Annotated in this window: 45 protein-coding genes (1 of these 45 running past the window's edge); 17 read left to right on the top strand and 28 right to left on the bottom strand. The window is 37.2% G+C overall.

The features are described from left to right. A protein-coding gene (locus ACLMCG_RS12600) for a DUF3078 domain-containing protein (protein ID WP_413959798.1) crosses the window boundary here: on the bottom strand, positions 1-421 show its 5' portion. Its footprint begins 506 nt before the window's first position; 421 of the gene's 927 nt are visible here — the first part of the coding sequence; the start codon lies at positions 419-421; its stop codon lies off the left edge, out of view. Positions 422-658: 237 nt separating this feature from the next. Here ACLMCG_RS12600 and ACLMCG_RS12595 point away from each other — a divergent pair, with 237 nt between their 5' ends. The 4 genes from ACLMCG_RS12595 (at position 659) to ACLMCG_RS12580 (ending at position 4,530) form a co-directional block, all read left to right on the top strand. Then, entirely contained in the window at positions 659-1,426 is a 768-nt protein-coding gene (locus ACLMCG_RS12595) for a rhomboid family intramembrane serine protease (RefSeq protein WP_213277661.1), read from the top strand. A 33-nt stretch (positions 1,427-1,459) separates the two neighbouring features. After that, a complete protein-coding gene (gene dprA / locus ACLMCG_RS12590; RefSeq protein WP_413959797.1) occupies positions 1,460-2,569 on the top strand; it encodes a DNA-processing protein DprA in 1,110 nt (369 codons plus the stop codon). A 190-nt stretch (positions 2,570-2,759) separates the two neighbouring features. Then, on the top strand, positions 2,760-4,118 hold the full coding sequence (gene gdhA, locus ACLMCG_RS12585) for an NADP-specific glutamate dehydrogenase (RefSeq protein WP_047380182.1): 1,359 nt from the start codon (positions 2,760-2,762) through the stop codon (positions 4,116-4,118). Between the two features lie 130 nt (positions 4,119-4,248). After that, positions 4,249-4,530: an iron chaperone gene (locus ACLMCG_RS12580; RefSeq protein WP_413959796.1), complete on the top strand. Its 282-nt coding sequence runs from the start codon at positions 4,249-4,251 to the stop codon at positions 4,528-4,530. Positions 4,531-4,660: 130 nt separating this feature from the next. On the opposite strand, the gene ACLMCG_RS12575 is transcribed toward ACLMCG_RS12580, so the two are convergent. The 3 genes from ACLMCG_RS12575 to ACLMCG_RS12565 form a co-directional block, all read right to left on the bottom strand. Beyond that, positions 4,661-4,963, bottom strand: coding sequence for a hypothetical protein (locus ACLMCG_RS12575; RefSeq protein WP_077413351.1), 303 nt, complete (start codon positions 4,961-4,963; stop codon positions 4,661-4,663). A gap of 229 nt (positions 4,964-5,192) precedes the next feature. Next, positions 5,193-5,681, bottom strand: a complete 489-nt coding sequence (locus ACLMCG_RS12570; RefSeq protein ID WP_213277657.1) for a YkgJ family cysteine cluster protein — start codon at positions 5,679-5,681, stop codon at positions 5,193-5,195. After that, the gene (locus tag ACLMCG_RS12565; RefSeq protein ID WP_223598315.1) at positions 5,682-6,653 is read right to left on the bottom strand and encodes an ion channel; all 972 of its coding nucleotides are present in this window, start codon (positions 6,651-6,653) and stop codon (positions 5,682-5,684) included. A gap of 138 nt (positions 6,654-6,791) precedes the next feature. Here ACLMCG_RS12565 and ACLMCG_RS12560 point away from each other — a divergent pair, with 138 nt between their 5' ends. Further along, entirely contained in the window at positions 6,792-7,172 is a 381-nt protein-coding gene (locus ACLMCG_RS12560; RefSeq protein ID WP_223598314.1) for a group III truncated hemoglobin, read from the top strand. A gap of 55 nt (positions 7,173-7,227) precedes the next feature. Here the strand turns inward: ACLMCG_RS12560 and ACLMCG_RS12555 are convergent, their stop codons facing one another. The 9 genes from ACLMCG_RS12555 to hflX all read right to left on the bottom strand — a co-directional run bounded on the left by ACLMCG_RS12555 (position 7,228) and on the right by hflX (position 16,719). Next, positions 7,228-8,298 carry a calcium:proton antiporter gene (locus ACLMCG_RS12555; RefSeq protein ID WP_223598313.1) on the bottom strand — a complete coding sequence of 357 codons (1,071 nt, stop codon included), beginning with the start codon at positions 8,296-8,298 and terminating at the stop codon, positions 7,228-7,230. Between the two features lie 66 nt (positions 8,299-8,364). Continuing rightward, positions 8,365-8,703 (bottom strand): DUF6122 family protein, encoded by a 339-nt coding sequence (locus ACLMCG_RS12550; protein ID WP_223598312.1) that lies wholly within the window; start codon positions 8,701-8,703, stop codon positions 8,365-8,367. Positions 8,704-8,732: 29 nt separating this feature from the next. Then, positions 8,733-9,968 carry a hypothetical protein gene (locus ACLMCG_RS12545; protein WP_413959795.1) on the bottom strand — a complete coding sequence of 412 codons (1,236 nt, stop codon included), beginning with the start codon at positions 9,966-9,968 and terminating at the stop codon, positions 8,733-8,735. After that, on the bottom strand, positions 9,969-11,990 hold the full coding sequence (locus ACLMCG_RS12540) for a hypothetical protein (RefSeq protein ID WP_413959794.1): 2,022 nt from the start codon (positions 11,988-11,990) through the stop codon (positions 9,969-9,971). Positions 11,991-12,007: 17 nt separating this feature from the next. After that, complete coding sequence (locus ACLMCG_RS12535; protein ID WP_223598309.1) at positions 12,008-12,676, bottom strand: hypothetical protein; 669 nt, start codon at positions 12,674-12,676, stop codon at positions 12,008-12,010. 131 nt (positions 12,677-12,807) lie between these two features. Beyond that, on the bottom strand, positions 12,808-13,524 hold the full coding sequence (locus tag ACLMCG_RS12530; RefSeq protein WP_413959959.1) for a DNA alkylation repair protein: 717 nt from the start codon (positions 13,522-13,524) through the stop codon (positions 12,808-12,810). 25 nt (positions 13,525-13,549) lie between these two features. Beyond that, a complete protein-coding gene (locus ACLMCG_RS12525) occupies positions 13,550-14,836 on the bottom strand; it encodes a cation:proton antiporter (RefSeq protein WP_413959793.1) in 1,287 nt (428 codons plus the stop codon). A gap of 21 nt (positions 14,837-14,857) precedes the next feature. After that, on the bottom strand, positions 14,858-15,493 hold the full coding sequence (locus ACLMCG_RS12520) for a DUF4919 domain-containing protein (protein ID WP_413959792.1): 636 nt from the start codon (positions 15,491-15,493) through the stop codon (positions 14,858-14,860). Further along, complete coding sequence (hflX, locus tag ACLMCG_RS12515; RefSeq protein WP_213277646.1) at positions 15,493-16,719, bottom strand: GTPase HflX; 1,227 nt, start codon at positions 16,717-16,719, stop codon at positions 15,493-15,495. Before hflX ends, ACLMCG_RS12520 begins: the two co-directional genes overlap by 1 nt. A gap of 193 nt (positions 16,720-16,912) precedes the next feature. On the opposite strand from hflX, the gene ACLMCG_RS12510 reads away from it, so the two are divergent. The 4 genes from ACLMCG_RS12510 (at position 16,913) to ACLMCG_RS12495 (ending at position 21,206) form a co-directional block, all read left to right on the top strand. After that, the gene (locus tag ACLMCG_RS12510; protein ID WP_413959791.1) at positions 16,913-17,620 is read left to right on the top strand and encodes a LytR/AlgR family response regulator transcription factor; all 708 of its coding nucleotides are present in this window, start codon (positions 16,913-16,915) and stop codon (positions 17,618-17,620) included. Between the two features lie 160 nt (positions 17,621-17,780). Beyond that, positions 17,781-18,254, top strand: a complete 474-nt coding sequence (locus ACLMCG_RS12505; RefSeq protein WP_223598303.1) for a T9SS type A sorting domain-containing protein — start codon at positions 17,781-17,783, stop codon at positions 18,252-18,254. A 6-nt stretch (positions 18,255-18,260) separates the two neighbouring features. Then, entirely contained in the window at positions 18,261-20,783 is a 2,523-nt protein-coding gene (locus tag ACLMCG_RS12500) for a beta strand repeat-containing protein (protein ID WP_413959790.1), read from the top strand. Positions 20,784-20,789: 6 nt separating this feature from the next. Beyond that, positions 20,790-21,206 (top strand): hypothetical protein, encoded by a 417-nt coding sequence (locus ACLMCG_RS12495; protein ID WP_413959789.1) that lies wholly within the window; start codon positions 20,790-20,792, stop codon positions 21,204-21,206. Between the two features lie 88 nt (positions 21,207-21,294). Here ACLMCG_RS12495 and ACLMCG_RS12490 read toward each other — a convergent pair whose 3' ends face one another. Continuing rightward, complete coding sequence (locus ACLMCG_RS12490) at positions 21,295-21,729, bottom strand: META domain-containing protein (RefSeq protein WP_413959788.1); 435 nt, start codon at positions 21,727-21,729, stop codon at positions 21,295-21,297. 86 nt (positions 21,730-21,815) lie between these two features. Between ACLMCG_RS12490 and ACLMCG_RS12485 the strand changes: the two genes are divergently transcribed. Further along, positions 21,816-24,020, top strand: coding sequence for a S46 family peptidase (locus ACLMCG_RS12485; RefSeq protein WP_223598299.1), 2,205 nt, complete (start codon positions 21,816-21,818; stop codon positions 24,018-24,020). Positions 24,021-24,100: 80 nt separating this feature from the next. After that, a complete protein-coding gene (locus ACLMCG_RS12480) occupies positions 24,101-24,577 on the top strand; it encodes a DUF1905 domain-containing protein (protein WP_413959787.1) in 477 nt (158 codons plus the stop codon). A 91-nt stretch (positions 24,578-24,668) separates the two neighbouring features. Here ACLMCG_RS12480 and ACLMCG_RS12475 read toward each other — a convergent pair whose 3' ends face one another. From ACLMCG_RS12475 to ACLMCG_RS12415, 13 genes are all read right to left on the bottom strand, one after another. Then, positions 24,669-27,776: an amino acid adenylation domain-containing protein gene (locus tag ACLMCG_RS12475; RefSeq protein ID WP_413959786.1), complete on the bottom strand. Its 3,108-nt coding sequence runs from the start codon at positions 27,774-27,776 to the stop codon at positions 24,669-24,671. Between the two features lie 635 nt (positions 27,777-28,411). Beyond that, positions 28,412-29,263, bottom strand: a complete 852-nt coding sequence (locus ACLMCG_RS12470) for a hypothetical protein (protein ID WP_413959785.1) — start codon at positions 29,261-29,263, stop codon at positions 28,412-28,414. A gap of 80 nt (positions 29,264-29,343) precedes the next feature. Continuing rightward, a complete protein-coding gene (locus ACLMCG_RS12465) occupies positions 29,344-30,216 on the bottom strand; it encodes a helix-turn-helix domain-containing protein (protein WP_413959784.1) in 873 nt (290 codons plus the stop codon). Between the two features lie 150 nt (positions 30,217-30,366). Further along, positions 30,367-31,902 (bottom strand): YifB family Mg chelatase-like AAA ATPase, encoded by a 1,536-nt coding sequence (locus ACLMCG_RS12460; protein ID WP_223598294.1) that lies wholly within the window; start codon positions 31,900-31,902, stop codon positions 30,367-30,369. Positions 31,903-32,353: 451 nt separating this feature from the next. After that, complete coding sequence (locus ACLMCG_RS12455; protein ID WP_413959783.1) at positions 32,354-33,316, bottom strand: T9SS type A sorting domain-containing protein; 963 nt, start codon at positions 33,314-33,316, stop codon at positions 32,354-32,356. 43 nt (positions 33,317-33,359) lie between these two features. Next, the gene (locus ACLMCG_RS12450) at positions 33,360-34,721 is read right to left on the bottom strand and encodes a porin family protein (RefSeq protein ID WP_413959782.1); all 1,362 of its coding nucleotides are present in this window, start codon (positions 34,719-34,721) and stop codon (positions 33,360-33,362) included. 28 nt (positions 34,722-34,749) lie between these two features. Continuing rightward, the gene (locus tag ACLMCG_RS12445; RefSeq protein ID WP_413959781.1) at positions 34,750-35,316 is read right to left on the bottom strand and encodes an RNA polymerase sigma factor; all 567 of its coding nucleotides are present in this window, start codon (positions 35,314-35,316) and stop codon (positions 34,750-34,752) included. Positions 35,317-35,416: 100 nt separating this feature from the next. Continuing rightward, positions 35,417-35,995: a DUF4840 domain-containing protein gene (locus tag ACLMCG_RS12440; RefSeq protein WP_413959780.1), complete on the bottom strand. Its 579-nt coding sequence runs from the start codon at positions 35,993-35,995 to the stop codon at positions 35,417-35,419. A 254-nt stretch (positions 35,996-36,249) separates the two neighbouring features. Then, positions 36,250-37,665, bottom strand: coding sequence for an efflux transporter outer membrane subunit (locus tag ACLMCG_RS12435; protein ID WP_413959779.1), 1,416 nt, complete (start codon positions 37,663-37,665; stop codon positions 36,250-36,252). Then, a complete protein-coding gene (locus ACLMCG_RS12430) occupies positions 37,652-40,810 on the bottom strand; it encodes an efflux RND transporter permease subunit (protein WP_413959778.1) in 3,159 nt (1,052 codons plus the stop codon). The genes ACLMCG_RS12435 and ACLMCG_RS12430 overlap by 14 nt, the downstream gene beginning before the upstream one ends. Positions 40,811-40,839: 29 nt before the next feature. Further along, positions 40,840-41,961, bottom strand: a complete 1,122-nt coding sequence (locus tag ACLMCG_RS12425; protein ID WP_413959777.1) for an efflux RND transporter periplasmic adaptor subunit — start codon at positions 41,959-41,961, stop codon at positions 40,840-40,842. A gap of 270 nt (positions 41,962-42,231) precedes the next feature. Then, on the bottom strand, positions 42,232-42,996 hold the full coding sequence (locus ACLMCG_RS12420) for a LytR/AlgR family response regulator transcription factor (protein ID WP_223598286.1): 765 nt from the start codon (positions 42,994-42,996) through the stop codon (positions 42,232-42,234). Beyond that, complete coding sequence (locus ACLMCG_RS12415) at positions 42,993-44,111, bottom strand: sensor histidine kinase (protein WP_413959776.1); 1,119 nt, start codon at positions 44,109-44,111, stop codon at positions 42,993-42,995. The genes ACLMCG_RS12420 and ACLMCG_RS12415 overlap by 4 nt, the downstream gene beginning before the upstream one ends. 228 nt (positions 44,112-44,339) lie before the next feature. Here ACLMCG_RS12415 and ACLMCG_RS12410 point away from each other — a divergent pair, with 228 nt between their 5' ends. The 5 genes from ACLMCG_RS12410 to ACLMCG_RS12390 all read left to right on the top strand — a co-directional run bounded on the left by ACLMCG_RS12410 (position 44,340) and on the right by ACLMCG_RS12390 (position 55,872). After that, positions 44,340-45,164: a universal stress protein gene (locus ACLMCG_RS12410; RefSeq protein WP_223598284.1), complete on the top strand. Its 825-nt coding sequence runs from the start codon at positions 44,340-44,342 to the stop codon at positions 45,162-45,164. Between the two features lie 378 nt (positions 45,165-45,542). Beyond that, positions 45,543-47,003 (top strand): tetratricopeptide repeat protein, encoded by a 1,461-nt coding sequence (locus ACLMCG_RS12405; protein ID WP_413959775.1) that lies wholly within the window; start codon positions 45,543-45,545, stop codon positions 47,001-47,003. 16 nt (positions 47,004-47,019) lie between these two features. Then, on the top strand, positions 47,020-48,201 hold the full coding sequence (locus tag ACLMCG_RS12400; protein ID WP_413959774.1) for a lamin tail domain-containing protein: 1,182 nt from the start codon (positions 47,020-47,022) through the stop codon (positions 48,199-48,201). A gap of 78 nt (positions 48,202-48,279) precedes the next feature. Beyond that, on the top strand, positions 48,280-55,158 hold the full coding sequence (locus ACLMCG_RS12395) for an RHS repeat-associated core domain-containing protein (RefSeq protein WP_413959773.1): 6,879 nt from the start codon (positions 48,280-48,282) through the stop codon (positions 55,156-55,158). 3 nt (positions 55,159-55,161) lie between these two features. Further along, a complete protein-coding gene (locus tag ACLMCG_RS12390) occupies positions 55,162-55,872 on the top strand; it encodes a hypothetical protein (protein WP_413959772.1) in 711 nt (236 codons plus the stop codon). 110 nt (positions 55,873-55,982) lie between these two features. On the opposite strand, the gene ACLMCG_RS12385 is transcribed toward ACLMCG_RS12390, so the two are convergent. Continuing rightward, positions 55,983-56,930: an NADP-dependent oxidoreductase gene (locus tag ACLMCG_RS12385; RefSeq protein ID WP_413959771.1), complete on the bottom strand. Its 948-nt coding sequence runs from the start codon at positions 56,928-56,930 to the stop codon at positions 55,983-55,985. A gap of 120 nt (positions 56,931-57,050) precedes the next feature. Here ACLMCG_RS12385 and ACLMCG_RS12380 point away from each other — a divergent pair, with 120 nt between their 5' ends. After that, complete coding sequence (locus tag ACLMCG_RS12380) at positions 57,051-57,398, top strand: winged helix-turn-helix transcriptional regulator (RefSeq protein ID WP_142717382.1); 348 nt, start codon at positions 57,051-57,053, stop codon at positions 57,396-57,398. Positions 57,399-57,671: the final 273 nt, after the last annotated feature.

Here is a 57,671-nt window from a genome sequence, read left to right as displayed (position 1 = left end):
GGTTGTTTCCATCTTCATATCCTGCAGCAAACTGTGATTGCAATCCCGCACCCAAAGAGAAATACCAGCTTTTTGAGAATTTTCGCCCATAATTGGTAGAAACGTTGATCACATCCTGCGTTTTTCTTATTCCCAATCCTTTGGTATCATTCTGTCCATACCCCAGAATAATGATATTCTCCCAGAGGTCGTTGTCTTTTTCATACGTCAGATTGTAATTGATCCCGGCAAGCCATCCTACGTTGTTGGCTCCACCTCCTACCCAGTTTGAAAAGGCAGCCTGATTGATCATTAATGTGTTTTTTCCTATCACCGACCAGTATTTTACTGTATCAGCCACAACAGAATCTTTCTTCAACTCTTCTTGTGCACTTGCATAAATCCCCATAAAAAAGGAAAGAATCAATAAAAACTTCTTCATTACTCAAATAATTTTCATTGCAAAAGTATTAATATAATTTTTTTTAAAGGTAAATTCAGCTTTAAAGAATGCTATTAATTACCTAACAATAAGATATCTCTATAAAATCAATGCCAAAATAATAAGTTTAAAAAATAAATTTGAAACCTTTTGTCTTAAAATCAGGTAGGTAGAAATTGATTCATCGACAAATTTTCCGAAATTTATCATTGGCTTTTGATTTGACGTAAAATCCTCATGTTTAAAAATGCAATTTCCAAAAGAGCGATTATATACCCTTTGCTGATGCTTTCTGCGATGTGGTTCGGGTATTTCTTACAAATGCAGGGCTTTTTTCAAAGCTGCTTTGGAGCGATCATTCCACTTTTGCCTGAAGGACTGCTCGGTATCGTTACCTCTCCTCTTTTGCATGGAAATATAGATCATATTATAGGAAACTCTATTCCGATAGCTGCTCTTATGTTTTTGCTCTATCAATTTTATCCTGTGGTTGCCAACAAAGTTTTTATTATCGGCTGGCTGGCAACAGGGCTTTTGGTGTGGCTTCTTCCTCCAATCGACATTCTCTCCGGTGAATATATGTACACATGTACAATCGGAGCCAGTGGTGTAGTGTATGTACTTGCCTTCTTCCTTTTTTTCAGCGGTGTATTTAAATGGAATACAAAACTTCTGACCATTTCCATGCTTGTTGTCCTGTATTATGGAAGTTTAGTCTGGGGAATGTTGCCGGAAGAGTTGTTTTATAACATGCAGGAGCCGAGTAAAATTTCGTGGCAGGCCCATCTTTCCGGAGCTGTAGTAGGAAGTATTATTGCATTTGCCTTCAAAAATGTTGGAGAAAAGAAGAAAAAATTTATTTGGGAATTTCCTAATTATTATAGTGAAAAGGATGATAAACTGTGGCAGGAATATAAAGAAAACCATCCGGAAGATTTTATGGAACTTCCGTATAAAAAAAGAGATGATATCTGGGATCATTTGGATGAATTGAGGAAGAGATAACACTTAATTCACTACATTTGAAAAAAAACACACATGATTTCCGAAGAATACTTATATGCAATCGCCCTCCGCGAATGCAGCCAGATAGGCGACATTCATTTTCATAAACTTGTCCGTACTTTTGGAAGTGCCCAGGAAGCCTGGAGAAGAGCAAAGAAAGAATACAAAAAGCTGGAAGGCATAGGACAAAAAACAGTTTCAGACATTGGGAATAATAAGCATTTGGAATCCGCAGAAGAAGAATTAAATTTTTGCGAAAAGAATAATATTCAGGTCAGGCTGAAACATCTTGGTGAAACACCTTTTCTGCTTAACGAATGTAATGATGCACCTGCTATTCTTTATCAAAAAGGAAACATTGATGATTCAATTTCAAAAGTCAGTATCGTCGGAACCAGAAATATGACGTCATATGGCCGGCAGTTTATTGAAGACTTGTTTGAAGCCTCTCAATCTTCTACTTATCTATCGGTAAGCGGCCTTGCTCTGGGAGTTGACAAAGAGGTTCATGAGCAGTCTATTCTTCATCAGAAACCTACAATAGCAGTCCTTGCACACGGCTTTCAATATTTATATCCGGCAAAAAACAGGAAGCTTTCTGAGAAAATCCTTCAGGAAGGAGGAGCATTAATCACAGAGTTCAGCTCTTCCCAAAAACCAGACCGCGAAAACTTCATTCAGAGAAATAGAATTGTGGCAGGAATGTCCCCCGCAACCATTGTAGTGGAAACCGGTTTTGGAGGAGGATCTGTAAGTACGGCCGCTTTTGCCAATGATTATAATAGGGACGTTTTTGCCCTTCCAGGGAAAATTACAGATCTCTGCAGCCAGGGATGTAATCAGCTGATTTTCCATAACAAAGCAACAGCCATTTCTACCATAAAAGATCTTATCGGTATGTTGGGGTTTAATGCTCCTAAAGAAAAAATTGGAGAGTTATTTCCTTATAGTGAGACCACAATACAACTTTCTGATAATCAACATTTAATATATAAATCAATTAAAGACCAGCCTCAGATTTCTTTGGATGATCTGTCCCAGAAAATTGAGCTTCCTACTCACAAAATCTTACCAATAATTTTGGAATTGGAACTTTTAGGGAAAGTAAAATCATTTTCCGGGAGGCAATTCATCGCAATTTAAGATTTAATGATTTCTTAATATTGCATTATTTCACACATAACATTTCATTTTTAATAAAATTTGAACACAAATTATTAATTTAATAATATTACGAAACATTATTATTTAATTTTTAACAATGTTGAAATACAGTGTTGTGAATCTTGAAAAAAAAATTAAATTTGTTGACAATAATATTCAACCTTAATATATGGAACAATATAATATTGACCAGAAAATCCAAGAGTTTATTGCAAAAATTGAAGCAAAAAATCCTAACGAACCGGAGTTCTTACAGGCTGTAAAAGAAGTTGCCGTAACTGTAATTCCATTCATTGCTACTAAAAAAGAATACACAGGAATGAAGCTGCTTGAAAGAATGGCTGAAGCTGAAAGAATTATTATTTTCAGAGTTCCATGGGTTGATGATAAAGGAGAAATTCAGGTTAACAGAGGTTTCAGAATCCAAATGAACTCTGCTATTGGACCATATAAAGGAGGAATCCGTTTCCATCCTACTGTAAACTTATCAGTTCTTAAGTTCTTAGCTTTTGAACAAGTATTCAAAAACTCTTTAACAACTCTTCCAATGGGAGGAGGTAAAGGAGGTTCAGATTTCGATCCACAAGGAAAATCTGATATGGAAGTAATGCGTTTCTGCCAGGCTTTCATGACAGAATTGTGCAAGCACATCGGTCCTGAAACAGACGTACCTGCAGGAGATATCGGTGTTGGAGCAAGAGAAATCGGATATTTATTCGGACAGTACAAAAAAATCAGAAATGAGTTTACCGGAGTTCTTACTGGAAAAGGTCTAGCTTACGGAGGTTCATTAATCCGTCCTGAAGCTACAGGATACGGTGTAGTATATTTTGCTGAGCAGATGCTTAAGACTATCGGACAAAACTTCGAAGGTAAAACAGTAACTGTATCAGGTTTCGGAAACGTAGCATGGGGAGTTATCAAAAAAGCAACTGAACTAGGTGCTAAAGTAGTAACAATCTCTGGACCAGATGGATATATCTATGATAAAGATGGTATCAGCGGAGAAAAGATCGATTATTTATTAGAACTTAGATCTTCAGGAAACAACAGAGCTGAAGATTATGCTAAAAAATATCCTTCTGCTGAATTCCACGCTGGAAAACGTCCTTGGGATGTGAAGTGTGATGTTGCTTTCCCTTCTGCAACTCAAAACGAACTAGATTTAGATGATGCAAGAAAACTAGTTGAAAACGGATGTGTTTGTGTAACTGAAGCTGCTAACATGCCTTCTACACTAGATGCAATCAACTATTTCTTAGATAATAAAGTATTATTCTCTCCTGGTAAAGCTTCCAATGCTGGAGGTGTTGCTACATCAGGATTAGAAATGACTCAGAACTCTATCCGTCTTAACTGGACTTCTGAAGAAGTTGATGCAAGATTAAAGGAAATCATGATTGGTATTCACAAAGCTTGTAGAGACTACGGAAAAGACGAAGATGGTTATGTAAACTACGTAAAAGGTGCAAATATTGCCGGCTTCGTAAAAGTAGCAGAAGCAATGTTGGCTCAAGGAGTTGTGTAACAGAAAAAATAAAGGTTGGGAAAAATTCCCGACCTTTTTTGATATAGCCTGTTCCCGGGATAATGGGAAAAAAGTAAAAAGTGAAAGGAGAAAGCGCTGCTCAATGCAGCGCTTTTTTTATTTTTATAATATGAAAAACACGTTTAAAAATATTGATGAATATATTCTTCTGTTCCCGATAGAAGTACAGGAAAAGCTGCTTGAACTAAGACAAGCCATCCATTCACTAGTTCCTGATGTGGAAGAATATATTGGATATCAGATGCCGGCTTTCAGGTATAAAGGAAAACCTTTGGTTTATTTTGCCGCGTATAAAAAACACATTGGCTTTTATCCCGGAGCTGAAGGGATCCGCAATTTTGAAGCAGATTTTGAAGAAAGAAAATATGCATATTCCAAAGGAGCGGTATAGTTTCCGATTTCTAATGATCTGCCGCTGGGCTTAGTCAATAATATTGTCCGCTTCAAAGTAGAGGAAATTGAACAAAAAAATCCTGAAATACAAGATTTCAGGATTCCGACTAGTGTTTGCTAAAGTACTTTTACTTTTTCTTCTTTTTGTCTTTCTTTTCTTCTTTTGGTGCATCTGCAGGTTTAGTTGCATCTGTAGGTGTTGTACTTACAGTTGGATCAGTTGCAGGAGCTGTTTCCATTGTAGTAGCAGGTGTTTTTTCCTGTTGAGTCTTTGGATCCGAAGGACTTGTAGTCTGTGTATTCGGTTGTTGTGTTTGAGTTGTCGTTGGGTTATTAGTAGAAGTATCGGCTGGCTTTTGTGGTGTTGATTGTGCTGATACTGCGATTACTCCGACTAATGTAAACGCTGCCGTTAAAAATAACTTTTTCATAATGTAATATTTAAATGATTGTTTAACTTAAACGAAGCACCATTTATAAAATTATGTGTAACAAGCTAATTTAACGTACTTTATAATTATTTAAGAGGAATTTGCAAAAAATAATTCTAACGAATTTGGCTGGAGGACCGAAGCTGAAAGTTTATCACAGTTGAACCATCATTTCTTTAATGTAATAACTTCCCTCTCCCATCTATCTTCTTTCTTCTATCTTTTAAAACTACTTCGCTATATTTTTCATCATTTTTTCTACGAATTCAAAGGCGGCCGGGCAGATCACTGTATTTTTCAGCATCAAATTATTAATCTGGTAGATCTTTTTACGGTCTGTATGAGGATATTCCCGGCAGGCTTTTGGCCTTACTTCATAGATAGAACAGGTATTGTCACTGTTCAGGAAATAACAAGGAAGATTCTGCAGTACTTTATCATTGTCTTCGTCTACTCTTAAAAACTTTGCTTCAAAATCTGCAGATTTCATCCGTAGATGCTTGGCAATACGTTCAATATCCTTTTCGGTATACAAAGGACCAGTTGTTTTACAGCAATTGGCACATTGTAAACAATCTATTTCATCAAAAACTTCATCATGGGTTTCCTGTACAATATAATCGAGGTTTTTGGGCGGTTTTTTCTTTAATCCGTCCAGAAATTTCTTGTGTTCTTTCTGCTTTTGTATTGCTTGCTTTTTATAAAAATCTAAATCCATTTATTCATTATTTCCAGTTGAATCCGGAAGTTCTTCTTTCTTATATTCATTTATTTTATCCAGATCCAAAACCGTTGAGAGATTTTCTTTGTTAGGATAGTACATAGGGACAAATTTAGCTCCATACACAATTTCCCTTGTGGTGTAAGAAGACCGTTGGACTACTGTATTGGAAAATACTTCATCAAATGCACGTACCTGCACAATAAGTTCGAGATCGGTATTTTTAAAATCCTCTTCTGAAAAACCATAAAATGGGGAGTTTTCATCTATTTTATGCACTACAGTCCAGTTAAGAGCCAATGTATTAATCTTACTCATCTGAGTAGTAAGCCTGTAAAAATTACTTTTTGCAACTCCGTTTTCTATCACTTCAATGGCCACAGATACAATTACGTCTGCATCCGTCAATGCATTATTCTTATAAGGAGCCAGCCTGAACATTAATGCCGAGGATTCCTGAAAAGGGGCAATAACTGCTATATCAGAAAATCGTAAATATGCTCTCGGCCTTGAAAATCTTCCATAAAAAAGTCCCGTTGCAATGGCAAAGGTAAGCAATCCCAAAAACGCTTCAAAAGTAGCCACAAGACTAGCCAAAAATCCCACCGGAGCAATTCTTCCATATCCAACTGTTGTGAAGGTCTGGGAACTGAAGAAAAAAACGTCGATAAACTCATTCAACGGATCACTTTTATCTATTCCGGTAAGATGCTCTACCCCAATCAGGTAATAGATCATTGCAAAAAGAAGATTGATCAGAATATAAGCTATAACCAGATAGGAGATAAAGCGAAATGAAGAAAGATTCAGCATGGTATGATACCAACTTAGCCTGTTGAAAACATTTACTCCTCTTCTCTGAACATTCGGAAGACCGTCTTTATTGATAAATCTTCCGGAGGCATTAGTTCCGAAGCCACTATTCTCCGCATTTTTCTGACGGATCTTTTTTCTGAATCCTCCTGTCATTCTATTTCATTTGTTTTTGAGTTGGTTATACGATTTCGTCTTTCTGCTAATTCTGATGCAAAGATAAAATATTGTTTTGATGAATTTTATCAATTGATTCATTTGAGTTTTAATTTGATTTTGGAGTACATTTGAGATATGAAAAAACTGGAGTCAAGAGAGGACATTGAGCACCTTGTCAACGCATTTTATACAAAGGTAATTAAAGATGAAACCATAGGATTTTTCTTTAATGATGTTGCTAAAGTAGATTGGGATAAACATCTTCCTAAAATGTATTCTTTCTGGGAATCTATTCTTTTCGGGCAGATGTCTTATAAAGGAAATCCAATGGGCGTTCATTTCCCGATTAATGAGATACAGGCTATGGAACAGAAACATTTTGACCGATGGCTAGAGCTTTGGCGTACTACTATTGAGGAGAATTTCGCAGGTGAAAACGCAGATATGGCTATCTACAAATCGGAAAACATAGCAAAACTAATGGCTTTCAAGATGGAATTGGCGAGAAGGCTGTAGTGAGCTACGGGATGTGGGATTCTCAGAATCTATTTTATCAGGTTTCCTTTTTTATCTAAGGAACTATTACGGTAAAGATATATGCGGCCAGGTTTACCAGTAAAACGGTTCCGTACAGAACATTGGTCTTACCGCGGCTTAATGAAAGCATTACGATAAATACAGATAAAGAAAGCAGGATAATGTCTTTTTTGTCCAATCCAAGTACCAGAGGAATATCATACATAATGCAGACCACTGACACCGCAGGAATCGTTAATCCAATACTTGCCAATGCAGAACCTAATGCCAGATTTAAGCTTGACTGAATCTGATTAGCTCTGGCTGCACGGATTGCGGCTACACCTTCAGGAAGAAGAACAACGGCTGCAATAATAACCCCTACCAAAGATTTTGGAGCTCCAAGACTTTGTACCATTCCTTCTATTGTATCAGATAATCCTTTTGCCATAAGCACTACAATAACAAGGCAAACCACCAGAAAACCAAAACTGATAAGCGTTTTTGTCAATGACGGGATATAATGTTCTTCCGGATGTTCATCAGGAACAATAAAATAGCTTCTGTGACGAACGGTCTGTACCATCAGGAAAATACCGTAAATGACAAGACAGGCAATAGATATAAAAATAAGTTGAGCTTCGTTATAGAAAGGTCCGTTGACACTTGATGTAAAATTGGGAAGAACAAGGGTGAGTACCAGAATTGAAACAATACTTACCAGATAAGTAGTTGCTGAAGTTCTTGCAAAGAACTGTTCATGATATTTAACGCCACCTACAAGAATACATATTCCCAGAATTCCGTTAAGAATAAGCATTACAGCGGCAAAAACCGTATCTCTGGCCAGCGTGATCGCCTGATCTCCGCCGGCCACCATCAGCGAGATAATAAGCGCAACTTCAATGATGGTGATACAAAGGGCAAGAATAATGGTTCCGAAAGGCTCTCCTACTTTATGAGCGACTACTTCTGCATGGTGTACTGCTGATAATACACTTCCAATCAATAAAATTCCTGCAAGAATATCATAAAGCACTCCCGTTCCCATCATTCCGGAAAAGTAGTACCCTACCGCAAGGAGAGGAAAAATATAGGTGTAGTGTAAGAATTCTTTAGGTCTCATAAAGTGACTACAAAATACAAAAAATCTATAGAAATTTCAATATTAAAAGAAAATATTAATAATATTTTAATGAGGCCAGAAGTTAAAGTCCTGATAATCTGTCAGCATATGAAACAGAAGCCCGATTCCTATTATTCTGATATTTCCTTTAAAGAACACCAGCAAAAAATACACCGCAATGGCATAATAAGAATGTAAGAAGTGAAAACCTATACTTTCTCTTGACGGATCAAAAATAGGAGTAGCAAAAAGGTGGTCCAGATCTACCAGCATTGTAGCAAGGAGAATAAAATAAGCTTTCTTCCAGTTTTTACGATAAAAAATCAATGCAATAAAGACCGGAAAAACGAAATGCAGGAAATAGTGTGTAAAGGTTTTGAGTAATGCAATGTCTGATGGAGCCATTAATAGATAATTTTATTCGGTTTCTATGGTTACCAGCGTAAAATTAAGGGTAATTCTCCGTTTTTCGCTTTTATTTTCACCCAATACTCCTGCGATTTATTTTCATACAACACATATTCTATATCTGAAATGATTCTTTTTTCAGTATTGCCCAGCGTTTTCAAAGAAGAATACAACAGAGCACTGTTTCTGATGAAAATATAGTTTTCTTTTAAAAGTGGTGATAATACTATTGGTTTTCTGGTTGATTTTATCACAACACCATTGTTATTTCTGCTGATTTGATTGGGTTGGAAGGGAATTTCGGTAAATTGATTTTCACTGTTGATCCACTTTTTAGACTGGAAATACGCCCAGGTTTTATTGGCATCAGCACTTTTAATATCAATGGTATAATTAGGCTGAATGATTTTTTGAAAGGACTTTTTTTCAACCTCATTGAAATTATCATCATATTCATAACTGACAATCGTGTCATTGACCTGTTCAAGATCTGCCGTTGCTTTAAGGTAAACAGCTTGTGAAGAATCAGCAATACTTTTATTGAAAAAACGGCTGAAATTCCTGATGTTTTCTTTGTCTAATTCCAGATCAAGAAAGTGATTTCCCTTCTGGAGTTTTGAAGCGACAGCATTAAGGATTTCAGGATTTGAATTGTTTTTAATTTCAATTTCATCATCATGTAATTCAATAGAAAAGTTTTGAATTTTCTTTCCGGAAATGAAAGAAATGCTTCCGGCCGTGTTATGAATAAACTGGTTTGCATCCCGGACAGAGTTTGAAGAAGTCTGAATCTCTTTTTGGATGGTTTCTAGTGCCAAATCTGAAGTTCCCGCAATACAATGATTCCCATTGATCATAAGAAAAATCTGATCTTTCTGAAAACGGTTGTTTCCTTTATCTAAAAAGTTCTGTTTCTTTAAAAAAGCAATGAATTTTTGGGAATCTTTAAGTTCTAAAACACTGTACCATTCGGAAAACTTTGTGTCTTTAATATGGAAAATCTGCAGGAAATCCGGAATTCTGATTCCTGAATCTTTCAGTGAGCCTGCGCTTTTACCTTTAGCTTTGTTTCCTGACCAATGTGAAGGATGTGCTGCAAGACTGAAGAGATATTGTCCCGTTACTTTTTTAATATCAATTAAAACTACCACATCTGCAATTTCAGGAATATATCTGAGGTTCTTATTTTTATGAAAAACCACAAAATATGCTGCAACTGCGAGTAATAAAACTAACGGGACAATAATCTTCTTTTTGTTCATCTATAGGATTTGTGGTTTTTCTTCGGTTTCTTTTGTTTTAAAAACCTGATCGAATACATCAAAGAAATACATTAAACTATTTTCTGAAGAATCTTTAATATTATAATTCATTTCAGTCTGAATACTCTCTCCTTTCACTTCTGTCTTATAATACAGTTCCCCTACATTTTTTCTGATGGCATCCAATGCCTTTCTCTCTTTAGGGGTTTTGAATTCTTTATCTAAACCAGTTAAAAGTTTCTGAATATCCAATCTTCCTGACAAAGGATATTTTGCTGAATCTTTCGCCCATTTTCTGGAAACATCAGATTGGTTTACTGATAAGATATTGTCAGCAGAACTCATCAGATATACTACTCCATCCTTTACTGTAAAGAACAGCTGATCTACATATCCACCATTCTTTTCATCTTTAAAGGTGTATAGGTTTCCTTTTTTAGAGAATCTTTTAGACAGTTTTTTATTGGTTGTAAGCAAATCAAAAATACGGTTCCAGTACCCTTCATTTTCTGTTGCAAAAGCAAAGGTGAAGTTAGGGACAGCAATATCTTTAGTTTTCTTTACTTCTTTTTCGTTGAAATCAGCATCGTATTCATAGTCAGTGTACTCTACTTTTTTAGATTTCAATTCATTTAAAACAAAGATTCCGTTTCCTGGTGCTATTTTGGCAATGGCTTCTTCATCCAGAACAATTTTCATGGTTTCCATAATGAGTTCCATTTCTTTTTTATACTCATTTTCTCCGGAATCCTGGAGAAGGCTGTACATCATGTCGAAACATTTCGCCCCATTTACATTCATTGCATAGTAACCAACGCTTTTTTCATTGATAAGTTCCAGCAGTTTTTTATTTTTCTTCCCTTTATAAATAGCTGATACATTCTTTTGAATGTCAGAATTTTTATGCTGATAATTATTAACCAGCCTTACTTTATCTTTATCAAAATATAGATTATAATAATAGTTGGAATTGTACATATTCTTAAAGAGCTGCCCATAACTATAGAATTTCGTCATCTTTCCATAGATTCCTTCCTCTACAATTCTTCCGTAGTCTGTGTAGACAAAAACATCGGAACTGGCATCTCTGAATGACAGCATTTCTTTAGGAACTTCAATTTCCAGATTTGAACTGAAGTATTGGTCAAAATGATCTTCAGCATTCTTTTTAACGATCTTGAAGTTTTCTCTACGGATAGAATCCTGTTCTTTTTTGTAAGCTAAATCCTCTTCTTCATCGTAAGCATAAGCATCATTAGGCATTTCCTCTTCATTTTCAGCACTTTCCTTCTCTTCAGGATATTTATGATGTTTCTGAAGGTATTTGATATCTTTTTGAATTCTTGCAATCTCGTTGTTGTTATCTTTGATGCTTTCTTTCAGATACTTAATATCGTCTTTAAGGCTTTTGATTTCCTCTTTATAATCAAAAGGTTTTTCCGGCTCATCAGTATAAGCAGTATCTCCTTCTTCTGCGTAAACGGAGTCAACGGCAACAGCGGTACTGTCTGCAACGGCTTCTGTTGACCAAAGATCCTTATAAGGTTTAGTGTAGCTTATCATCCTAAGAACCGCACGATTTCCGTTCCAGGCAACAAAAATATCGTCATTGATATCTACATAGGAATAGTTCTTTTTATTAGAAACTTCCTGTCCTTTTTTCTTGACAGAATTGATGAATTCCTGAAACTTCTCCTTATTATCAATGATAAAATGGGTATTGTATGCTTTTATAGAATCATTAAAACTTGCATAATGGTATTGAACAGCATCGTATTTGATTCCGGTTTTGGAATAATCTGTCCATGAAAGGTTTTCTTTGGTTTCTTTGTTCTTTTTGCTTAATTCATGCAGCAAAGGATTCAGTTTATTCCAGTTGATTTTGTTATTAAGCTCTTTCCCGTTGACTTCCATATAAAATACGGCATCAGCAGGGATTTTCATACTATTTTGGGCAAAAACCAGTGTAAAACCAAAGAGTACAAAAATAATTTTTTGTGTTTTTAATAAGATAGATTTCATGACTATAGTTTAGAAATTTATTGAAAAAGAATAGTGTTTTGTATTTGTTTTTTCTGAAGAATCAGATCCAGGATATCAGCCTCCAGTTTAAGCGCTTTTTTATTGGGTGAAAGCACATAAGTATTGTTGGTTTGTGATTTCACCGTACTTTCGAACTGCATGATGGAAGTATATCTGGCATCGTTAAAGACTTCTTTATCCGCCTTGCTCATCTTTTCGTAATCTGCTTTGAAAGTATTGACCTTATTTCTTGTCAATGTCTTTTTCTCAAGATTCTGGCTGTAAATTTGAGTAGGAATCATTTTACCCAATATATTCTGAGCTTTAAGTTTTTCCAGTCCGGCATTGATGTTTTCAATCTTTTTGAAGTTACAGCTCAGTTTGATGATATAATTATCAAAATCCATGGAGGTTTTTACGTTGCTGATCCCGGGAGTTCCTTTGAAAATTTTTGCAGCTTCATTGATCTTATTTTCAATATCAGCTTTTTTTGGAACTTTTTTCCCGTTGATGGTTTCCATTTTGGAGATTGAAGCCAGCCTTGTTTTGCTTTTGCTGCCATTCAAAATAATGGTATACTCTCCTGTACCGTCTGCCTTTACATTCACTTTATCAAGAATGTCGAAACAGCTGGTTAGGAGCAGCAAAGGGATACATAGAAGAAATAATCTGAGAAAATTTTTCATGATTGGGTTTAAAACCACAAAATTACTCAATTCTGACCTTAAAACCTTACAATCTTTGATTTTTTGAGCATAAATAGCTGTTTTCAGGTACTTTTTCAAGAGAGAAACTCTTCACTATTTTTTTATACTTTTTAAATACGTCCTTTCAGATAATCCTGACGAAGATCTTCGTCCAGCTTTTCAATAGCATACCGAAGACAGGTTCTGGGCATTTCTTTGTAATATTGGTTCAGATAGCTTATCAATTCTCCTTCATTTTTATTTCCCATTTCGCGTAACAGCCATCCGTTTGCTTTATGCATCAGATCATGAGGATGTTTCAGGTTTCTGGTTACGAATTCTTTAGTAAGGTCAAATGAGCCTTTTTTTACATAATGCATCGTCCCTACAACGGCTACTCTTTTATGCCACATTTCCTCAGATTCCGAAAGATCTCTAAGCAGATTTTCTTTCTGATTTTCAAAAGAATATCTACCCAAAATTTTATAGCAGCTTGAGTCTACCAGATCCCAATTGTTGACATGAGAAAGATGATTAAGATAAAACGCAACCACTTCTTCTTTTACAGCTTTATCTTTTGTTTTTTCAAACTTTGAAATCAGTATAAAAAGTGCAGTCAACCTATGTTCATGGTATTTGGAAGAGAGTAATATGCTGAGTTCTTCCCAATTTATTTTCGGATAATATTCTTTGGCAACAGACCGCTGATCCGGAACTTTCACTCCCAGAAATAAATCGCCTTCACCATATTCTCCTTTTCCCGTTTTGAAAAACCTTGGAAAGAATTCTGCCTTCTCAGGAATGGACAAAACAGCTAGTGCCTCCTGTATTTCTTTAACGATACTCATATCCGGAACGACTGTTATTTGCAATTTAAGCTTTCTCTTCTAAGACAATATTCTCCTGTTCTTCCTCTTCTTTTGCGATCTTATTAGGATTGGCCACCTTGGCAATGGTAAGCCCCTGAACAATAATCGAGAATACAACGACACAGTAGGTAATACTTAGAATAATCTCACTGTACTCACTTTTAGGAATAGACATTGCCAGTGCAATGGAAACACCTCCACGGATTCCTCCCCAAACCAGAACTTTTACCGTCTGTGGGCTGAAACTTCTTCTCAAAGAGGTAAACTTCGTAGGTCCCCAGATTGAAATAAATCTTGCAAACAGCACGACCACAATAGCAGCTAAGCCAGGAATCATGAAATGTCTAAGATCTTTAATCATCAAAAGTTCAAATCCAATGAACAGGAATAATACGGCATTCAGAATTTCGTCAATAAGCTCCCAGAATTTGATAAGATAATCCTGAGTGACAGACTTCATTTTGAAACTTCTGTTGAAGTTCCCCATAAACAATCCTGCTGCCACCATCGTCAGTGGTCCTGAAATATGCATTTGCCTTGCAATAAGATAACCTCCCATCACTACAGAAAGTGTTACTAATACCGAGATAATATAGTCATCTACTTCACGCATTAATCTTGAAGTAACCCATCCTAGCAGAACCCCCAGTAAAAGACCACCTCCTGCTTCTTTAAGCAAAAGCAATCCAATTGTTTCAACACTCAGATCCACTTCTTTTCCAACGGCAAGCTGCAGGATCACTGTAAAGACTACAACCGCCATACCGTCATTGAAAAGAGATTCTCCGGCAACTTTTGTTTCCAGTGATTTGGATACGTTAGCTTGTTTCAGAACACTCAGAACCGCCACAGGATCAGTAGGCGAAATCAATGCTCCAAAGACAAGACAGTAGATAAATGGAAGTTTAACGCCAACATAAGGCAGTAGATAAAACATTCCAAAACCTACCACAAAAGTAGAAATCACAACTCCTACTGTGGAAAATATCACTACAGGTCTGAACTGTTCCTTCAGGTCATTAATATTAATATGAATTCCCCCTGCAAACAGAAGAAAATTAAGCATAGCTCCCATCAGGACCTCCGTAAAGTCGATACTGTTCATCAGGTTGTGAAGATGTCCGAAAGTTCTCGGAAGTACTGTTTCTCCGAACATTACCAGGAAAATAGACACCACAATGGCAATCACCATAATTCCGATGGTACTTGGAAGTTTTAAAAACCTGTAATTGAGATATGCGAATATTGATGCTAATACGATTAACGCTGAAAATGAATAATATAATTCCACTAAGTGTTTTTTATTTTATGATTAATTGGTAAGTTCCAAATAGAGTATTTTAATATAGAGCTGCCGCCCCTCTTTTTCCCAAACATCAAACATGCCATCCTTAGCAGGTTTTGAGCTTCTCGTATAATCCTTTCCTATATTCAGAATGTTCAGCAGAATATATTCATCTCCTACAGAATTGACGATATAGGCTGTTTTTTCAGATTTCCCGTCTCCAGAGACTTTTATTCCTTCCGTAAGCGAACGAAACTGATTCAGGTGATGCATAAAATTGTTGCCATCCTTCGCAGAATCATAGGCTCTGAGAAGGATCAGCAAAACATCCAGATTCGTAGGATCTTTATCATACAAGGCTTTTCCCTGCTTGATACAGTCTGCAAAATTGTTCTGTTTAAAGGCTTCAGCAAGGCTTTTAAAGCTATCATCTGAAGTACTTACCTTATCTTTTCTGAAATTTCTTCCATAGTAAAGATATTGTGACTCTATACTGTCCAGAGACTTTGGATATCCTTTATATTTAAAAATAAGCTTCTCGTAATTATAAGGAGAATCAGAATTTTTGATACTTTTCTCAACAGCTTTCAAATCAAGTTTTGATTTCTGGCTGAAACCAAAAACCGAAAACATGATGAATAAAAGGAAAAAGTGATATTTCATTAATTGTTGCTTTCTTCTTCCTCGTCGTTATCGAAATATTCGAAAAGGAAATCGTTGTATGGAAATCTGGAAATATGAATCTTCATTACCTCATCGTAAATCATTTTCTTCATTTCCGGGAAGTTTTCCTTCGTTAAAGCAGAAATAAATACCGTTGGATATTTTGATTTCCCCATCCATGTTTTTTTCCACTCTTCCAGAGAGATATTTTTACGGGTTGATGGCGTAAGATCATCATCATCCTTTTTCTCATAGCTAAAATCATCGATCTTATTGAAAATCATGATCATTGGTTTCTGATGAGCATTGATTTCCATCAAAATATGATTTACAGATTCTATGTGATCTTCAAAACTTTCGTGCGAAATATCCACTACATGAATCAAAAGATCAGCTTCACGAACCTCATCCAAAGTAGATTTGAATGATTCTACCAGCTGAGTTGGCAATTTTCTGATAAACCCTACCGTATCCGTAAGCAGGAACGGTAAGTTTCCTATCACCACTTTTCTTACTGTGGTATCCAGAGTGGCAAATAGTTTATTTTCTGCGAAAACTTCAGATTTTGAAATGGAATTCATCAAAGTAGATTTTCCAACATTGGTATATCCTACCAAAGCTGCACGAACTACTTTTCCACGGTTATTACGTTGGGTCGCCATCTGCTTGTCAATGGTCTTCAGTTTTTCTTTCAGCAATGTAATTCTGTCACGGATAATACGGCGGTCAGTTTCAATTTCTGTTTCCCCGGGACCTCTCATTCCAATTCCCCCTTTCTGACGCTCAAGGTGAGTCCACATTCTCGTCAATCGAGGCAAAAGATATTGATACTGTGCCAGTTCCACCTGAGTTCTCGCATAAGAAGTCTGGGCTCTCTGGGCAAAAATATCAAGAATAAGATTGGTACGGTCCAAAATCTTAACCTCCATATCTCTTTCCAGGTTTTTAAGCTGTGAAGGAGAAAGCTCGTCATCGAAAATTACAGTTCCGATCTCGTTTTCTTTTACATATTCTTTTATCTCAATTGCCTTTCCACTTCCTATGAAAGTTTTGGAATCAGGCTGAGTCAGTTTTTGGGTAAAACGCTTTTGTACGGTTGCTCCGGCTGTGAAAGCTAAAAACTCAAGTTCATCTAAATACTCCGTCAGTTTTTCTTCGTCCTGATTCTGGGTAATAACACCCACCAAGACTGCTTTCTCATAGTTATGTTCTTTCTTTTCTAACATTAAGTTCTGTCTATGTTTATGATTTTTACAAGTTAATATTTTTCAGAAAAAAAACAAAATCAATTTTTATTTAATAACATATTTTAATATAAATTTAAGTTTACTGGTGAAGGTTTTGTAAAAAAACAATAACTTTATGTAATAAATTTCTGATTGTTAAACATTTAACCTAAAAACTAATCTCCGGAATATCATGATTACCCATATTAGATGTATGATTATTGATGATGATGAACTGGACAGACTGGTTCTTCAGCATTATATCAAACAATACCAAAACATTGAGATTGTTGCCTCTTTTGATTCTGCAGAAAAGGCTATTCCTTATCTTGATCTCCCTACAGACCTTCTGATCACTGAAACCAATTTAAGTGGAATGTGCGGACTCGAATTCCGGAAACTGGCTCATAAGATTCCCGCCTGTATTTTTGTAAGCTCCCATCCGGAACTGGCTGCCGGAGTTTTTGAGACAGATACTTTAGATTTTATTACCAAACCACTTACCGCAGAACGTTTTCATTATTCTATGGAAAGACTTTTCGATTTTTTTGAAGTAAAAGAGAAGTGCAAATGCTATGATGCCATGGTAGGAGAAAACTGCATTAAAATAAAAGAAGGCGGAAATATCTTTCAAATCAAAATGAAAGACATCCTGTATCTGGAAGCTTTGAAAGATTATACTAGGATCATTACCCTTGAAAAAAATCACTGTATTTTAAATTCTCTGGGAAACCTCCTGCAAAAAAACTTTTTTGATTCTTTTGTCAGAATACACAGAAGCTATGCGGTTCCCCGCCACCTCATCCGCGGAAAAAGCTGTCACGAAATAGAACTGGCACATCACATCAAACTTCCTATCGGACGTACCTACAAGGATAATCTTTCTTTTTTCAATCCTTAAAAAAGACTAAACAAACTTCTACAGTAATTCACAAATGCCATTGGTCGATTATTTCTGCCGTTGGTCTATTTTCCTACCATTCGATTGAGATAGGTGGTAATTTAGTCTTCCCAAATTCCCTTTGAAAAAACACATCTATTAATCACCAAAACTGTTATCCATGGAAAGAATATCTATTTATTGTATTATTCTGTCTGTCTTTTCCGTCCCCATACTGCACGCACAATCTGCAGTTTTGGCAACCGGACTGGATGCTTCAGCAGCTAATGGTTTTGTTTCTTACAGTGTAGGCCAGATGACCTATCTCGAAAAAGGAACAGGACAGGTCCTCGAAGGTGTTCAACAGCCTTACGAAATTATTACTCTTACTTCCCTTGAAACTTCTTCTGAACTCACAGGTATTTTGCTCTACCCTAATCCTTTCAGAGATTATTTGTATTTAGATTTTACCTCAAATAATTTTAAAGGATCAGAGTATCAGTTATTCGATGCCCAAGGTAAGCTGGTAAAAAAAGATAAGATCTCACAATCAAAATCTGAGCTTAATTTCTCCTCACTTCCTTCTGCGATGTATATTATCAGGATTACTCAAAATGGAGAAAATATTAAAACATTTAAAATCATCAAAAAATAAAATGCCATGAAAAAAATATTATTACTGTTTTGGATCCTGACCGGTTTCTTTATGGGACTTTCTCAGGCTCCGGAAAAAATGAGCTACCAAGCTGTCATGAGAAACGGTTCCGGACAACTCTTAGTCAATCAAGGTATAGCCGTGAGGGTAAGCATATTACAGGGATCTCCTGCCGGCGCCGCAGTCTATTCAGAAAGACTCACCGGGAATACCAATGCGAACGGGCTTATCAGCCTTGAAATAGGAACAGGAACTGTACTTACAGGAACATTTGCCACCATCGACTGGCCCACAGGAAGCTATTATTTAAAAACAGAAACTGACCCTGCCGGAGGAACAAGCTATACTATAGTAGGAACAAGCCAGCTGCTAAGCGTTCCTTATGCCATGTATGCCAAATCTGCAGGTGGAGGCGGTGGAAGTTTTGCGATTCCTTATACCACGACTGTTAATAATGCTTCTACTCTATTTTCATTGATCAACGATGGAGATGGTACTTCTGTGGAAGGAGTAAATAACACAGCTACATCAAATATTTCTGCAGTAAGAGGAATTGTAAGCAGTGCTTCTCCTGGCGGATTTTCGAGTGCTGTACGTGGTATTAATAACGGAACCGGCGGACTTGGTGTTGGAGTATACGGAAGCCAGGCCGGAAGCGGATGGGGAGTTTATGGTACAACACCAAATGGTTTAGGAGTCTACGGAAATTCCAGTGGAAACGGTTATGGAGTATATGCAAACAGTAATACAGGAACCGGTCTCAATGCTACCAGTAATAATGGAATCCCTGCGAATATTGCAATCTTCAATAACGCGAATAATAATGTTGCTCTTAGTGCATCTACCGTAGGAAATGGTACAGTAGTAAATGTTACGACCTCAGGAAACGGAGCCGGAGTAAGAAGTTCTACCGGAGCGGGATTTGGGGTACATGGTTCCACCTCTTCCCAGTCTTCTGCAGGTGTTGTTGGTGATAACACCGGAGCAGGTGAAGCTGTCGTTGGTAGAACAACCAGTGACATTGCCGGAGCGGTAGTAGGCCGTAATGACGGAGGAGGATATGGAGTAAGAGGATTTGTTGCTACCAATACATCCGGAACAGGTATCGGTGTTTATGGACAAGTAGGTTTGAATAACAGTACAGGCCGTGCCGGACGATTTGAAAATTTTAACCAAACGAATACCACAGGAAATACCGTTGAGGTAGCAACCAATGGAAACGGGAATATTCCTGATAATACGCAAGGAAATGCAGCCTCTTTTATTGTTGACAACACCAATAGTGTTGGTGCTGCAGTAAGAGGTGAAGTAAATACTATTTTCGGGAACTTTGGTGCAGCAGGTATTTTTGGAATTTCTTCAGGGACCGGAGGACGCGCCGGATTATTCTATGCCTCAAACCCTGCAGGAAACGGAGCTTCATTGATTGCTCTTACAGACGGAAATGGGAATGCTATTACTGCCAATGCAGGAAAAGATGGTAACGGAGTTGAAACCAACATTGATGGAGCCGGAAATGCCCTTTATGCTTGGGTACCTACTTTTTCTACCGGACGTGCCGGAAGATTCAATATTTTTAACGAATCCAACACCAGTGATGTTATCACTGTAACTACGGTGGGAAATGGTATTGCAGGAAATTTTAAAGTAGATAAAGTTACCGGAACTTCAGCAGCGGTGAGAGGTGAAGTTAACTCTCAGTTTGCCAATTTCGGAACAGCTGGAATCTATGGAATATCTTCCGGTACAGGAGGATACGCAGGTTTATTCCATGCCAGTAATCCTTCCGGAAACGGTCCTGCACTGATTGCTATTGCAGATGGTAATGGTAATGGTATAACAGCTAATGCTTCAAACACAGGAGACGGTGTAGAAACGACTGCAGACGGAACAGGAAGCGCAATCTATGCCTGGGTTCCGAATTTCGGACAAGGACGCGCCGCAAGGTTTGTAAATTACAATACCGGCAATACCAACCCAGCCCTGACAGTAGAAACCCACAGCAACGGATCTATTGCTTTATTTAAATCCGGAAATCCGGGTACAGTGAATGTAGCAAGAATCAATTCTGCCGGACGTGGATTTTTTAACGGAGGTACACAAAACAGCGGTGCAGACGTTGCAGAAGCATTTGACGTCAACGGAAGTATCTCTGAATATGAACCTGGTGATATCCTTGTCATCTCAACAAAAGCAGACAGAACTGTTGAGAAATCTTCAACTCCTTATTCTACTCTTGTTGCAGGAGTGTATGCCACAAAACCTGGTGTACTTCTTACGGAAGAACATATTGACACTGATATTTCCAATAAAGCACCAATGGGCGTCATTGGAGTAATTCCAACCAAAGTATGTCTTGAGAACGGAAAAATAAAAAGAGGAGACCTTTTGGTAACTTCATCTAAAGCAGGTGTTGCCATGAAAGCGGATATCAAAAAGGTAAGAATAGGACAGGTAATCGGAAAAGCACTTCAGGATTATGACCAAAAAGAGATCGGAAAAATTCAAGTATTAGTCAACATAAAATAAACCGTCATGAAAATAGCATATATTATCCCGTTATTATTTTTAAGCACTATTATTTATGCTCAGGAAAATAAGCAGGCTGTTCCGATGGAAGATCAGGCACTCGTTGTAAAACAGGCAAAAGAGCAACAGGCAATCCAAATGCAGGAAGCCAAGGAAAGAGACGAAAAGACAACTGTAAATACCAGATTACCTTCTGATCATGGTCTTGCCGTTAAAAAACAGGAAACTAAGCCCAAGGCAGCTGCTGACAATTCGGGAAAATTACTTCCCAACACAGCAAGTCTTGAAGAAATCAAAAAAACTATTCCCAACAGACAGGCATATCATAATACTATAAATTCTAGGAACACAAAGACAACAACTATCGGGCTTCCCAATACGGCAACCCTGGAAGAAATTAAAAAAACTATTCCTAAAAACTGATAACTCTCAAAAAAAGCTGATAACCAAACTAGATTTTTCAAACAAAGAAGTCCGCTGCAAAGCGGACTTTTATATTATACGGATATTATTAATCCCAATCGGCGGCTACAAATTTCATTGAATTTCCATTATCATCTGTTAAAGTAAGAAAATGCCCTTCTACCGAATATTTTGTCATGGTTTCAAATTTCTTCTGAAATGAGGTTTCAAGATTCATATCCTGACAGGCTTTCATGGTACTTACTCCGTTTGAGATTTTCACCTTCCCTCCTTTTTTAAATTCGGATACGAAAGACATTTGGTTGCATCCCATATAGGCATTCCCTTGAATTTTACCATCAATGATACTGGCTGTCAGATTAATTTCTGCTTTATTCGCAATAAGCTGTTCTTTTGAAAACCCATCAAAGGAAACCAGCATCCATTGCCTTTGAAGAGAAGGATTTTTATCCGGCACTGCGGAACAATTCAGAACAAGTCCTAAAAGTAAAACTGCAAAAATTGATAAGAGGATCTTTTTCATGTGGATTATCATCCCATTTTCATACCAATCCGGGACAGAATCTCGTAAAAATTAGTAAATTAGCGACACAAAAATTATTTTATAAAATGAAAAGACTATTTCTACTATTCACTTTCTTACTGGGCTTTGCTCAGATGAGGGCGGATGAGGGGATGTGGCTGCTAATGCTCATCAAAAGACTTAACGGTGTTGATATGCAAAAAGAGGGTCTGCACCTTACGCCTGAGGAAATTTATTCTGTGAACAATTCAAGCTTAAAGGATGCTATCGTAAGTTTCGGTGGTTTCTGTACAGGTGAAATTGTTTCTGATAAAGGACTTATATTTACTAACCACCACTGTGGTTACGGTGCTGTTGCTGCGGCTTCTACACCAGAAAAAGATTATTTGAAGAACGGTTTCTGGGCAATGAAACAGAAAGACGAATTCAATGCAAAGGATCTTTATGTAAGATTTTTAGTGAGAATGGATGATGCTACGCAGAGAATCACTTCTAAACTAAACAACAATATGACCGGAGCAGAGAGAAAAGCTGTTATTGATGCTGAAACTAAAGCAATCCAGACAGAAAACTCTGAGAACGGGAAATATACTGTAGTAGTAAGAGATTTCTTCAACGGAAATGAATTCTACTATTTCGTATATCAGGATTATAAAGACATCAGATTGGTAGGTGCTCCACCTTCATCATTAGGAAAATTCGGAGGTGATACAGATAACTGGGAATGGCCAAGACATACAGCGGACTTCACAGTTTTCAGAGTATATGCTGATGCTGCAGGAAACCCTGCTGAATATTCTCCAAGCAACACTCCTTTGAAGCCTAAGCATTTCCTTCCGGTTTCTCTTAAGGGAATTAAACCTGGTGATTTCTCAATGATCTTAGGTTACCCTGGAAGAACAAACCGTTACCTGACTTCTTACGGAATTCAGCAAATGGTAACTAAAGATTACCCGGCTTGGGTTGAGGCTTCTAAACTTGCCATGGATGTTATGAAAAAATACATGGATAAGGATAAAGCAACTCAGCTTAACTATGCTTCTCAATATGCTTCTGTAGCTAACTACTGGAAAAACAGACAAGGGACTATTGATGCAGTAGAGAAAAATGGAACTATTTCTGACAAACAAAAAATTGAGGAAACTTATAATAAGTGGGCTGCAATGCCAGGAAATGATCAATACAATGGTGTTTTAGAAGACATTGGTATATACTACAAGCAAGTTTCTGATAGAAACGTTGAAAGAAACTATGCTTCACAGTTTTCAAGAAATGCAAAATACATTACTCTTGCTATGCAGGTAGGTTCTGTACTGAAAGCTTATGCTGCTCAGGATATGCAGGGAAGACTGGCAATGAAGCCTAAAACTGAAGCGGCGATCAAAGCGGCTTATGAAAACTTCAATCCATCTTTGGAAGGTGAAATGCTTGCCGCTATGACAAGTCTTTACCAGGCAAGAGTTAAAAATCCTGAGGTTGCTTCTGCTACTATTTTAGGGTTGGATGCTAAAACAGTTTCTAATTTGGCTTATTCTTCAATCTTTGCTAACAAGACTTCTGCAACGAACTTCTTATTAAACCCGGATGCATTAAAACTTGATGCTGATCCGCTTTGGAAAGCTGCAAACGGAATTGTTGCTGATCAAAAAATAAGCACTGAGAGATTCGTAAAAATAGATGATAATTTTGCAAAAAATAACCGTCTGTTTTTAGCAGGTCTTATGAAGGCTATGCCTGAGAAAAAATTCTACCCGGATGCTAACTCTACCATGAGATTAACTTACGGTACTGTAGATAAATTACCTATCAGAAATGACAGAAACTATTTCGGTATTACTGATAACTATTATACTGATATGACTGGTCTTGTTGGAAAATACAAGAAAGGTGATGAAGAGTTTGATCTTCCTCAAAGAGTGATTGACCTTTACAACCTTAAAGATTTCGGTCAGTATGCTGATGCAGCAGGTTATATGCCTGTAAACTTCCTTTCTAATAATGATATTACAGGAGGTAACTCTGGTTCTCCGGTAATTGATGGAGACGGAAACCTTATCGGTATTGCTTTCGATGGTAACAGTGAAGCGTTAAGCGGTGATATCGTATTTGAACAGGAATGGCAAAAAACAATCAACGTAGACGTTCGTTTCGTTCTTTGGACAATTGATAAGTTTGCTGGTGCAAGAAGATTAGTAGATGAATTGAAGCTTGTAAGAGGTGAAAATACTCCAGCTGATACAAAAACTAAAAACTCAGGTACTACAACAACGCCTAAGAAAGCTAAAAAATAATAATCTTATTTGATTTATTTTTGAAACCGTGAAAGTAAATTTCACGGTTTTTTTATTTTTGATTATTAAAATCTTTCATTATGAATCCTCAAACAATCAAATTCTCAGCTATTATTCAGCAAAACGGAGAAATGAACGCTGCGTTTGTAGAATTTCCTTTTTCTACAGAAGAACTGTTTCATAAAAAAGGACAGGTAAAGATTAAAGCTCTATTTGATGATCACGTTGAATATCGTGGAAGCCTTGCCAAAATGAAATCAGACTGTCATATTTTAGGCCTTACACAAGAGATCAGGAAACAGCTTGGGAAAACTTTCGGAGATGAGGTTTCTGTTTCTCTTACAGAAGACAAAGAAGAGAGAGTGGTTGAGATTGCAGGAGATATCGTCTCTGTTTTTAATGAAAATCCGGATGCAAAGATTTTATTTGACAAAATGAGTTATACCCATAAAAAGGAATATATCCGTTGGATAGAAGAGGCTAAAAAACCGGAAACAAGAGAAAACAGGAAGATAAAGATGATTCAGATGATTCTGGATGGAAAAAAGGGAATATAAAATAGTTTTCTTTCACACCTAAATCATTGGTTACCATAATATGAAAAAGCCCAAACAGATTCTGTTTGGGCTTTGTTTCAACAATCAAATACTATTCAACCGGAATTCCAAGGTATGTCAAATAGGAATCCAGTACTTTTTTATCAAATACAGGTTCCTGAATACCTGAACCTTCCAGAAACTGAATCACATTGGAGCAATCCCATATGTAAGTATTCTGATAAAGCTCAACGGTAGATAAACCTTCATGCATATTGTCCCTGAAAAGGCTTGTCAATGGATATAAACGGTTTTTACTGTCATCTTCCCACTGTTTTCTCCATTCTTTATAAGGAAGATCTTTCAGGGTAAAAGGATAATACTTTTTCATGAGTCCAAAGAATCCTTCCAGCGTAAGATTGGTTTCCGGACGGGCAATCAGGTTGAATTTTTTACCTATTGCCTCTTTATTTTTCGTGATATGAGCCATAGATTTCGTCATATAATCTACTGTGATAAGGCCTTCTCTAAGCTCAGTCAATGCTGGATAAGATTTAAATTCTATACAATTTTTCACCAAGCCTGACCACCATTGATAGGAAGCGCTTGCTCCTGTTTCACTGTGACACATTGCATATCCAAGACGATAAGTAATTAATGGCAAGCCTTCTTTTGCGGCCAGGTCTGCGACAGCTTCCATTACCCATTTGCTTCTTACATATCCAATATCTTTGCTTACAGACATTAAGTTCTGTTCAATATCATCGGACTCCAGCATTACCGTTTTTCCTGTAAACACATGCCCCCAGCTGTATACCGAAATGGTAGACAACAAAGCAAGGCATTTCGTTCTTTCTGCTCCGGCCAATTTGATGATTTCTCTTAATCCTTCTACATTCGGGGCTTTCATGTAAGAATAAGGCTCAATGAAGTTTACCGAACTTCCTGAATGGTAAATCAGATCCGTTTGTTTTGCCAGTTTTGTGAATATTTCTTCTGACAGCCCCAATGCCGGCAATGCCAGATCTCCGATCACTGGAATAATTCTCGATTTCTGTTCTTCTTTTTGAGGAATGTGATATTGTTTAAAGCATTTGTCTATCTTTTCCATCGCGTGAAATTGATCCTGAGCTCTTACAAGGCAGTAGATTTCAGCATTTGTAGTATCTAAAAGATCCTGCAAAAGATGAATTCCCACAAATCCGGTTACTCCTGTTAAAAATATTGTGTTGGGGTTTTCTACTTGTTTAGGATCAAACCCTCCTGCAAAAACAGTTCCGGGAGCAAGATAGACATCTTTCTGCAAGGCAACGTAAGGCTCAACATCTTCTTTTGGGTCGGCTTCTCTTGTTTCTCTTGACCTCGCGATAAGAACTTCTGAAAGCTCCTGCAATACCGGAAACTGATAAATATCCCTCAGATATACTTTTACATCCAGTTTTCTTTGCAATGCCACGGCAACTGCTGCTACCAGAAGGGAGTTTCCACCGATATCAAAGAAATTATCTGTAATATTAATAATAGAACGCTCCAGAGCTGAAGACCATACATCTGCAACAATTCTTTCTGTCTCATTGGTAGGCGGCTCAAATGAAATGAGCTCTTTTGCTTCTTTATCTGCCAGATCTTTTAAAACATGGGTATCTGTTTTACCATTTGCCGTTAATGGAATTCTATCTATAAAAATAATCTGGGCAGGAATCATATAACCCGGAAGCTCTTCTTTCAATGCATTTCTAACTGATGAAATATCTTTCTCTGCATCAGGTTTTGAAACGATAAAAGCAATCAGATATTTACTGTTTCCTTCTGTATCCCTGCTCATGACCACAGCCTCATTGATCTCTTTCTGCTGAATCAATGTACGTTCTATTTCTCCTAACTCAACACGGAATCCACGAATTTTCACCTGATTATCTATTCTTCCCAGAAATTCAATATCACCATCAGGTTTCCATTTGGCAAGATCTCCTGTACGGTACAGTTTTTCTGTTTCCCGGAATGGATTATCAATAAATTTAGAATCTGTAAGCTCTTTATTATTAAGATATCCATTGGCTAAGATATTTCCCCCGATGCACAATTCTCCTACTGCCCCTACCGGCATCAATTCCATATTCTCATTTAAGATATAGGCTTTTGCGTTGGCAATGGGTTTCCCTATTGAAGAGACGTATTTCCCATTGATATCTTTCACTTTTTTAAATGTTGCAAATACAGTACATTCCGTTGGACCATAATAGTCTATCAGTTCATAGCTTAATTCCGTAGTAAGCACAGGTTTCAGTTTTTCACCTCCGGTAAAGAGATACTTCAATTTCAGATCATTATAATTTCTGGTATCGTTAACAACCGGCGGAACTAAAACAGAGGGAACAAAACCATGTGTAATCTGATTTCTCCTGTAGAAATCCACCAATGCATGAGCATCTGTTCTGTCTTCATTATCTGCTATAAATAAAGCAGCTCCGGCAGTAAGTGCCGACCAGATTTCCCAAACGGATATGTCAAATGCCAGTCCTGCTACGAGAGTCAGTTTTGAACTGTGATCTACGTGAAAATGATGGTTGTGCCAGGTTACCAAATGCTGGATAGCCAGATGACTTACCATTACCCCTTTTGGTTTTCCGGTAGAGCCTGAAGTATAAATCGTATAGGCTAAACTGTTCTGATGAATTTCAATTTCCGGATAAGCTGAAGACCAATGATTAAGATTCTCCCTACTGCTCAGGTCAAAGACTTTTGATCTTTCAGTTTCAGGTAGAAGGTTTTTAAGATTTTGATTTGTAATGATCGTATCAGCAGCGGTATCTGAAAGAATAAATTCTACTCTTTTAGCAGGATAAGCGGGGTCTATAGGAACGTATGCGGCGCCTGATTTGATCACGCCAAGAACAGCAACAATCCATTCTAGAGAACGGTCCAGCCAGATAGGAACATATTTACCTTCTTTAATTCCTTTACTCAATAACAGATTGGCGATCTGATTACTTCTCTGATCTAAATCACTGTACGTAATTTCCTGATCCTGATAAACAACGGCTGTTTTATCGGGGTGAAGGAGTGCCTGTTTTCGAAAAAGAGACTCTAGTGTTTCTTCATGATGATAGTCCCAGCCGGTCTTATTGAATCCATTTAAAAGTTTTTCTCTGTCTTCAGATGACAGTAATACCGCTGTACCTATTGACAAGGTTTCTAATGAGGGAATTATGTTTGACATAGTAATAATGTAATTTGGTTAAAAATTTTGCAATCAACTGCTTCTGTCTTCCATAGGTAATTTGAAACTATTAAAAAGCTGAAACAAAAGAGTATACGAGATAGCCACAGTTTATTGCTAAATATGTTTTTATAACAGTTTAAAAAAACTTAATAATACAGAAGCTTGAAACGATTAGCTCAATGAGCCGAGCGTAAGTAACGTTTAAACGTTATGTATTTCAATCGAAAAGATGGAAGAATAAGGTTTAGCCTATTCTTTTGAAGTTAAGAATGGCTCTACCCTGTATTTAAATATTTTATTTTCATAATTAAATATTTTTAATGATTTGGTAATCAAACTTAACATAATAAATTAACCTATGTGTTACATAATTACTATTATCTGTCACATCCTGAAATTGATATTGTAAAAGAAATCAAACAATAAAAAGACTGATTTTTAATTTGTTATGATTTTAAAGATGGCACTATCTTATTTACTTCCTTTGTTGATAGTCGATGTACCCGAATTTTCCAAGATTCCAGGCCCGGGAATGTCCGAATATAAAAAAGACTGTCTCACTTTTGAAACAGCCTCTCTTTTTTTTAACAGGTAAGCAACACAAGTGCTACCTACACAGTGTAATATTAATGCTAAAATTTACCATTATTATTCTTCCACTGTTCTTTCGGCAGAATCTTTTCTATTACGTCCCAATGTTCAGCAATTTTGCCGTTTTCAACCCTAAACAGATCATAGAAAGCATCATAATCATTACCAAAATATCCTTCACTTACTACCAATACAAAATTTCCCTGTCCCAAAACCTGATGGATTTTATTATATTTTATGGAAATTCCTTGTTCTGCCAATGCTTGTAATGTCGCTCCCAAACCAGAAACTTTATCAGGAATATTGGGATTATGCTGAATGTAATTGTCACCATCAAAATAACCTGCCAGCTTATCCATTTTACTGTTTACAAGGATATCGTCAACAAAGTTTCTTACAAGAGCTTTATTGGCTTCTGTTTTCTCAAGGTCTTTCACATCAATAGTTCCATCTATCATTGTATGTCCGCTAGGGTTGGGCTTTGATGGTGTTTCCTGGAGATTATCCCAATGTTCTACGATTTTACCGTCTTCAAAACGGAAAATATCAAAACCTATTTTAGGACCAAAAAAATTATAGTCTGTCTGAGTAAAAACATAGTTTCCATCTTGAAAGCTACGTACGGTATTAACTTTGGCAGAATTAGGAGGTAACTGCTGCAAAAGCTCTCCAAAACCAGCTAATCCGTCAGCAACAGCCAGATTATGTTGAATATATTTATTGGGGTTAATGTAACTTACAGGTTCTGTTGCTCCTGTTTCAATGCTTTTTAAAAGTGCAACGACTTTGTCTTTGTTTGAAGGTTCCATATTTTTTTCTTGTTTTAAAGTGTTTTCATTGTCACATGATATCAATCCTAATCCGGCAATTAACAGTAAGGCTGTTATTTTCATAATTCTTTGATTTTATTAGCACAAAGTTCTGATTTTCACAGCGCTTCCAAAAGGTAGATATGGTCTTTTAAATGATACTTTTACTCTGTTGTAAAAGATTTCCGAAACTCAACAGGAGTTCGGGTATCATGTTTTCTGAAGTATTTTATAAAGTTTGTTAACTCTTCAAACCCAAGTCTGTAACTGATTTCTTTAACACTTTCATTGGTGTAGGCTAGCAGCCTTTTAGCCTCAAGCATTACTCTTTCATCAATGAGCTGTTTGGGTGATTTGCCCAGTATTTTAGAAGTTGCCCTGTTCAGGCGCTTATCAGTAATATACATTTCTATTGCAAAACTGCTGACTTGTTTACGTTTCATATAATTCTCTTCAAGGATATCCTTAAATCTGATGACATAATCCAGATCCGCATTCTTTTTGGGTTCACTAAAACCCATGCTGCTCCTTTCACGGTCAGACAATAAAAGGAAGTTATGTAAAAGATTTCTCAAAAGGTCTGGCTGAAAAGTGTCAGCAGGCTGCAAAAGCTCTCTTTCCATCAATTCAACAATGTCTGTGAATGTTTTTATATTGTCTTGGATCCTGATCTTTGATATAGACTTCAAGTCATTGAACAGCATCGTACTCTGTAAATATCTGGCCTGCTCCTTTGTTTTAGAAAAAAAATCATCTGTGAAAAGAATAACCAGCCCATCTAGATTTGTGCTTTCATCAAAGCTATGGATTTTGTGCTTACTCAGAAATAAGACTGTATTGGCACTGGTTTCTACAGGTTCAAAATCAATCAAATGAGTATTTCCGCCACTCTTAAACCAAAAAATATGATAAAAGTTTGTTCTGTGTGGCACGATTAACATTTTTTTACTGGTAGTGTATAGATTCTTCAATTGAACAATCTCAAATTCAACAGGCAGACCTGCTTTAAAGGGATATCTTTTAATTTCATCTTTCATATAAATGCTTTTGCTAAGCCTTTATAGCCTATAATCTTTGAATCAACATTCATTCCATAAACTTTAATCCTTACGGTGTTTTTTTGAAGTAAAAATAGCGAATATACTATTTTGAAAATCTGACATATTATAGAAAAAAGCATAGGATCATCATCCATTCCAGAATTCCCGGTCCAGACTTCTGTACTGTATGGCTTCAGAAATATGATGGGACAGAATATTCTCAGATTCTTCCAGGTCAGCGATTGTTCGGGCAACTTTCAGGATTCTGTCATAAGCTCTTGCTGAAAGATTAAGTTTTTCCATTGCTAGCTTAATGAGCCCGAAAGAGGTTTCATCCAATTCACAAAAGGCCTCAATTTCTTTAGGTCCTATTTGGGCGTTGCTACTGATATTGAGGTTTTGGTATCTTTTATTCTGAATATCTCTGGCTTTCAGTACACGATTTCTGATGTCCTTGCTTTTTTCTCCTTTTCTTTTTTCAGAAAGCTGTTCAAACTCTACTTTCTGCACTTCAATATGAATATCAATTCTGTCCAAAAGCGGTCCTGAGAGCTTATTCATGTACCGCTGCATTTCATAAACAGATGAGGTATTGTTAGGATCATCGGGAAAGAATCCGCTTGGGCTTGGATTCATAGAGGCGACCAACATAAAACTTGCAGGATAATTTACGGTAAACCGGGCTCTTGAAATGGTCACTTCCCGGTCTTCCAGAGGCTGTCTCATCACTTCGAGTACCGTTCTTTTAAATTCCGGCATCTCGTCAAGAAATAAAACGCCGTTATGTGCAAGGGAAATCTCACCGGGCTGCGGGTAACTTCCGCCTCCTACTAAGGCAACATCTGAAATTGTATGATGGGGAGATCTGAAGGGACGAACAGTCATCAGTGAAGCTTCGGTTCCAATTTTTCCGGCTACGGAGTGAATTTTTGTTGTTTCTAAAGCTTCTTTCAAAGTTAATGGAGGTAAAATACTGGGAACTCTTTTAGCCAGCATGGTTTTCCCGCTTCCCGGAGGACCGATAAGAATGATATTGTGCCCGCCTGCTGCAGCTACTTCCATGGCTCTTTTGGCTGTTTCCTGACCTTTAACTTCAGAGAAATCGAAAGGAAAATCATTGATCTTCTCATGAAATTCTTTCCGGGTATCCAAAACGCTTCTGTTAAGAGGTTTTCCTTCATTAAAAAAATCAATTACTTCTCTTATATTTTCTACTCCGTATACTTCAAGATCATTTACAATAGCTGCTTCTCTGGCATTCTGTATGGGAAGGATAATTCCTTTAAAACCTTCTTCTCTTCCTTGAATAGCAATGGGTAAAACTCCTTTGATGGGCTGCAGACTTCCATCGAGAGAAAGCTCACCCATAATAATATAATTCTCAATTTCCTCTGCCAGAATCTGATCTGAAGCCGCTAAAATACCAATCGCAATACTCAGATCATAGGCAGAACCTTCTTTTCTGAGATCTGCCGGAGCCATATTGATGGTAATTTTCTTCCCGGGAATTTTATATCCTACGTTTTTCAGTGCTGCTGAGATTCTATAGCTGCTTTCTTTAATTGCATTATCGGGAAGACCTACCAGATGGTATCCTACTCCGCCGGTATCTACATTCACTTCAATTGTTATTGTCTGTGCAGCCACTCCATGAATGGCACTTCCATAAATTTTAATCAGCATGGTGTGTTTTTGAAGTAAAAATAATCAATATACTATTTTGAAAATCTAATGTTTACATGAATGATATTCTAGCTGATTGGATATATTAAAAAAGATATTACGAAAACAGGTGCTTAAGTTCTATGTCAGCTGGGTAAAATGATAATAAAAAATCGGTACAAATAAATTTGTACCGACCCAACCATTATTAAAAACTAACGAAAGAGATTATTTCATCTGAATTCCGGATAAAATACGTAGTGCGAGTCAGGAAGCCGGATGCCTGAAAGAGAGAACTCCTTTTGGGGGTAATTATGACGTCATTAGATTAACAAGGATGAAATGTATCTATTGAGCGTAAAGTATTAAAATAAATTACTCTAGTTCTTCTTCAATACAAGGCAAATCCCTCCTCTGACATCCAATCTTCCTTCCCACAATCAATATTTTAGCACATTCAGACTATGTAATCCTATTTCTTTATAAATCTATTTTTATATTCTTTTCCATCTGCACTTTTAGAAACAATAATATAGTTTCCTGGTACCAGCTGGCTTACATCAATTGGCTGATTATACTGATGGTCATTTTTCTTCAGAACCAATTTTCCGGACATATCTATAATGATGACCTCTTTATAGATTTTATCTGATTCTTTTCCGATATAAAGGTGCTGCGCTGTAGGATTGGGATAGATTTTCAGATTATTGTCTTTAGTCTTCACCTCTCCTGTTCCCAGATTGCTGCAGAAGTCCCAGTCCCCGAAATTCACTTCCACAAAAGCAAACGGATCCAGCATCTGACATTGATCCGGACAATATTCTGTACAGGCATAAAATCCGTATTTTCCGGAACTTGTCGCCACATAAGTATCTCCTACCACTCCAGGAATAATACAAGGATCTCCTACTACCGGCGGGTTACTGCCTGGTACACATCTGAACCAGGTATGCTTACCGTATACAACCGGAAATATATTATCAAATTGTACAGAAGCACCGTTGCACACATTCACTATTCCTCCATTATCCTGATACGTTCCGGGAGTGTAGGTTGTCATCATAGCCGGAAGACCATATACAAATCCATCAGCAAATACCGCAGTACTTTCCGCGATACAGTCACCATCTGTAACTTTAACTTTAAAATAATTCAGCTGGTCATTACCACTAACGGTTAACTGCTGTGATGTGGCTCCCTGAATGGCTACCCACGGGTTATTATTGGGTGTCTGCCAGGTCCATTCCTGTTTGTACCATTGATAAGTTCCATACGTCTGTGTGGTAGAAATTATTTCATCTTCCACGTCACAGAACAAGATGGTTCCCGGATATTTCTGTCCAAGTCTCGGGCTGGTAATTGTAGGGGTACACTGTGCTTTTATATCCAGAATACTGGATAATAAAACCACTAAAAAAATTAGTTTTGTTTTCATATATTAGATTATTAAGTGTGATTTGGTCTAAAAATCTTCTACATTAATCCAGCAGCACTCTGATCCCGAATTTCATATTAAAATGAAAAGGTTTCTCTTTATAAATGGTATTAGGAGCATTTTCTTCCTTGAAATGATATCCTATTCCCGGCTCTGCATAAATTCCAACTTTGTCTATGACCTTCAGCTGAAATCCTACTGCGGTGTTAACAGAAAACTGTAACGGCTTATGATCAAGTCGTTCCTTTGAACTATCCTTTATTTCATCATTCACTACATAGGTTGTTGTAACACTTCCCGACACAGGTTTTTCCACGAGTGCTCCTCCTGTGATATATCCTGTAAAACGTCCTTTCTGAATGACATTATAGTTGACCTGAACAGGAATTCCTATGTAATGAACCGTCTGATCTCCTTTAATATAATTGTTTTCCGTTCCTGAATGCAGTTCGGAAGCCAGTTTGGTATAGTTCAACCCGGTTCCTATTCCCCACCTTTTTCCTAAATTGTAGTAAAGGGATAATCCGAACGTAACCGGTACTTTATGTCTGATCCTTGCTTCTACCGGTTGACTTTGATTTGCCAGTAATACGGCAGTCAGAGGATCATCATGGTACTCGGAAGTACTCCATACCTGCTCCACATTCATTGCTTTTCCAGTGATGGAGGCATACCCCGGAAACTGCTGCTCTGCAGAGTTGGAAGCAACATTCCCTGTAAGCATACTCAACATCCAGGATTTTTTGTCACGGGATTTTGCAGTATGTTTTGTATTCTCAGCGTACACTTCTTTTACTTCTTCCTGTTTGAAAAGAACCTCATCAGGAATCTTTTCTATGATTGGTTCTTTTACTGTATCATCAGCAGGAGATGATTTCTGAGCAATCTTGCTCTCCTGATGAAAAGATTCCGCAGCAGCCGGAAGTTTGATGATTTCCTGAATATTCTGATTATTTCCGACTCTGTTTTTTTCTTCAGTATTAAAATATTTCTGTGTTGGTATTTTCTTGGAAACAACTGTATTCAATAAGTTTTCAGCTAAAGAAGACTCCACTCCGGATTCTGCTTTACTGCCTGAGATGTTCTCCGTTTCCAGAGGATTCAAAGAATTCTTTTCCTTTTCTTTTTTAGCATTTGCCGGTTTCTGAGACAGGGCTTTGTCTGTATCATTCTGTGGCAGTATTTTCGTCAGTAAAAAGAGTAATGCAATGGCTGCAGCAATACCTCCGAGACGATAGAATAAAGATTTTTGTCCTGCACCCGCTCCTTTTTCTTTCTTACCCGCTCCGCCTTCATGAATTTCAGGAATAAACCCTGGAATGCTGTTGTTTTCGTCCTCGGAGAATAATTCACCTTTGATGTCATCCCACAATCCTTCCGGAACGTCCTCTTCATGGTCATCCATTCGGCTACGCAAGTTATTTAGCCATTCATTATTCATATTGTGCTTTTTTTGACATTTTAAATTCTTTTATTTTCTGAACAAGCAGTCCTTTTGCACGGTGAAACTGAGATGCAGAAGAATTTTCTGCAATTCCCAGCAGCCCGGCAATCTCCTTATGGCTTTTTTTCTCAAATACAAACAGGTTGAAAACAGTTCTGTACCCATAAGGAAGAGATTTTATCATCATCATAATGTCATCACGCGGAATCTCTTCAAAGTCCGGCTCTTCTTCATTAGGAATATCCGGAAGATCATCTACTTCTACCGCAGATTTGAAATCTCCTTTCTGTTTGATATGTTTCAAAGATTCATTGACAGTGATACGCGTCATCCAGGCTTTCAAAGAACCACTTCCCCTGTACTCAAAAGATTCTATCGAACGGAACATTTTGATAAAACTGTTTTGGAGTACATCATGAACATCTTCTCTCTCAGCCACATAACGGGAGCATACATAGGTCAGATTTCCGGAATAAGCTCCAAAAAGCTCTTTCCAGGCGGCTTCCTCCTTCTTCAAAAGGTGCTTTACCAAAATCTGTTCTTTACTTTCTTCCATATAATGCTGCTGCCGTATCCTGTTGGATATTATAAAACTGTCAGGCAAAAATAGATTGCATCTTATCAAAGTGCAATCCATTTGTGATAATATCTATTAATTAATTTTTTATACAGAATGGAAAATTATAATCAATAACAGTATAAGGAGTAACCAGCGTACCATCTACTGTAATTTTTTCTGCTGTTAGCGCATACCTAAGCGTCTGATCCAACCCTACATAATATCCTTTTTGCTTTGCTACAAATTCCACAACAGTCTTTTTATTAACACCGTCTACAGGAATCTGAAGTTCCATAGTCTTGGGAGCAAAAGTCAGTTCTATCACATTATTGCTTGTGTTAATCACTGCAGCATATTTAAGATCATACTTTACTTTTCCCATTGTTTTCAAAGCTGCTTCTGCTTTTGCCGGGTCTTTCACTACTGTTTTTACAATTTCTGTAATTGGAAATTCAGCAAATGAGATGGTATCTTTCTTCACTTTGAACTCTTTTATCCCTTCTCTTTTACTGCTTCCCTGTATAATAATCAGTTTTCCTTTATAGTTCCCTGGTAAGTTTTCCATTTTTACAGGAGGAATATCCGGTCCTTCATTATCATTACATGAGGATAGGGCAAATCCTACCAAAACCATTAAAACTGTTATAAAAAATCGGGGTACTGTCAATCTTTTCATTGCATTATTTTTTTCGTTAAACATTAATTATTTTCGAGTACTCATCTATATAAATCTCACTTTTCAAAAATCTTGCATATATTTTTAAAAAAAAGATAAAATTTTTCATAAACCACTGATTTAATGAATATAAAAATTCATCACTCCTCTGCAAATTCCGGACCTTATGTTAAAATTGACTTGTATTTACCTTTAGAAATAACAAAAAAGGAAGCTATATGATGTAGCTTCCTTTACTATTTATCGTTTACATTTTATTGTACTCCTCCGCCAAGCGATCTGTACAGGTCTACTTCTGCATTTAACCTTTCAAGGGTTACATTAATGGCTTCCAGATCATTCTGAAGCTTATTATTCTGAGCTGTAATCACTTCAAGATAGGTTGCCATTCCGCTTTTATACAGCTTCAGTGCATCATTGATTCCTTTATCCAGAATGGCTGTTCTCTGTTCTAAAAGCTGCAGTCTGTCTGAAGAGCCTTTAGACTTGGCCATGGCATCGGAAACTTCACCCACAGCAGCCATTACAGATTGCTTAAAGTTGATCGCTGCTTTTTCCTGTTCAATCAAAGCGGTTTCATAAGCTGTTTTCAATTGTTTTTTCTGAAAAATGGGAGCTGCAAGATTAGCGGCAACTGCTTTGGTAATAGATCCGGGAATATCAAACCATGAGCTGAACTTATTGGAGTTAACTCCTATCTGCGGGCTTAAGCTGATACTCGGATACATGGCTGCTTTTGCTAATCCGGTTTTTGAATTCAGGCTGATAACATTAAATTCTGCCATTTTCAGATCCGGTCTGCGGCTCAATAATTGTGCAGGCAATCCTTCTGATAGTTTATTTTCAGGAATCATTGTTTTAAGGTTTCCTTCTCTTTCTATCTTCGACGGATATTCTCCGCAAAGAATGCTCAATGCATTTTCCTGAATGGAAATATTCTGTTTTGCCAAAGGAATCAACAGTTCTGCGGTTTTCTTTTGGGCTTCTGACTGCTGAACGGCCAATGAATTAATCTGCCCTGCTGTAAACTGCAGATTCATCATTTTAAGGGTATTGTCACTCAGCTCAATATTCTGCTCAGCTATTTTCAGCTGTTCATCAAGGCTGATAAGGTTGTAATACGCCTGAGCAACCTGAACCACAATCCTGCTTTTTATTGCATTCAGGTTTTCTTTCTGACCAAAATATTCTGCTGCTGCGGATTCTTTCTGCATTTTAGCTTTTCCCCAGATATCTATTTCCCAGGAAAGTCTTAAGGCAGCACTAAAGTCATCCATGTATTTTGTCCCCACAAACTGCTCATTCAGAGAACCGTTAAGGGTATTTTTGGAAGCCCAGCTTCTGTTGGCTCCTGCAGTGAGGTCCAGTGTTGGCATCAGTCCTAACTTAGCCTGTTTATAGATAAGATCCAGCTGTTCTATATTTTTCAGAGCAACGTTCACTTCATTATTTCTGGAAAGGGCTTTATCTATTAATCCAATCAGTTTAGGATCTTTGAAAAAGGTTTTCCATGGAAGCAGTACCGTATCTCCTGTTACCTGTACAGATTCTTTGTATGTTTCGGGAACCTGAAGGTCTGTTCTTGTATATTTTTTCCCTACGGCACAAGACATCAGCAGAGATGCCATTGCGCCTGAAATAAGGAAGTTCTTTATATTAAATATTCTCATTTGTCAGTTGATTTTCTATCGTATTGTACTTCTTTTTGGTAGAGAATTTCTCATCCAGATACTGGAAAAACATGTAGAGTACAGGAATTACAAAAACTCCTAAAACCACTCCACTCAGCATTCCCATGGCTGCACTTGTACTGATTGATTTGTTTCCTGAAGCCATTCCTCCTGAAGAAATCATCAGCGGAACCATTCCTACAATAAAGGCTAATGAAGTCATGATAATGGGACGTAATCTCGCTTTTGCTCCTTCCAGTGCAGAATCAATGATTGAAAGTCCGGCTTTTCTCCTTTGGATGGCAAATTCAACAATCAGAATTGCATTTTTGGCTAATAAACCAATAAGCATAATCAATCCTACCTGTACATAAATATTGTTATCCAAACCAATGGCTTTTATTCCTAAAAACGCCCCTACAATTCCCGTTGGGATGGAAAGCATTACTGCCAGAGGAAGGATATAACTTTCATATTGAGCTGCCAGCAAAAGATAGACGAAAAGCAAACATAAACCGAAGATAGCGATCGTCTGATTTCCTGCCGATTTTTCTTCCAAACTCAATCCTGTCCATTCGTAACTGTAGTCAGAAGGTAATTTGCTTAAGGTTTGTTCCAGTTTACCCATCAATTCTCCGTTACTTACTCCTGGCTTTGGAGACACGTTAATATTTAATGAATTATAAAGGTTATAACGCTGAACGGATTCCGGGCCATATACTTTTTTCAATGTAATCAAGGTATTTACCGGTACCATATCTCCTTTTTCATTCTTTACGAAAATATCATTGAAAGCCTGTTCATCCATTCTGAAAACACCGTCCGCTTTAATATTCACTCTGTAAAATTTCCCGAATCTTGAGAAATTCTGAGACTGGTCTCCTGAAAAATACGTTTGAACAGTTCCCAACAGATTTGAAATACTTACTCCTAATTGTTTTGCTTTATCTTCATTTACTTCAAGCTCCATCTGAGGATAATCTGCTCTGAACATCGTGTAGGCAAATGCTACTTCTGGACCCTGCATCAGCTGACCAATTAATTCATCTGCTTTAGCTTTAAGAACCTGAGGATCTCTACCCATACGGTCCTGAAGTACAATCTCTGCATCATTCGTCATTCCGTATCCTTCTACCGGAGGCATTCTGAAAGTCATCACACTTCCTTCTTTGATTACGCCTAATTTTGCACTGGCCATATCTACCACCTCCTGGATATCCTGTACTTCACCTCTTTCTTTTTTAGGTTTCAGCTTAACAAATCCCATGGCGTAAGCCGGTCCTGCACTGTTACTAAGGAGATTATATCCTGTAATGGAAGTGTTTTCCTTCACTGCATCTACTCCTTTTAAGATTTCATTGATCTTGTTGGAAACTTCCGTAGTTTTCGTCAATGCTGTTCCCGGAGGCATACTTAAAGTGTACATAAAGAAGCCGTCATCTTCCATTGGTACAAAACTCTTAGGGGTACTTGACATCAGCCATCCTGCAACACCAATAACGGCTACGATTAATCCTCCTGCAATCCATTTACGTCCTATTAAAAACCGAACTCCTTTCGCATAACGGTTCGTCATATTATTAAATCCTGCATTGAATGCTACCGCAAATCTTTGCCCGAATCCTTTTGGCTTTTTACCTTCTCCTGAGTGGTTGTTTTTCAAAAACACTGCACATAAAGCCGGGGTTAAAGTCAATGCATTAACCGCTGAAATGATGATTGCTATTGCTAATGTATAGGCAAACTGCTTATAAAACAATCCTGCTGAACCGGACATAAATCCGATTGGAATAAATACTGCAGACATCACTAAAGTAATGGAAATAACCGCTCCTGTGATCTCACTCATTGCTTTATGGGTAGCCTCTCTTCCTGAAAGGTCTGTTCCCTCCATATTACTGTGGACGGCTTCCACTACTACAATGGCATCATCTACCACAATACCGATGGCCAGTACAAGGGCAAAAAGCGTCAGTACATTGATGGTAAATCCTAAGACTAAAAGGAAGAAGAAAGTACCGATAATTGCTACAGGAACCGCCACTGCCGGGATAATCGTAGATCTGAAATCCTGTAAGAAGATAAATACTACGATAAAAACCAGGATAAATGCTTCTATTAAAGTAGATTTTACCTGACCTGTGGCTTCATCCAATCTTTCTTTGGTACTCATTACACTTGTGTATTTGATACCTGGAGGGAATGATTTTGATAGCTGATCAAGGGCTTTGTTTACCCCTATTTCAATCTGATTGGCATTGGATCCTGTAGTCTGCATGATGGCTACAGTAACTGCATTTTTCCCATTGGAAAGGTTATCTCCGGTATTTGAAATGGCTCCGAATTCTACACGGGCTACATCTTTAAGCCTGATGACCTGACTCCCGGTATTTTTAACAATAATATTCTCATATTGCTCCGGCTTATTCTTTTTCCCTTTGTATCGGATTACATATTCTAAGGCCGCATCAGATTCTTCTCCAAGTTTACCTGGAGCAGATTCCAAACTGTGGTCTGCAATTGCTCTTGAAACATCTGCCGGTTCCAGTCCGTAAGAGGACATTTTCTGAGGGTTAAGCCATATTCTCATGGAATAATCTTTCAATCCGAATACCATGGCCTGTCCTACTCCTTTTACCCTTTTGACCTGTGGAATAAGGTTAATATTCGCATAGTTCTGAAGGAAAGTTTCGTCATATTGTTTGTTGTCTTCCGTATAAATATTGAAAATCAACACCATACTGTTCTGCTGTTTAGAGGTAGTCAGTCCCATTCTGACAACTTCCTGGGGAAGTATCGGGGTGGCCTGCTGAACTCTGTTTTGCACATTTACAGCGGCCTGATCGGCATTTACTCCCTGCTTGAATATAATGGAAATGGAGAATGTTCCGTCATTGCTCGCAGTAGATTTCATGTATTCCATGTCTTCCACTCCATTGATCTGTTCTTCCAATGGAGTTACCACGGAACGGATCACAGTCTCACTGTTTCCTCCCGGATAAGATCCTGATACGGTGATGGTAGGCGGAGAAATATCCGGGAATCTGGTCACCGCCAGCTGGTTTAATCCTATTATCCCTAAAATAACAATGATAAGGGATATTACCGTCGCCAGTACCGGACGGTCTATTATCTTTTTTAACATTTTTGAATTTTCTAAGAATGGTTATACAACTATTTCAAAGGAACTGTTGTGGCAACAACCTGTGCTCCATCGGTAAGGGCATCAATTCTGTTGACGGCAATCTTATCTCCCGCATTCACTCCTTCTTTGATAAAATAATCCTGAGACGTACTTCCTGAAACGGTAATCTGAGTCATTTTAACTTTATCCTTACCATTCAGTTTATAGACAAAGAATCTGTCCTGAATGTCTTTCACCGATGTTTTCGGAAGTTTGATCACACCATTCAATGCATTATGGATCATAACTCTTGCTGTTCCTCCGGCTCTTAATAATTTATCCGGATTTTGAAAAACAGCTTTCATCTGAATACTTCCGGTGTTTCTGTCGAAGTTTCCACTGGCATTTTCCAGTTTTCCTTTAAGAGAATAAGTGGATCCATCTGCAAGGATAAGTTCTACATCTTCTGTATTATTTCCTGATACCGCAGCTTTACTATGAGCGATAAAATCAGCTTCATTCATTGAAAAATATACATTCACACTGTTAATACTTGAAAGCGTTGTCAGTGGAGCTGCATCAGAAGGGCTGATAAGATTTCCTACTCTATTCGGAATTCTTCCTATGTATCCGCTCACAGGAGCTTTAATGTAAGTAAAATTGGCATTGATCTTTGATGAACCTAAAGAAGACTGTGCCTGTGCTACTTGTGCTGAAGCGGCTTTATAGCTTGCCTGCGCTGTTTTAAGCTGCATATCGGAAACCACTTTTCCTTCCACAAGAGGTTTTAGTTTTTCGACTTCCAATCTTGCTGTTTCCTGGGCTGCTATAGCCGATTTCAGCGCGGCTTCATTGGTATTTACCTGCTCGTTGTATACTGAAGGATTTATTCTGAAAAGGGTCTGTCCTTTACTTACATACTGTCCTTCTTTGATATATACTGCTTCCAGATAACCTGTTACCTGTGCTTTAATATCTACATTATCCTGTCCTTCTATGCTTCCCGGATATCCTGTAGACACATCCGCATCTCCGGATTTCACCTGGATAAAATCTGTAGGTAATGCCTGCTGCATCTGCTGGGCATTTTCCTGACCATTCCCGGAACCGCACGAATACAGTATTGCTGCTGCCATAAGTGAAAGTACCAGATATCCTTTTCTGTAATTCATAATATGAGTTTTTAAATTTTACAGGAGCAAAATAACTTCATATAATAAGGATATTCATTCAGAAGTTGGGTGAAGCGTAGTTAATCGGGGGTGAAGCGTATGATAGTAAAAATGAAAGGAAAACAGCTTTTTTTTCCTATAATTGTGACGAAAAAGAGATTTTTGGGATAAAATAAGTGCTTAATCGCTAAGGATAAAATAACCAATTTCACAAGTAAAGCAAAAAAAAGACTGCTTTGTCTAAAAAGCAGTCTCGTTTGTATTTTGAGATTAATAATCCATCCAGGATTTGAATATAGAAGCTTTTTCACGACTTACAATCACTTCCATATCAGGCTGCTTTCTCAATTCCAGCTTCAGTTTTCCGTTAAAATGATTAAAAATCTGTTTTACTGAATTAATGTGAATGATAAATTGCCTGTTAGCCCTGAAAAAGAATTTGGGATCCAGCTGTTTTTCAAGTTCTTCCAACGTTTGGGGAACATTCTCTACAACTCCGGTATTCAGCATGGCTTTACTGATTCCCAATTCGGTATAAAAGTATAGGATATCTTCTGCCAGAACGGTTTTATATCCGTCTCTATGGGCGATGAGAAAACGTTTTCTGTAATCTTTAGGCTGGATATAATTCAATAATCCTTCAATAGCTGTTCCTACTACCGGAACGGCTTCCATAAAGGTTTCATAACGTTTTAAAGCGGCATCCAGCTCTTCTTCTTCAATAGGTTTCAGAAGGTAATCTACACTGTTGTATTTAAATGCCTGTACTGCATATTCATCGTATGCTGTGGTGAATATAACTGCACTTTTCACCTCATGCTTGTTGAATATTTCAAAGCTGAGCCCATCTGCAAGACGAACATCCATCATGATGACATCCGGAACGACATTATTTTCCAGCCAGTGTACTGTTGAGGTAATCGAGTCTTCTACAGACAGGATTTCGATATGGGGTCTTAACTTCAACAACAGTCTTTTCAACCTATCGGCATTGGGTCTTTCATCCTCAACTATTAAAATCTTATTAATCTTCATATCAATGGAAGTTTTACAATAAATTTATCTTCAGTTTTTTCAATCACAGGTTTAGGATATCCTAAGATTTCGTATCGCGCAACAATGTTGGTAAGTCCTACTCCTGAGGAATCCGGCTTATTGATCAAAGGCAGGAATGTATTGGATACCACCAGCTCGCCATCAGAGTTTGTATAAACCTGTATTTCCAAAGGATTCACCTTTGAAGTTTGATTATGTTTAATGGCATTTTCAACCAATAATTGTAAAGATAACGGAAGGGTGTACATGGATCTGTATTCTTCTTTAATATCTATTTTAAAGACAACGCCTTCACCAATTCTTTTTTCGATCAGAAAGATATAGGATTCTAAAAATTTCAGTTCCTCTTCTACTATAATGATGTCTTTTTTGGAATTGACCAACAGATATCTGTATACTCTTGCAAACTTCTCTGAATATTCATAGCCTAACTGCTGATCTTCCAGAATAAGTTCGGACAGTACACTTAAATTGTTGAAAATAAAATGAGGATCAATCTGCAGCTTCAGCGCCTGAAGTTCTGCGGCCATGGCAGCCTGTTTATGTTTAGATGCCCTTATTTTATGCTGAGCGGCTTCTACGGCAGTTTTTTTCCAGTTTTCCAATAAATAATCCACGGTATTAAATGCACTGATAATCAATGATATCACAATATTTGTTGCGATCCACTGTCCCAGCAGAGTATATTCTTTTCGGGAATCCATCTCGGGTAATGTGACTGAGGTACCGTCTACAATTGCATTGATGATAATCACAATCATGACACTTCCCACAATCTGAAGCAAGCACTGAATAAGCAGTCGCTTTATAGTTCTGTCTCTCCAAGGCAAAAGTTTATTAAGTGTTCTGTCAATAAATATACTAACCTCGGAAATGAGTATAGAAAAAAAGATAATCCATGAAGCATCTTCCAGAATCATCTTTAGCGGAGCATCAAGATAGCCCTTCCAAACGGGATCAAAGGGATCAATAAGGTAGGAAAAAACACAGAAAGTGATTACTGCTACTGCCCAAATCACGAGCCTTCTTTTCATGGTAGAAAGAATCTTCTTATTCCGTACTATATTTTTCCTGATGGTAGAAATCCTATTCATATCCGGGAGTTGTGAATGTAAATATAGAAATAGATTTTATATGAGTATTCTCTATTTTAAACGAGACCGCCAAAACCGCCCCTGAAACGTAAAATAGCAGCGTTCAAATGAATGTTACGGTTCATCACCTGAAAAAGACATTTCATCATCATTTTATGCAACATCACCCTATTTTTACGATAAGACAACATCTGTCTATCATAGTTTTGCAGTATTAAATCCGGTACAATGAAAACAATAATTGTCTGCACAGATTTTTCTCACGAAGCTGAAAATGCTACTCATTATGCAGCATCTATGGCTAAAGAAAATAAATACACAATCGTACTTTTTAATCTGCAAACCATTTCTATACATGCTTTGAATGCACAGGCTTCGGCAGATTTTTTCTACACCCAGACCCTTAAAAATCAGAAAAAACTTGAAGACAAGGCAACCGAACTTAAAACACTTTATTGTATAGAAGCAACGCATCATCTGGCTTCCGGAAATTTCATGGAAGAGCTTGAAAACTGCATGCAGATCCACGAATGTGATTTTATCGTCATGGGAATGGCCGAAAAAACTTTGGAACAAAAGCTTTTGGGCAACAGCGTAACAAGAGCTATTCACAGAATTAAAAGACCAATATTAATTGTTCCTTCCCACATAGAATATACAGGAATCAGGAAAATCCTTTTTGCCTATGATACTCATAAAAGCATGACCTGGACCGCAATGAACGACATTTATTATTTCATTAATGAGTTTAATGCCGAGATCGAGGTATTCAATGTAAGTGAAAGCTTAGAAGATTTCACGGAGGTTATTCATGATATTGACCTGAATTCCGGATATGATCTGGATGATATTAAATACAGTTTTAAAATGATTCAATCCATCGAAGTCATCAAGGCTATTGAGGAGGAAATCAGACTGACAAATCCGGATCTGCTTACGATGGTTCCCTACAAATACAATCTTGTAGAATCTCTTTTCCATCGTAGCAAAACAGCTATTATGGCCTATAAAAACAAAGTACCATTACTATCAATTCCACTCAATATAGATTAAGATCAATAAAAATCTGAACACATTTAAATTATCCTTTTTTGCCTTTAAAGGCTAAATTTTACACTTAATCTTGTTTGACAGGACCGGAAAAATAATTTCCGGCCCTGTTTTTATCCTTAATTTTTAGCTTTTATGATTAAACTGAAATACATATTATCCTAATTCGGAGGTACAAATTAAAAAAAATCACAATATTTAATTTTTAATATATATTGAAATATTTTAAAAATTATAAAACAAAATAAACTTATGATTTTTATATCAATCTTTATAATACAAAAACAATTGTTTTACATCAATAAAAACCCATCACATTCAATCTCTAAACAATATTTTTTTCTCAAAATACTATTTGCAGATTAATATTTTTTACTACATTTGTCACCGTTAAGGGAAGGCAAACGATTAGAGTTTATTAAAGTTAAACCGAAAGATGAGGCCTATTATTTAGTAGTAGTAACCTACCTTCCCTTTATTTTTTTAAGAAACACTAATTTCCACGAATCCATGGTTTCCAGAAAACGATTCTTGCAACTTTCAGCATTGAGTGCTGGCGCGTTGCTTATTCCTTCTTATTTTTTTTCCAAAAACTCTCCTAGTCCACAAAACTCTCTAACTAATGATGATGTCAACACTCTTCTTAAGAACGCCAAGGCATTCTGCAAAGAGAAAAAATGGGCAAAGGCAAAAGGAAAATATGAACAGATAATATCCAGCCGACCACAGGAGGCAAGAGCCTATGACGGATTACGGCGATGTATTTTTCAAAAGCCTAAACAGGAATCTGCTTATCTTGAGATTTTAGAAAATGCCGTCCAAAAGTATCCTGATAATAAAGACCTGAAACAAAGGTTATACAGCCAGTATATAAAAATGGCGACAGGAAATAAAAAAGTAAGCCGATTAAAAAACAGCAACCTCCTTTCCGTTGCCCAAAATAAGCTTTCTGAGCTTGCTTCTCGGTATCCTGAGGATCAAGCACTTCAACATCAGCTTGCCAAGGTGAATAAACTTATCTCCTTTAAAGCCGGAGAGATTCATCACAAGAAAAACCCCAACATAAAGCAGCAGCACAAGGAGAACCAAAAGCTTTTTAAAGCCCGGTTTGATCAGTTAACCAATGATGAGCTTTCTTCTAAACTTACTCTACTTAAGAATAAACCTTATAAAAAAGAAAGAGAAAACCATATAAGAGAACTCTATCTTATTCTTATTAAAAGGAATGTAAAAAATCATAGCTCTGATCAAGCTATTCAATTTGCTAAAGAATATCATAGCCTCTATCCTAAAGACCGTTCAGCAGTTTATTGGACAAGAAGATTGGGTAAACAAAAGAGAGACTTCCAAACCCTCTTATCCATGGAAGAAAAAAACCATCAAATAAGACAGAATTTCTGGAGTGCCACTTCATATTTTAATGCTGCAAAAAAGCATCAGCCATCAAATACCCAAAAGCTCCAAATACTTCTTTCTGAAATGGAGCAAAAGAAAACAGATGAAAACCAGGAATTTGTTCTTCAATGTAAAAAAACAGATTTTTATCTGCTACAAAATCAAACCACTGAGGCCGAAAACAATATTAATTCTTTACTTAACAAAAAATCAGGAATCAGGAATACATCTGTTATAGACTCTGTTAATATTCTTGTTATTAAATATCTAAAAAAAACAAATCAGGAACACTTAACCCAAAAATATCTTTATCTGGTCATCAATGCAAAAGATCTTACTACCAGCTCCGATCCCTGGGAACAGAAAATAGCACAGCTTAATCAAAACAGAAACTTTTCCCAATCTTCTCATCTTGAGAAACTGCAAAAATTTTTAAATAAAGTATAATTTCTCCTAACCAACCATGAAAAAACAATTATTTGGAGGGGTACTTATATTATTCCCCCTTCTATCTTCTGCTCAGCTTGTCATCACTGAGGTTTACAGAGATACCCCTTATTCGGAATACATAGATGTAAACTATGGTCCTTACCAAAATCCTACCCCTGAACTATTTGAAAAGTTACGAAAAAGACATCGTGGGGAATTTATTGAAATTTTTAATGCCAGCGATACAGATCTTAATCTTAAAGACTGGAAATTAAGGGATAATGAAGGAAGTTTTGATCTGCCTGATAAAATCATAAAGTCTAAACAATTCATGGTCGTCGTTGCCAATAATAACTCAGGAGGTGATTATTTTCCTAGTTTTTTCTCCACCACTCAGGGCAAAGAGGACCAGATTATCTATCAGAATGTCATCAAGTTAAGCAATACTGACGAGACAATAGAGCTTATTGCTAAAAAGGTTGCCGGCCATAATTTACAGCAGGAAATGGTAGCTTCCGGGGTTTCTTTCCAGCAGAACGGCAATGGTATGGGAGTTTCTGTAGGTTTTGATGCCGTTTCCAATCCTAGTGTATTTTATGAAGTTAAAGACTGGCAGTATGATTATAATACTCCTCAGTTTCCCAATCCGCTAGTTGCCACTGTTATGCCTCCTGTTAAACCTCTGGAGGACTATGTAGGAAATATCTTAGCTCAGAATTATGATATTCTGACCTGGGACTCAAACGCGGGAGATCTTATTGATAATAAATGTGATATTACAATTCCTTATGTTACTCAATCTATTAACGTAGGACTTACTTCCGGAAGTAAAAGATTTAGCTTTGATGAGGGAGGAAACAGCTCTGCTATTAACAACGGACTTTTAAAAGCTAATACGGAATTATCTGAAACAGCTATGGCCAAAGAAGTTAATGCAGAGGATAATCTGGAGCAAATTAAAATGGCTATCCAGCTATCCCCCAACCCTACCACAGATATCGCCAATGTAAGTATTACAGGTGTAGCCCAAGGAAAAGTAACATCAGTTCAAGTATTCAGCGGAGCGGGGGCTCTTTTATTTACCAAAAATAATTTGCAGGATCCTGCGAATTTCAATTTCAGTTTCAGCTTAGGAAACCAGATTACCGGCATCTATGTAGCTAAGTTTACGCTAAACACAGGACAGGTTGTAGGTAAAAATGTTATGAAGCGCTAATAAAAAATTATTGACAGGCCATATTCTTTCATGGCCTGTGCTATTAATAGTATCGATATAAGATCATAATCAATTCATATGATAAAAAATATAAAATTTCTTGGAGTTCTTGCGCTTCTCTCTTTAGCACAATTTGTAGGAGCTCAGCAAGCAACATCTGTATCTCTTGAGTATAATACTGCAGGGTATAAAGAAAACCAGCAGAACTCTTCAAAGACCATTTCGACAGACTATTCTCTTATCCCTTCTATAAAATCAGAAATGTCTGTCAGCGAAGGAGGGTCACTTACTTATACTGTTCCTTTGGAAACCTTAAAAGGGTTAAATAATTTTCAGCCCAATACAGCCTTGGTTTACAATAGCCAGGCAGGAAACGGAAATGCCGGATGGGGATGGAGTTTCACAGGTCTTTCTATTATCAGCAGAGGAGGAAAAAGTCAGAATGTAGACGGGATCACAATAGGTCCGCAGTTTGATGACAATGACCCTTATTATTTAGATGGCCAAAGGCTCCTTAAAAAATCGGATACAGAATATGTTACTAAAAATTTCTCCAAGATTAAGATTACAAAATCCTCTGGAACATATAGTTTCATTATTCAGTATACGGATGGAAAAATTGCCTGGTATAATGAGCTTTCACCAGGGCAGCATTATATTGTAAAAATGGCGGATTCATTTGATAATGAAATCCATTACACTTATGTAATTACAAACAATACTCCAAGACTGGATAAAATATCCTATGGAGGAACAGACACCGGTACGGATAAATTTTATTTAAAAGTATTATACAAAGACCGTAAAAAAATTGCAAAAATTTATAGAAACGGGCAGCAGTATATCAACAGTAAAGTCATTTCTGAAATTGTCACTGGATCTACTTATTCCGGCGATTACAGGAAGTATACTTTCAGCTATGATTTTGTAGATGCGGACAGTAACGAAAGGTTACGTACCATCAATGTATTCAATGAAACCGGAGAAAGCCTGAGACCTCTCAACTTCAATTATAATTCTCCCAATTCCACAGGTACTGCTGAGGTAACAAAGCGTCAGCTTGCTACTACTCCTGCAAGTACTTATCGTTTAGGAGATGTAACTGCAGGTAACCTTTATAACAATAGCGGAAACGATATATTCTATGTATCAACTACCGTTACTGATTTCAGAAGCGGGCCAAACGGAGGTTTTGGCGGATCTACCCCTCCTCCTCCAGAGCCGGGTAGTATACGAAATCCTATATTTTATCTTAACAGCCCTTATGGCCAGATAACTCCCAGCACCTATGTTAATGCCCATACCAGAATCTTTACGGGAAAAACATTAATTAATGACAGTAAAATTACAACTAATGACCAGCTGATCATTGTCAATACTATTTCCAAAACACACGAGTCCTTACAGGGACAGATAGAAATCCGGGACTTCAAAACAGGAAAAACAAAAGTTATTTCTGGTGGTCCTTCTATCCCATGGATTAGCAGCGGTTTTCAGGGACAGCAAACCTATACATCTCCTCCCAGAATAGCCCAGAAAATGTTTATTCCGGGGGATTTTAATAATGACGGTCTTTTCGATCTTATTTATATCAGCGGAAATACACAGGCTAATCAAAAAATCTATTTATATGAAGTAGGTAAAGAAACCGGGGATGTCATTACACGAAAGGAGTTTGCAGTAACCTCTCTTCTGCTTACAGAAGACAATTACAGACTTTTGGAAATGGATGGTGACGGAGTACCGGAAATTATGATTATATCTGGTAACCAATATGGTATTTATAAGATCAATGTAAATGATATGACCATAAAACCATATGGTGATATTGCAGGACAGTCTTCAACAAATATTTTAAATGATCTCAGCTATAATAGTGACGGAAAACTTATTACTCCTATTCTTTTAGGAGATTTCAACGGAGATGGCCTTACGGATTTTGTGACTCCACAGTTTGTATTTAATACTATGAATCCTTTCTCAAAACTAAGGATTGCTATTGAAAACACACCGCAATTTATATGGTGGATGTACACTTCGGATGGTAAAAAATTTATCCCGAGCCAGCTTGATCTTACAGCTCAAAAACTAGCGTATATTAAACCTTCACAGGATGAAACAATTCCTAAGCAATCCGGATGGGACTTATTTTTATGGGGACCTGACAACTCAATGAAAGGGTTTGCCGTAGGAAATGTAGTTGTAACAGACATCAACAATGATGGGAAATCTGACCTTGTCTCCATCACAAAGTTCGGTAAAATACAATATAATGATCAGAACCCTTTGATCAGCAATTTTACCTATGAAAATATTGGTGATTTATATACCGAGCAGGTATATACACACTCCTGCTATAATGCTACTGCACAAGCTGTACCAGCCATATATATCAACGCTCAACAGGGATATAAATGTTTGGTTCCCGGTTTTCCTCAATATGTAGGGCCAACGCATTTCAGCATTACCAATACAGATGTTCCGGGAATCTACATGACCCTGCTGCCTGGATTTAATAAGGTTAAATTCTTTGTCAATACTACAGATAACAACGGAAATACCTCGTTTACCAAGCTAAATCAGGAAATTGATTTAAAAGACGAAAAAATAACCCCGTTCTCTCTTTTCACAGTTTCTGATGAGGTTAATTTCTTAAATACCTACAAGACTTCTATCAGTAATTTTGACATCACTACCGGGTCTGAATTTAAGATCACATTCAACAACAATAATTTCCTGGAAAAACAAATTCAGGAGGTGAATAACGGTTCTACTGTTATGCAAAAAGTTGAATACCGCCAGATGATGAAACTTGATACGAAAGAAGAGATCTGCTACGTACACAAGGATAATGATTTAAAATATCCATTATATACCCATCAGACCAACGGAGCATTATATCTGGTTAATAAGATTCATACTCTTTTCAGTGGAAAAATTCTTTCAAAAGAATACCGTTATGAAAATGCCATACAAAGTCTTGACGGAAGAGGTCTTTTAGGATTCCAAAAAACCTACGTTTCGGACGGATATGAATCGGTTTTGCAAAATGGAAAATTCAGAAATAAAAAGCTTGCTAATGCTCTTTTCTGGACAGTAAATACCAAAGATCCTTTATTAGATAACGTCCTATTAAAAACTACTTACGGAGGAATCTCCAAGTTTTTAACAGAAACCAATTTCATCAATCAAAAATTCATAAAAGGAAATCAGAGCCTTATTCTCAGCACAGAGGAAAGAACTACTGATAACCTTAGAAACATGAATGTCATTAAAAGATATACCTATGATGAAGCCGACGATCTTAAATTAAAGAAAACATGGATCAATTATGGTGATTATGCGATAACACATTCCAACTTTACTTATCAGCCGGAATTCACGAATGGTCTTCATTATTTCTACGGGAAAATCAGTGAACAGGTTAATAATTCTTTTAGACAAGGTGATTTGTTTACCGCAAAAGAAGTAAGTACTTACTATCCAACAAATGGATCAATCAAAGAAATTCAGAAATTCAGCCAAAATTCTCAGTCTTTAAATAAGAGCTTTGTCTATGATAATATTGGGAATCTGAAGCAGGAAACAATTTCTTCCGCAGGAATTGCCTCTCAGACTACTACATATGATTACGACTCAACAAATCGTTACCGAACTTCTACAACAACACCTGATGGCTTAATAGCTTCCACGGTAGTAAATACAATAGGAAGACTTTTAGAAGAAACAGCCGCTATTGGAGGATTAAAGACTTATTATACTTATGATGGCTGGGGTAATATCACTTCATTTACTGATTATCTGGGTAAGAAAACTACCATCAGTAAATCTTCTGCTTCAGCAATTCCGGGAGGAATTTATCAGATCTCAAAAAAGAGAGAAGGAGGAGTAGAAACGATCTCAGCATATGATGAATTCGACAGAGAAATACAAACCAAAACCCAGAGTACAAATGGTAAATGGATTGTAAAAAAGAGCGAATATGACATTTTCGGAAAATTAATAAAGAAATCTGAACCTTTATTTGAAGGCGAGCAGACGAAATGGAATACAATAGAATATGATGCCTACAACAGAGCGGTAAAGCATGTAACTTACACAGGAAAAACAGTTATTACCTGCTACGAAGGATTAAAAGTAACCGTTGATGATGGCCATAAAAAAATATCCAAAACACTGGATCCTTTCGGTAACACGATTGTTCAGCAGGATCATGGTGGAACAATTAACTATACCTATTACCCTAATGGATCTTTAAAAGAAACCAACTATGAAGGCAGCAAAACCACTTTCGAAATTGATGACTGGGGTAACAAGAAAAAAATTGTAGATCCATCCTCAGGTACATATACCTATCAATATGACATTCTGGGAAGGTTACTTCGTGAAGACAATCCTAAAGGGTATACCGTATTACAGTACGATGATTTTGGACAAACTATTTCAGAAAAAACATACGGTAAAACCCCGGCAGAAAATACTTCTATAGAAAAGTTCTATCAGTACAATCCAACGAGTAAGCTTCTGGAAAAGATCTATGGAACAAGCAACGGAAAAAACTTTGCCTATACCACAGAATATGACCAGTATTATCGTATCAAAGGAAAGAAGGAGGAAACTCCGGAGTTTATTTACAGTAGTAACCTGACTTTCGACACCTTTGGAAGAGTAGATGAAACAGCTATTTCTGCCGTATGGAATGAGAATGCCTATACAACCACCTCAAAAACAAAGAATGTATATGACAGTAATGGTATCCTGACACAGCAGAACGACGTTAACGCCAATAAGATGATATGGCATACATCTTCGGTGAATGCTTTGAATCAGGCTACACAAATGGAATATGGCAATGGTTATATTATCAATAACTACTACAGCCCGCAGGATGGAACTCTTCTTAGAACGAATCATGCTAAAGGAGGTCTGATTGCACTGGACATGATGTATGATTTTGACGTCAATAAAGAAGTTTTAAGGTCCAGAAACAGCAATGATTTTGGAAAAAGTGAAACTTTTGAATATGACAAATTAAACCGACTATTAAAGGAAACAACCAATGGCACTGTAACCAATCAGTATTCTTATGATAAAAGAGGAAGAATGGCTGCAAATCTTGACCTTGGTTACTATAACTACAATGGCGAGTTTGATTATAAACTAAACAATATCGCTCTTAATGCAAATGGTCAGCAAGTAAATGCGAACCGAGGTTTTGCCGAAGTAACATACAATGCATTCAATTCTCCATTAACAGTTAAGGTTCCTAACAAAGAAGATTTAAGTTTTGAATACAACTTAATGAAATCAAGATATTCAATGATTTCAGCAGCTTCAGGAAAAAGAAAATATTATTCTGCCGACGGTGCCATAGAATTTACAAGAAGATCTGGAAAAGGGGGTGGCACACTGCAAATCGTTACCTATATTACAGGAGATCCTTATTCTGCAAATTATATTAAAAAAGATGTTGTAAGCTTTTTGAACGGATCTCAGGAGTCTCAAAACTACTATCTGCATCGTGATCATTTGGGAAGTATTTTAGCCATTTCAAAAGATGATGGTTCTATTGTTGAAAAACGATTCTTTGATGCGTGGGGAAATCTTAAAGGATTGATGATGGGTGGACAAATTGTAGACCTGCAGCAGTTCAATGGGGAAACTCTCCTTATTGACAGAGGATATACCGGACATGAACATCTGTGGAGAGCCGGGCTTATTCATATGAATGCAAGGATTTACGATCCTATCATGAGAAGATTCCTTAGTCCTGATACTATTATTCAGGATCCTTTTAATACACAGAGTTATAATAAATTTGGTTATGTAACCAATAATCCTTTATTGTACACTGATCCAAGTGGAAATATAGGATTAGGTGCCGTTCTTATCATTGCTGTAGTAGTGTCTGCCGTAACACACGCTGTCATCAACACCATCAATGGAGTTCCATATTGGTATGGTATGGGACAAGCCATTACAACCGGGCTTGCAAGCGGTATCATCAGCTTTGGAATCGGAAGTGTCGCCACCTCTATATTTTCACAGACTCTGACCGTCGGTAAGGCTGCCTTCCAGGCGGGGATGCATGCTTTGTCAGGAGGAGCAATGTCCGAAATAGGCGGAGGAAAATTTATTTCAGGATTTATGAGTGGGGCTATTTCTTCTGTAGTATCCAGCGGAGTACAGGCATTAGGCGAGTCAGGATATAAATTCTCCGTTGAAGGGAATTCTATTTCGATCAGTTCTTTTGGTTCCAGAAATGTAGGATTATTAAAAGCTCTAATGCTTGCTTCAGGTGGTCTTTCCGGTGGTCTTTCCTCTTCCATTGCAGGAGGTAATTTCTGGGATGGCCTAAAACAGGGATTATTAACCTCCGGGTTGAATCACTTAGCTCATGAAGGAGCAGAAGCTGTAGATTGGAAAACCGCATCTATGGATATTGCTGCTGATAAGCCGCAGACCGGTGAAACAGATTGTGTGCCTACGGTAGCAAGGGCCGCAGCAAAATATTTAGGTATAGATCTTGATGTTTCTGTTCAGCAAAAAGCAGCCAATGAATCTGGAGGAGTACGTGCCGATCAAACCAAAGAGTATTTCGAGAAATTCGGATTGAAAGTAGATGCCCTATATGAAGCTAAAGCAAAGAACGACTATTATTTCCATTCCGGAATTCCTTCAGCATTGACAAAACAGGCTGTTAAATTCATTGTGGAAAGTTTACAGTCAGGTCACCCTGTATATCTTGGTTTCAGCACCACAGAAGCAGCCGGAAACAGACAAGGGCACGCCGTTCTGGTTACTGAAATAAAATATAGTGAGGATTTTTCAAGAATGAAACATATCAACTTTTTTGATCCGTATTCAGGAAGAAGCAATGGCCAGCTGAATAGCTTCCAAAACACGTATAATTTATCAGAAACTGTTTATAATATATTCTCACTTTCAAAACCATAAAATATGAAAAATATGATTGTCTTATTTTCTTGTTTATTGATAAGCTCTTTTAGCTTTTCACAAGATAAAACAGACACTATTGTCTATAAATACAACAAAGAGGAATATAATAAAGCGGCCCTATCATATGTAAGAAAAATGATAGATGCTAATGTAAAATATGGAGAAAATAAAACAGGCTTGATAACAAATATGGATCATGTTGAAGTTATCATTCACCCTGTTTTCCAATTTAAAAAAGAGATTATTGAGAATGATGGGAATAAAAACCTCCTGCAGCTCATTGATTTTAAAAATACTCCAGAAACTCAGCTTTTTGATGTTTACTATAAGGAGAAATTTGTATATAGCTTTAAGCTTCCTGATGAAAAGAATGATAAAGCTGAACATGGAGACCGTAAGAGCCTTACCGGATACCTTTCCATAGACAGTAAAATGCCTGAAAATGGTCCGCTGGATTATACATATGCATTCAGGAATTATTTCTCTTTTTACATAGACAAGCATTATTGCGCATTGATAGATGATAAAATAGTTGTTGTTTCTTCTGTTGCAATACCGGCACATATAGAGATTCAGGATTTCAATTCCTACTTTTATCCTGAATTGAACTATCTAAAAGCCGTCGCTAAAAATATCAAAAATCCAAGCTACGAAACTTTTATTTTAAAAAAAGCCATTCCCCCGGCTATTGTAAAGGTTATCTCTCAATAAATAAAAACCAGGATTATTTCCTGGTTTTTTATTTTAAAGGATCTTCGACAGGGATACTCTTTTGAAAATAAAACAGGACCAGAAATTTCTTTCCGGTCCTGTTTTTATTGCTAGAGGTTTACAATCACTTTTCCGGCAACACGGTTGGTTTCAACCTCCAAATGTGCTATAGCAATGTCTTCAAACAGAAATGTTTTATAAACAAATGGTTTCAATACTTTCTGCCCCAATAAGCCCGCAATTGCTTCCGTGGTTTCTTTTTTAGACTGCACCATCATAAACTCAATATTCACCTTTTTCTGCCCGGCTCTGTCTGCAACATCCTCAGGAATCTCAGGAGTAGGAAGCGTTATGATAATTCCATTCTCTTTTACAACATCTACCGAATCAGATAACGTTTTTCCCTGAAGGGTATCAATCACGATATCTACATCCTGCACTTTTTCATGAAAGTTTTCCGTTGTATAATCAATATGCTCATCAGTTCCAAGCGATAAAACAAAATCCCTGTTTTTACCGGATGATACGCCGATAACATATGCTCCGAAATGCTTCGCAATCTGAACAGCAAAATGGCCAACACCACCTGAAGCTGCATGGATCAGAACTTTATTTCCTTCTTTAATTTTAGCAACATCTACCAGTGCCTGATAAGCTGTTGAAGCCGCCATTGACGCCGCTGCCGCCTGCTGATGAGTAATATTCTGAGGTTTTAATGCCAGATGAGCCGCCGGAGCCGCAACATATTCTGCATACGCGTTTCCCCTTCCAAAAAAGTTAACCATCCCGAAGACTTCATCTCCTTCTTTGAAATCAGTTGCGTTTTTCCCGGTTTCCACGACTTCTCCCGAGATATCCCATCCCAAAATAGCAGGTCTTTTTTCTTCAAAAATCCAATTCAGAACTCCTTCATAAGCTCTGGATTTTACATCTACAGGATTAATGCTTACAGATACTACTTTTACCAATACCTCATCATTTCCTATTACAGGTTTTTCTATTTCTGCAAATTGAAGATTTTCAACACCTCCTGCTTCGTTTAAAATAACAGCTTTCATTTTTTTTAATTTTAATTGTTGAACAAATGTAGTCTCATCATATCTTTACAGCAAGTATGTACTTTTTAGTAATCTACATACCAAAAACATACTAATACTGATTATCAAACCATTGAAAAAATGTTAAAAATAAAAAAAGTCACCAATGAGCCATCCTGTCCTGTTGACTACGCTTTTAAACGGATTGGAGGAAAGTACAAAGGCCGTATTTTATGGTATCTTCATCTGAAGACGATTATGCGTTACGGCGAACTTCGTAAAACACTTTCTGACATTACCCCTAAAATGCTTACTCAGACTGTCCGGGAGCTGGAAGATGACGGACTCATCCACAGGGAAGTCTATCATGAAGTTCCTCCGAAAGTAGAATATTCTTTAACGGAAACCGGTGCCGAACTCATCCCTTTTATTGATTATCTGAGACTCTGGGGTGAAAATCAGATTGAAAAAGAGAGAATAAAAGGCTAAATGGAGACCCGTTTCAGTCAGAAAACGGTTACTGTGATTTTATGTATTGTTCGTTTTGCTGCAGCATGATATTGTCTTTGTCCTCATATTTTCAATGATTAATATTTTAATTTCCATATAAACCATGAATGATCATCATGGTTTTAATTTTATGTATAAAGAGACACCACTGGATATTTTTAATTAAAAAAACAAACCAGCAATTCATATTCATCTGAATATCAAAAAGTCGTAAATTTAGTAAAGGATAAAAACAGTGTTTTCACCCTTTTT

The organism is Chryseobacterium sp. S90 (assembly GCF_047444895.1).
Lineage (GTDB): Bacteria > Bacteroidota > Bacteroidia > Flavobacteriales > Weeksellaceae > Chryseobacterium.
The sequence above is the reverse complement of the archived record's forward strand: the minus strand, read 5'-3'. Positions and strand labels throughout refer to the sequence as shown.

Bases quoted from the DNA above. Each gene is read 5' to 3' on its own strand.
- ACLMCG_RS12595 (WP_213277661.1), top strand. From the start codon at position 659: ATGTTTAAAAATGCAATTTCCAAAAGAGCGATTATATACCCTTTGCTG.
- ACLMCG_RS12380 (WP_142717382.1), top strand. From the start codon at position 57,051: ATGTTAAAAATAAAAAAAGTCACCAATGAGCCATCCTGTCCTGTTGAC.
- ACLMCG_RS12505 (WP_223598303.1), top strand. From the start codon at position 17,781: ATGGAAAGAATATCTATTTATTGTATTATTCTGTCTGTCTTTTCCGTC.
- ACLMCG_RS12430 (WP_413959778.1), bottom strand. From the start codon at position 40,810: ATGTTAAAAAAGATAATAGACCGTCCGGTACTGGCGACGGTAATATCC.
- ACLMCG_RS12540 (WP_413959794.1), bottom strand. From the start codon at position 11,990: ATGAAATCTATCTTATTAAAAACACAAAAAATTATTTTTGTACTCTTT.
- ACLMCG_RS12415 (WP_413959776.1), bottom strand. From the start codon at position 44,111: ATGAATAGGATTTCTACCATCAGGAAAAATATAGTACGGAATAAGAAG.
- ACLMCG_RS12580 (WP_413959796.1), top strand. From the start codon at position 4,249: ATGAAAAACACGTTTAAAAATATTGATGAATATATTCTTCTGTTCCCG.
- ACLMCG_RS12480 (WP_413959787.1), top strand. From the start codon at position 24,101: ATGAATCCTCAAACAATCAAATTCTCAGCTATTATTCAGCAAAACGGA.
- ACLMCG_RS12530 (WP_413959959.1), bottom strand. From the start codon at position 13,524: ATGAGTATCGTTAAAGAAATACAGGAGGCACTAGCTGTTTTGTCCATT.
- ACLMCG_RS12420 (WP_223598286.1), bottom strand. From the start codon at position 42,996: ATGAAGATTAATAAGATTTTAATAGTTGAGGATGAAAGACCCAATGCC.
- ACLMCG_RS12545 (WP_413959795.1), bottom strand. From the start codon at position 9,968: ATGAACAAAAAGAAGATTATTGTCCCGTTAGTTTTATTACTCGCAGTT.
- ACLMCG_RS12570 (WP_213277657.1), bottom strand. From the start codon at position 5,681: ATGGATTTAGATTTTTATAAAAAGCAAGCAATACAAAAGCAGAAAGAA.
- ACLMCG_RS12465 (WP_413959784.1), bottom strand. From the start codon at position 30,216: ATGAAAGATGAAATTAAAAGATATCCCTTTAAAGCAGGTCTGCCTGTT.
- hflX (WP_213277646.1), bottom strand. From the start codon at position 16,719: ATGTTAGAAAAGAAAGAACATAACTATGAGAAAGCAGTCTTGGTGGGT.
- ACLMCG_RS12470 (WP_413959785.1), bottom strand. From the start codon at position 29,263: ATGAAAATAACAGCCTTACTGTTAATTGCCGGATTAGGATTGATATCA.
- dprA (WP_413959797.1), top strand. From the start codon at position 1,460: ATGATTTCCGAAGAATACTTATATGCAATCGCCCTCCGCGAATGCAGC.
- ACLMCG_RS12495 (WP_413959789.1), top strand. From the start codon at position 20,790: ATGAAAATAGCATATATTATCCCGTTATTATTTTTAAGCACTATTATT.
- ACLMCG_RS12455 (WP_413959783.1), bottom strand. From the start codon at position 33,316: ATGAAAACAAAACTAATTTTTTTAGTGGTTTTATTATCCAGTATTCTG.
- ACLMCG_RS12490 (WP_413959788.1), bottom strand. From the start codon at position 21,729: ATGAAAAAGATCCTCTTATCAATTTTTGCAGTTTTACTTTTAGGACTT.
- ACLMCG_RS12475 (WP_413959786.1), bottom strand. From the start codon at position 27,776: ATGTCAAACATAATTCCCTCATTAGAAACCTTGTCAATAGGTACAGCG.
- ACLMCG_RS12390 (WP_413959772.1), top strand. From the start codon at position 55,162: ATGAAAAATATGATTGTCTTATTTTCTTGTTTATTGATAAGCTCTTTT.
- ACLMCG_RS12395 (WP_413959773.1), top strand. From the start codon at position 48,280: ATGATAAAAAATATAAAATTTCTTGGAGTTCTTGCGCTTCTCTCTTTA.
- gdhA (WP_047380182.1), top strand. From the start codon at position 2,760: ATGGAACAATATAATATTGACCAGAAAATCCAAGAGTTTATTGCAAAA.
- ACLMCG_RS12560 (WP_223598314.1), top strand. From the start codon at position 6,792: ATGAAAAAACTGGAGTCAAGAGAGGACATTGAGCACCTTGTCAACGCA.
- ACLMCG_RS12410 (WP_223598284.1), top strand. From the start codon at position 44,340: ATGAAAACAATAATTGTCTGCACAGATTTTTCTCACGAAGCTGAAAAT.
- ACLMCG_RS12385 (WP_413959771.1), bottom strand. From the start codon at position 56,930: ATGAAAGCTGTTATTTTAAACGAAGCAGGAGGTGTTGAAAATCTTCAA.
- ACLMCG_RS12500 (WP_413959790.1), top strand. From the start codon at position 18,261: ATGAAAAAAATATTATTACTGTTTTGGATCCTGACCGGTTTCTTTATG.
- ACLMCG_RS12565 (WP_223598315.1), bottom strand. From the start codon at position 6,653: ATGACAGGAGGATTCAGAAAAAAGATCCGTCAGAAAAATGCGGAGAAT.
- ACLMCG_RS12450 (WP_413959782.1), bottom strand. From the start codon at position 34,721: ATGGATGACCATGAAGAGGACGTTCCGGAAGGATTGTGGGATGACATC.
- ACLMCG_RS12520 (WP_413959792.1), bottom strand. From the start codon at position 15,493: ATGAAATATCACTTTTTCCTTTTATTCATCATGTTTTCGGTTTTTGGT.
- ACLMCG_RS12510 (WP_413959791.1), top strand. From the start codon at position 16,913: ATGATTACCCATATTAGATGTATGATTATTGATGATGATGAACTGGAC.
- ACLMCG_RS12425 (WP_413959777.1), bottom strand. From the start codon at position 41,961: ATGAATTACAGAAAAGGATATCTGGTACTTTCACTTATGGCAGCAGCA.
- ACLMCG_RS12555 (WP_223598313.1), bottom strand. From the start codon at position 8,298: ATGAGACCTAAAGAATTCTTACACTACACCTATATTTTTCCTCTCCTT.
- ACLMCG_RS12550 (WP_223598312.1), bottom strand. From the start codon at position 8,703: ATGGCTCCATCAGACATTGCATTACTCAAAACCTTTACACACTATTTC.
- ACLMCG_RS12445 (WP_413959781.1), bottom strand. From the start codon at position 35,316: ATGGAAGAAAGTAAAGAACAGATTTTGGTAAAGCACCTTTTGAAGAAG.
- ACLMCG_RS12460 (WP_223598294.1), bottom strand. From the start codon at position 31,902: ATGCTGATTAAAATTTATGGAAGTGCCATTCATGGAGTGGCTGCACAG.
- ACLMCG_RS12575 (WP_077413351.1), bottom strand. From the start codon at position 4,963: ATGAAAAAGTTATTTTTAACGGCAGCGTTTACATTAGTCGGAGTAATC.
- ACLMCG_RS12535 (WP_223598309.1), bottom strand. From the start codon at position 12,676: ATGAAAAATTTTCTCAGATTATTTCTTCTATGTATCCCTTTGCTGCTC.
- ACLMCG_RS12400 (WP_413959774.1), top strand. From the start codon at position 47,020: ATGAAAAAACAATTATTTGGAGGGGTACTTATATTATTCCCCCTTCTA.
- ACLMCG_RS12435 (WP_413959779.1), bottom strand. From the start codon at position 37,665: ATGAGAATATTTAATATAAAGAACTTCCTTATTTCAGGCGCAATGGCA.
- ACLMCG_RS12440 (WP_413959780.1), bottom strand. From the start codon at position 35,995: ATGAAAAGATTGACAGTACCCCGATTTTTTATAACAGTTTTAATGGTT.
- ACLMCG_RS12485 (WP_223598299.1), top strand. From the start codon at position 21,816: ATGAAAAGACTATTTCTACTATTCACTTTCTTACTGGGCTTTGCTCAG.